We start from the raw sequence: 56,145 nt of genomic DNA on the forward strand, positions 1-56,145 counted from the left end.
GCCACGGTGAGCGGCGCGGCGGGCATCGGCGGTGCATCCGCTGCCGGGGCCTCGACGACAGGTGCGGGCACCGGTGCGGCGGGACGTGCCGGGGAGGGACGTGCGCCACCGGGCTTGGCCGTGGTGGTCGACGCGGGCTTTGCGGCGGCGGCCGGGGCCGCCGGTGCGGCAGCGGCGCCGCCGGTGGCGACTCCGTCGGCCTCGAGTGCTGCACGCAGACGGCGTGCAACGGGGGGTTCAACGCTGGAAGACGGTCCCTTGACGAACTCGCCCATCTCTTTCAATTTCGCAAGGGCTACCTTGCTGTCGACACCGAGTTCAGTTGCGATCTCGTGTACGCGTGGTTTCGCAGCCACAATTCTCCTGTTCCGGGCCTGCACCCGGAAAGGGGCAGACCGTTAGTAACGGACGGTTCTCATTTCGAGCCGCTCATTAGTTATCCATTAGCCAAGTCAGCCTGTTCTCTAGTTGTTTTGCGTCCAGGGGGCTGGTCACCCGAAGGGCACGCCCGAAAGCGCGTCGCCTCACGGCCTCCTGGAAGCACGCGATGGTGGGATGAATCCACGCGCCTCGCCCAGGGAGTGTGGCGGTTTCATCAACCACCAGGTCCGAATTCTGGGCGACGATCCTCAGAAGTGAGGAGCGTGAGGCGCGGGAACGGCATCCAATGCACGTTCTAACGGGATCCATCGTACCCCCTATTCGTCGTCCTCCAGAATGCTGTCCGGCTGGATGTCGATTTTGGCGCCGGTCAGTTTGGCGGCGAGGCGGGCGTTCTGGCCCTCCTTGCCGATCGCGAGCGACAGCTGGTAGTCGGGCACGAGGGCCCGGACCGCCTTGATCGACTCGTCGATGACGTAGGCGCTGGTGACCTTGGCGGGCGACAGCGCGCTGGCCACGAAGGTGGCCAGGTCCGGCGAGTAGTCGACGATGTCGATCTTCTCGTTGTTGAGCTCCGAGGTCACCGCGCGCACGCGCTGGCCGAGCTCGCCGATGCAGGCACCCTTGGCGTTGACGCCGGGCTCGGTGGCGCGCACGGCGATCTTGGTGCGGTGGCCGGCCTCGCGGGCCAGTGACACGATCTCCACGACACCGCTGGCGATCTCGGGGACCTCCAGCGCGAACAACCGGCGCACGAGCGACGGGTGTGTGCGGGAGACCGTGATCTGCGGGCCCTTCATGCCACGCCCGACGGCCGTGACGTACACCCGGATGCGCGAACCGTGCACGTAGCTTTCGCCGGGCACCTGCTCCTCGGGAGGAAGGATCGCCTCGATGGTGCCGAGGTCGACGTGGATCATGCGGGGGTTGGGTCCCTGCTGGATCACGCCGGCGACGATCTCGCCTTCGCGGCCCTTGAACTCGCCGAGCACCGCGTCATCCGCGATGTCGCGCAGACGCTGGTTGATGACCTGCTTGGCCGCGAATGCGGCAATGCGACCGAAGTCGTCGGGGTTGTCAACGGCTTCGCCGATGATGTTGCCCTCTTCGTCGTGCTCAGGAATGTAAATGTCGACGTGACCGGACTTGCGGTCGAGTACGACGCGAGCTCCGGGTTCTTCTTCCGCAGCCTGCTTCAGCGGCTCACCCTGGTGGGTGTGCTTGAGGTAGGCCGTCAGAATTGCTTGCTCGATGATCTGCACGAGTTCCTCGAAGGGAATCTCTTTCTCGCGCTCCATCAGCCGCAACACGCTGAGGTCGATGTCCATGGCCGGCCTCCTCTATTCAGATCTTGCCGCCGCGAAACCGCGCAGCGGGCTTCTCCCTACGGTACCGGAATCCCGGCACGCCCGTCACCCGCCCGGCGGCGCCCAGGGGACTCACCGACCGCGTTCTGGTGGTGTCAGCAGCCCGCGCGGTTACGATATTGCGATGAATACTCGATCCAATGCAGAGTCCGGCGCCCGTTCGGCCGGTCGTGCCGCGCAGAGCGCCGGCGACAACCCGCATCTGAAGACCCTGGCCAAGGCCGGTTACGCGGTCAACGGACTGCTGCACGGCCTGATCGGTGCCATCGCGATCGGCCTGGCGATCGGCGCCGGCGGGGAGAGCGCGGATCAGTCCGGGGCTCTGGGCCAGCTCGCCCAGTCCCCCGGCGGCGTGTTCGTCATCTGGATCATCGTGGTCGGTCTGGCGGCCCTGGGACTCTGGCAGATCCTGCAGGCGTTCCTGGTGCCGGGCAACGATCCGAAGAAGGTCTGGGCGCACCGGCTCAAGGAGATCGGCAAGGGCGTGGCGTACCTGTTCGTGGCCGGCACGGCCCTGACGGTCGCGCTGACGGGGTCGGCGGACTCGTCGGGGAGCACGGCGTCGGCCAGCGCATCCGTGCTCGCTCTGCCCGGCGGTCCGGTGCTGCTCATGATCGCCGGGCTCGCCGTTCTGGTGATCGGCGGGTACTTCGTCTACAAGGGTGTCGCGCGCACGTTCACCGAGGACCTGGCCGTACCCGCAGGCACCCTGGGCACTGTCACGGTGGGCCTCGGCGTCGCCGGGTACATCGCCAAGGGCGTCGCCGTGGGTGTCGTGGGCATCCTGGTGATCGTGGCCGGTTTCACGGTCGACCCGAGCCAGTCGACCGGTCTCGACGGTGCGCTGCGCTCACTGGCCGCCCTGCCGTTCGGTGTGGCCATCCTGGTGCTGGTCGGCCTGGGCCTGATCGCCTACGGCGTCTACTGCTTCTTCCGCGCCCGGTTCGCCCGGCTCTAGCCACACCGGCACGCGAAAGCGGTCGTACGGTTGCTTCAGCGTTGCTGAGGCAACCGAACGACCGCTTTCGTGAGTGCTGGGTTAGGCGAAGTGGGCGGCCAGCTCCGTGACGGCCACCTGGGTGCGCTCGCCCGAGCGGCGGTCCCACAGCTCCACGATGCCGTCGGCCGCGCCGCGGCCAACGATCACGATGGTGGGGATGCCGATCAGTTCGGCGTCGCCGAACTTGACGCCGGGCGACACCTTGCGGCGGTCGTCGTAGAGCACGTCGCGGCCGGAGGCCTCGACCATCGCGGTCACGGCCTCGCTGGTCTCGAAGACGATCTCGTCGCGGCCGGTGGCGATCACGTGCACGTCGAACGGTGCCACGGCCTCGGGCCAGATCAGGCCCTTCGCGTCGTTGTTGAGTTCGGCGATCACGGCAAGCGCCCGGGTGACGCCGATGCCGTATGAACCCATGGTGACCGTGACGAGCTTGCCGTTCTCGTCGAGAACCTTGAGCCCCAGCGACTCGGCGTACTTGCGGCCGAGCTGGAACACGTGGCCGATCTCCATGCCGCGGGCCAGCTCCACCGGGCCGGAGCCGTCGGGGGCGGGGTCGCCGGCACGCACATCCGCGGCCTCGACGGTGCCGTCAGCGATGAAGTCACGGCCGGCGACAAGACCGAACACGTGGCGGCCTGCCTCGTTGGCGCCGGTGATCCACTCGGTGCCGTCGACGATGCGCGGGTCGACGAGGAAGCGGATGCCGGTGGCCGATTCGGCGCCCAGCATTGCGCCGGTGGCGGCCCACGGGCCGATGTAGCCCTTGACCAGGCCGGGGCGGCCGGGGATCTTGGCGAGCTTGGCGAAGTCGCCGTCGTTGGCGGCCTCGACCTCGGCGGGGGCAAAGGCCACCTCAACGCGCTTGAGGTCCACCTCGCGGTCGCCGGGCAGACCGATGACCACGATCTCGCGGCTGCCATCGGGCTGCACGAGGGCGAGTACGACGTTCTTGAGGGTGTCCGCGGCGGTCCAGTCGCGGCCGTCCGGGCGCGGCTGGCTGGCGTTGGCCGAATCGACGAGGGTCTGGATGGTGGGGGTGTCCGGGGTGTCGTGCACCTGGGCGGCGGGGAAGCCCGCGAAGTCGATGGCCTCGGGCGCCAGCGTGCGGAACGCCTCGACGTTGGCCGCGTAGCCGCCGGCAGAGCGCACGAAGGTGTCTTCGCCGACCGGGGTGGGGTGCAGGAACTCTTCGCTCTTGGAGCCGCCCATGGCGCCGGCATCCGCCTGCACCACGACGTATTCGAGGCCGAGGCGGGTGAAGATGCGCTCGTAGGCGTCGCGTTGGGCCTGGTAGCTGGTCTCGAGGCCGGCGTCGGTGTGGTCGAAGGAGTAGGCGTCCTTCATGGTGAACTCGCGGCCGCGCAGCAGGCCTCCGCGGGAGCGGGCCTCGTCGCGGTACTTGTCCTGGATCTGGAAGACCGACAGGGGCAGGTCTTTGTAGCTGTTGTAGAGGTCCTTCACCATCAGGGTGAAGACCTCTTCGTGGGTGGGGGCCAGCAGCAGGTCACTGCCCTTCCGGTCCTGCAGGCGGAACAGGCCGTCGCCGTACTCGTCCCAGCGGCCGGTGATCTCGTAGGGCTCGCGCGGCAGCAGGGCCGGGAAGTGCACCTCGAAGGCGCCGGCAGCGGCCATCTCTTCGCGGATGATGGTCTCGATCTTCGCCTTGACCTTGAGGCCCAGCGGCAGCCAGGCGAAGATGCCCGGCGCCTGACGGCGGATGTAACCGGCCCGCACAAGCAGTCGGTGGCTGGTGACCTCTGCATCAGAGGGGTCTTCGCGAAGGGTCCGGAGGAAGTAGTTCGACATACGAATAGGCACGCACCTCATCCTAGTGAGCGTGGAAATGGCCACGGGACGGCGCGGCGTATGGTACCACCCTCACCGAACTATTCGCCCCTCTCCCAAACGAGGGTATGCAAGAGCGGAAAACCCTTCTACGTTCCACACCGTAGGAAAGCCCCCGCGTGCAGCAAGCCCGAGAGCTACGCGGTGAGCATCCCGATTACCCAGGGAGGACCACACCCATGCAGACCTTTCCACGCCACACATTTGCCTGCGCCGCAGCGGCTTACCCGCTGGTCACAGAAGGGCGCCTCCGGTGACGCGCATCGAGGAGGGCATCGCCGTAGCTGAACAGTCGACCTTCGGCAGGGACGGCGCGATGTTCGAGGGCCTGCTCGGCTTCGTGGCTCAGCTGAGCGTTGCCCTGTGGAGCCTGGTGATCCTCACGGCGGTCATCCGTTTCGTCGGCATGCGGATCTACCGGCACGCCGCCGCCCGCAAGGCTCTCGCCGAGACCGAGGCCGCCCGGCGCGCCGCCGTCCCTGCCCCCGTCGCCGTGTCCGCGAGGGTGCCGCTGGACGCGCCTCGCACCCGGCGCGCTGAGCCTCTGCCCGCCGCACGCACGCCCGCCGCGCGCACGCGCGCCGCGCATTCCGCGCACGCGCCCGCGCTCACCGCCGATTCCGTGGAGGCGTGAGCATGGACATCCCACTCATGATCTTCTGGCTGTTCGCCGCCGTCAGCATCCTCTATGTCGTGCACTTCGGCCTGTACCTGGTGGGCGCCAACTTCTACGACGTCTGGCAGCAGCGGCGGCAGGCGATGTGGGGCGTCCGGTTCCCCGCCGAGTACGAGGCGGAATGCGCGGCCACGGCCACCTGGACCAGTCGCGCCCTGCCCGAGGTGCCCGGGCTGGTCTCCATCGTCATCGCCGCCCACAACGAGGAAGCGGTGATCGTCCAGACGCTCGATTCCATCCGGCGCAGCACCTACCGTTCCATCGAGGTTCTCGTCGCGGACGACGCGTCCACCGACCTCACCGGTCGGTTTGTGCGCGACTACCAGGTGCGTCACCCCGAGATGGACCTGCGCGTTGTGCGGATGCGCAAGAACGTCGGCAAGGGCGTGGCGCTCAACTCTGCGCTTCGACGGCACGGGCGCGGTCAGTACGTCATGACGCTCGACGCCGACTCGATCCTTGAGCCGGACGCCATCAGCAACGCGCTGTCCTACTTCGACGACCCGTACGTGGCCGGTGTCGCCGCAAACGTGCAGATCCTGGCGGACACCACGGCGCTCGGCCTGCTGCAGCGATTCGAGCACATGATCGGATACCGCTCGAAGAAGCTCTACTCACTGCTGAACTGCGAGTTCGTGGTGGGTGGGGTCGCTTCCACCTATCGGATGCGCGTGCTCCGCAAGGTCGACTTCTACGACACTGACACCCTGACCGAGGACATCGGCCTGAGCATGAAGATCACCAGCCTGGGCAACCGGCGCTTCCGCATGGTCTATGGCGCTGACGTGGTTGCGAAGACCGAGGGCGTGCTCACGCTCCCCGCCTTGGCCAAGCAGCGTTTCCGTTGGAAGTACGGCAGCCTCCAGAACCTCATCAAGTACCGCGCCATGATGCTCAACCCGAGCCGCCGGTACACCGGCACGCTCACCTACTACCGGATGCCGATGGCGATGCTCAGCGAGTTCACGCTGCTTGTGTCGCCTCTGGCCTGGACGTACGCGGTCTACTGGTCGCTGGCCACGCAGACGCCCGCCCTGATACTCGGTGCGTACGCCACCATAACCGTCTACACACTGCTGACCATCTGGATGGATGAAAACCTGACCGTGCGTGAACGCGCTCGGCTGTCCATCTACGCGCCGACGGCGTACCTGCTGTTCTACATCATGGACCTGGTGCAACTGACGGCGGCGCTCCGCTGCATCACGCGCATGGGCGGCCTCTTCCGGCGTCCCGAGGTCAACACCTGGAAGTCACCGCAGCGGGCCGGGAGCACTGTGGCGGTGGCTCGTGGCGCATAGGCAAAGGCGGGGTCTCCGCGTGCTGCTGAATCCGCTCGTGCTCAGCCTGGTGGTGGTCGTCACGGTCACCACCGGGTGGCTGTTGTACACCGGTGGGACGAGCAGCATCACGCAGGCGCGGCCCGGCGCAAATCTGCTCCCTGCGCTCGATCCGACTGTGGCGGGGGCTCCGGCGGCGATGTCGGGACCTTCGGCGTCCTCCGCCGGCTCCGTGGGCGGCTGGAACGTCAGTCACAGCGGGGACGCCCGGGCGTCGCTGGAGCTGGTCGACGGGAAGTTGGACGACAGTGCGCTGAAGGTCGACATCACCGGGTACGCCTCGGGCGATGTCACGCTGACGACCCCGCGGGTGGAGGTGGAGCCTGGCGAGACCTACCTGTTCAAGACGTTCGCCACCACCGACGCGAAATTCACGCTGCTGGCCCGCCATCACCACGCCGACGGCAGCGCAACTCTGGAGCAGCTGCCGAGCCCTCTCGAACGGCCGGGCAATTCGGCGTTCACGGTGAGCGACGCGTTCGACAGCGGAGACACGACGACCGCGGTTGAGTACGTCTTCAAGCTCGCATCGACGGGCACCCTCCGCGTCGAGGGCGCATACCTCGAAGCGGCGCACGACGTCAGTCTGCGGCCCGCCGCGACGACGGGCCCCAACCTCGTCCCCAACGCCGAGCTCGCCGGTGCACAGCCTGATGCGCCGGACTCGTGGTCGCCATACACCTACGGGGTGTCGACCGTGGAGTCCGGGCGCGGCGAGGACGAGGACGGCCGCTTCCTCTGGACCCGCACCGCGGCCTACGAGAGCGGCGAGGCGAAGTGGGAGTACGAGCCGGTCCCGGTGACCACCGACCAATCGTTCGAGTTCGGCGCGACGTACCAGTCCGATCGCGAGGTGGACGTGGTGGCGGAGTTTGTGCTCGCGAACGGTGGGCGCGAGTTCCACAACCTGGTGACGGTACAGCCGGCGGGCGAGTGGACGACGGTCAGGGAGACGTTCCAGGCTCCCGTTGGGGCGCAGACGGCCATGGTCACCCTGGTGTCGCACGGGGACGGCACCACCGGCATTCGCGACTATTCGCTGACCGACGTCACCAAGCCAGGTGCCCTCCGTTGGGACCAGCCCATGGTCTCGATCACGTTCGACGACGGCTGGCAGTCGGTATACGACCGCGCTTTGCCGCTGCTGGACGAGCACGACTTCCTGACCACCCAATACGTCAACGCCAGCTCTATCGAGACGCCGAACTACCTGACGGCAGCCGAGGTGCAGCGGATGCACGAGGACGGACATGAGTTCGCGGCCCACAGCTACGAACACGTCGATCTCACCTCGATCAGCGCCGACCGGGTGCACGAGGAGATGCGCAAGAGCGAGGAGGCGCTGGCGACTGCCGGCCTCGACACCGACAACCTGGCGCCCCCGTTCGGGCGGTCCGACCCCCAGGTCGACTGGTACGCGAGCAAGTACTTCGACATCGTACGAGGCACGGACCAGGACATCAACACCCGGCAGAACCTGAAACCGCACGATCTGAAGGTCTTCTACGTGACCGACGAGACCACGCAGGAGACCCTGGCCAAAGCACTCGCCGAGACATCCCGGGTGAACGGCTGGCTCATTTTCGTCTACCACCAGATCGCGACACCCGAGTCGACCGGCACCCAGGAGAACGACATCGTGGCGGTCCAGAGCACCATCACCAGCGACGTCCTCGCCGCCCAGTTGCAGCTCATCGACGACAGCGGCATCGAAGTCCAACCGGTCGCTCAGGCGTTCGAGCAGCTGCAAGGCCCGTCAGTCCCCGAAGAGAACGGATGAACTCATGCCCAGAAACAATTCCGGCTTCGCACGGGGGCGCGCCAAACTCGCGACGGTCGTCGTAGCGGTGGGGGCCATGGCCGCCGCACTGCTGGCGCCAGGGGCGGCCAACGCCGTGGACAACTCCGAGCCCTCCGGGCTGGTGTCGTTCACCTTCGATGACGGCTCCCTCAGTTCCCTCACCGAAGCCGCCCCGACGCTTCAGGAGCACGGTCTGACGGGCACAAACTACGTTGTCACCAACTGCGTCGGTATGACGACCGTGCCGAACTCGTGCCGGGCCAACAATGACGTGCCGTACATGACGTGGGCAGAGATCAAACAGTTGCAGACCCAATACGGCTGGGAGATCGGGTCGCACGGGGTCGACCACCAGTGCCTCGCATCAACCGGCGACGACTGCCAGCCCAACCAGCTGACCGCTGCCCAGATCGACGCGCAGATGGCGGACAGCAGGTCCGCGCTGGCCGCACAGGGCATCAACGCAACCGCCTTCGCTCCCCCGTACGGCGACTACGACCAGACGGTCCTGGCCAAGGTGGCCAAGTACTACTCGTCGATGCGCGGTTTCAGGGACGAGGGCGTGAACCTCTGGCCGCTGAGCGACTACCTGGTCAACAACGTCGCGGTCGAAGAAGGCCTCGACACCGTGGCGACGCTCAAAGCGAAGGTCGACGAGGCCATCGCGGCCAAGACGTGGGTGGTGTTCACCTTCCACGACATCGTCCCGACGCCCAGCACCGACCCGGACGACTACCAGTTCGGCTCCGCCGAGCTGGACGAGCTCGCCGCCTACGTGGAAACCAAGGTAACGGCAGGCCAGATCAAGAACGTCAACGTGTCCAAGGGACTCGTGACGGGCACCCCCAACAAGATGCCCAACGCCAGCTTCAATTCGGGTATCGGCGAGGGATGGCGCACCGACGCTCCCGCGACCATCACGGCGGACGCCAACGGCAACGGCAGCTACCCCGACCCCACGCGGTCGGTGAAGCTCGTGTCTGGCGCAACCACGACGCACCTGTTCTCCCCGCAGGTCGCCGTCACCCCTGGCACGAACTACCTCTACAAGAACTTCCTCAACGTTTCTGCGCTGACCTCGGGGGAGGTGGCGTTCTACGTCGACGAGTACAACGCGGCCGGAGCCTGGGTCTCCGGGCAGTACCGCGCGAGGGAGCCCTCCCGGTGGGTGGAGGAGCTCAACTTCACCTACACTCCGAGCTCGTCGAACGTGGCCAAGGCCAGTCTCCAGGTGATCGTCCTGGGGACCGGCATCACGGCCTACCTCGACAACGTGGAGTTGCTGGCGCTCGGCGCTGAGACTCCCCCGCCGCCGGCCGCCAACCTGGTGGCCAACGGCACCTTCGACGCCGGCATCAGCGGTGGTTGGAGCACCGACGCTGCGACCGCCATCGTGGCCGACAGCACTGGCAACGGCGCCCCGGCCAACCCGGCGAAGTCGGTGAAGCTGCAGGGAACGACGGCCAACGGCCACCTGTTCTCGCCGCGGGTCAACGTGACGCCGGGCAACTACAACATCTCGGCGTACCTCAAAATTCAGAACCGCACTGCCGGTGAGGTCGGCTGGTACATCGACGAGTACGACGCCAACGGCAACTGGATCTCCGGGCAGTGGAAGCTCGCGAGCACCGCACTGGGCGTCTCCAACGTCGACCTGACCTACTCGCCGAGCACGACGAGCGTCGCGACGGCCAGTCTGCAGGTGTACGTCACCGGCAACTCCGGAGTGCTGGCCTACGTGGACGACGTCCGCTGGTGGCGGCCCTGATGGCCGGGCGCCAGCGCGTACTCATCGTGCTGGCGTCCGGCCTTCTGGTCACCCTCGTGGGCTGCTCCTCGAACGACCCGACACCGGACCTCGACACGGTCGTTGACCTGCTCCAGCAGGACTGGCAGCACACGCCGGGTGTGACGAACGACGGCGACGGGCTGCAGGTCGCGGCCACCGCACGGACCATTACCCGGCAGGACGGCACCGGAGGCCAGCCGAACCCGCCGGTCAACCTGGCCGGCACGCACCTTGTGACCCCAGGGGACTTCGTGCTCAGTGCGTCGTTCACCGACGTGACCGCAGACGCGTCCTGGACCGTCTACGACAGCCCGCCGGTGATCGCCGATGAGTTCCGGATCGAGCCGCCAAACCTGCGCCTCACTCTCCGTGGCGACGACCTCGAGATTGCGGTCTTCGACGGCTCGTCCCAGCAGGACGTGACCGACCCGCGGCCGGCGCACGACGAGCACGCAACGGTCGCAGATCCGGAGGCCGAGCTCTCCGTGCGCCGGTCCGGGGATACCCTCGAGATCGCGAGCGGTGGGGACACCGTGTCGTCGTTGCCCCTGGGCGGGGTGTTCACGTCTGGGCGGCTGTGGCTGGGGCTGTCCAGCACCGAAGGCTCCTTCACGGTCGACTCCCTCACCGCCGCCGCTCCGACGGGCACCTCGCTGACCGCGGCGGGCCCCGCGGTCGCGCAGGCCGAGCGGTCCGCTGACGGGTTGCAGGACCTTGCCGCCAGGATCCGGCCTAACTTCACAATCGGTTCGGCGGTGGCGCTCGGTCCGCTGGCCTCCGACCCGGATTACGCGCGGGAGTTCGTCGGCAACTTCGGCGCCCTCACGCTGGAAAACGCGATGAAACCGCAGTCCCTGTCACCGCAGCAGGCCGTGTACACCTTCGAGGAGGCCGACGCGATCATCGCGATCGCCGAGAGCAAGGGCATGGCTGTGCACGGGCATACCATCGCCTTCACCGAGGCGATGCCGCGCTGGATGCAGGAGCTCCCCACCGGCTCCCAGCTGGAGCGTCGTGCCAGCGCCGAGGCCCTGCTCGACTATGTCACCACCGTGGTGACGCACTTCAAGGGACGGCTCGACTCACTCGACGTCGTCAACGAGCCGTTCGACGTCGACCAGGGAACCAGCTTCCAACAGAACATCTGGTACCGCATCTTCGGGCCCGGCTACCCGGCGGTCGTCTCCCAGGTGGTCTACGACGCCGACCCCGACGTCAGGCAGTTCATCAACGAGAACGGGGCCGACGTGCCGGGGTACCGCCAGGACGCCCTGCTCAAGCTCGCGCTCGACACCAACAAGCTGGGCGGGCACATCTACGGCGTCGGCCTCCAGGCCCACGTCTACGACCTGGAGACCGACGCCATCTCCGCCGACGACCTCACCGATACGCTCGCTCGCTTCGAGGACGCCGGGCTGCGCGTCCGCATCTCAGAGAACGACGTCACGGACGCCCGAGGGACAACGGCCCAGGCGGAGCAATATGCCACGGTGCTGGCAACCTGCCTGCGCTCGCCTGCCTGCATCTCCTACACGACCTGGGGCGTGGACGACCGCTACAACTGGTGGATCGACGACGACGGTGGCCTGCAGCAGGGCCACGACTTTTTGTTCAACGAGGGGAAGCCCACGCCCGCGTACGACGCGATGAGGCGCGCGCTGGGTGACTGACGGAGCGGCTAGTTGGCGCCGACGGTGACCACGGGAGCGCCGAGGGAATCTTCGCTGGGCGGCATCTCGGCGGCCATGCGGTTGGCCTCCTCGATCAGGGTCGCCACGATCTCGGACTCCGGCACGGTCTTGATGACCTCGCCGCGAACGAAGATCTGGCCCTTGCCGTTGCCGGATGCCACGCCTAGGTCGGCGTCGCGCGCCTCACCGGGTCCGTTGACGACACAGCCCATCACGGCCACGCGGAGCGGCACCGTCATGCCCTCGAGGCCGTCGGTGACATCGTTGGCGAGCTTGTAGACATCCACCTGGGCCCGGCCGCAGCTCGGGCAGGAGACGATCTCGAGCTTGCGTTCGCGCAGGTTCAGCGACTGCAGGATCTGCAGGCCCACCTTGATCTCCTCGGCGGGCGGGGCGCTGAGGGACACCCGGATGGTGTCGCCAATGCCCTCACCGAGCAGGATGCCGAACGCCGTGGCGCTCTTGATGGTGCCCTGGAAGGATGGGCCGGCCTCGGTTACACCGAGGTGCAGCGGCCAGTCGCCACGCTCGGCGAGCAGCCGGTAGGCCTTGACCATGACCACCGGGTCGTTGTGCTTGACCGAGATCTTGAAGTCGTGGAAGTCGTGCTCCTCAAACAGGCTGGCCTCCCACACGGCGCTCTCCACAAGAGCCTCCGCGGTGGCCTTGCCGTACTTCTGCAGCAGGCTGGGCTCGAGTGAGCCTGCGTTGACGCCGATGCGGATCGAGACGTCCGCGGCCTTGGCGGCGGCGGCGATCTTTGCGATCTGGTCGTCGAACTTGCGGATGTTGCCGGGGTTCACCCGCACGGCAGCACAGCCGGCGTCGATGGCCGCGTACACGTAGCTGGGCTGGAAGTGGATGTCGGCGATGACCGGGATCTGGCTCTTCTTGGCGATGATCGGCAGAGCCTCGGCGTCATCGCGGCTCGGCACGGCGACACGCACGATGTCACAGCCGGAGGCGGTGAGCTCGGCGATCTGCTGCAGGGTCGCGTTGATGTTCGTCGTGGGCGTCGTGGTCATCGACTGCACGCTGACTTGCGCGTCGCCGCCGACGAGGACCTTGCCGACCTTGATCTGGCGGGACTTGCGTCGGGGAGCGAGAGTTACGGGGACTTTGGGCGTACCCAGGTTTATAGCGGCCACGAATGTAGCTTACGCGTGCCCGATCCCGTGAAGCTGAACCCTTCCCGAACGCCCCGGCGGCGGGCGGGAGCTCAGCCGAACAGGTTGATGGGCTTGACGATGTCGGCGTAGACCAACAGCAGCGTCATACCGCCGAGAACAACCGCAACCGCAAGAGTGAGCGGCATCAGCTTGGCCGTGTCGACGGGGCCCGGGTCGCGGCGCTTGAACAGCTTGGCGAACCACCGTCGGATGCCCTCCCAGAGAGCTCCGGCGACGTGGCCGCCGTCCAGCGGCATCAGCGGCACCAGGTTGAAGACGAACAGGGCGATGTTGAGCGAGGCGAGCAGGCCGATCAGGCTCGCGGCCTTGCTGTTGAACGGGATGGTGTCGATGCTGGCGATCTCGCCGGCGACCCGGCCGACGCCCACCACGCTGATCGGGCCGTTCGGGTCGCGCTCCCCCGGACCGAACGCGGCGTTGGCCACATCGATCAGGCGTTGGGGCAGGTTCAGGATCATGTGGAACACGCCGGAAATGTTCTCTCCGACGGCGGGCAGCACCGCACCGATGGGCTGCTGAACGAGTTCGCCAGCCGGGCCGATACCGACGAAGCCGACCTCGATGGTTTTCGGGGTGCCGCTGGCGTCGGTGACGATCTCGTTGGCGTCGTCGGTGACGTAGCGTTCGGTGAGTTTCGGGGTGATGACCAGCGTCTGCTCGGCGCCGTCACGCTCGACGACCACCTGCAGGGGCGTGCCGGAAGACTCGCGGATGATCCCGGTGGACTGGTCCCAGCTGGTGATCGCGGTTCCGTCGATGCTCACCAGACGGTCGCCGGGCTTGAGACCGGCGGCGGCGCCCGGTGCGGCCTCGTCGCCCTCTGCGCAGGTCTGCCGGTCGCTGGTGGCGGGCAGCACGCAGGCGCTGACGCTGCCGACGGTGGTGCTGGACTGGGTTGTGCCGAAGCCCATCAGCAGCACGGCGAAGAGCACCACGGCGATGAGCAGGTTCATGGTGGGCCCGCCGAGCATGATGATGACGCGCTTGAACACCGGCAGTTTGTAGAACGCGCGGTGGTCCTCGCCCTCGCCGATGGTGTCGGCGCTGGCCTGGCGGGCGTCGTCGACCATGGTGCCCAGGGCGCCGGGCTTCTTGGTGGGCTCGCCCTCCTGCACCAGCTGGTTGAAAAAACCGGTGCTGTTGGGCCGGACGGAACCGTCTTTCGAGGGCGGGAACATGCCGATCATCGAGATGTAACCGCCGAGGGGAAGTGCCTTGACGCCGTACTCGGTCTCGCCCTTGCGCCGGGACCACACCGTGGGGCCGAAGCCGATCATGTACTGGGTGACCTTGACGCCGAACAGCTTGGCCGGCACCAGGTGCCCGATCTCGTGCAGGCCGATGGAGAGCGCGAGGCCCACAACGACCACGGCTACACCCAGGATATATAACAGCACGGTTTCCACATCCGTAGATTATCCTTCTCTAGCTGCAAGTCGGCTGGTCGTTGACCGGCGCCGGCTCGTCGCAAGAATTGCCACCCCACCCGCAAACATCCCGATTCACCGCACCGGAGGCCCTCCCTGTCTGCACCGACCGAACCGCTTCGTGATCCGTCGCGGTCAGACAGCCTGATCGGGCTGGTCCTCGCCGACAGATTCCGCCTGGACAGGCTGATCGGCACCGGCGGCATGGCCACCGTGTACGAAGCCGCCGACCTGGCCCTGGGCCGCACCGTCGCGCTCAAGTTGTTCCGGATGGACACCGCAGACGACTCGGGCCCGCAGCGGCAGAGCGGCGAGGTGATGGTGCTCGCCAGCCTCAACCACTTCGCCCTGGTGACCCTGTTCGACGCGGGCACCGAACACGTCGACGGCGTGACCCGGTCGTTCATCGTGATGGAGTACGTCAACGGTTCCGACCTGCGCAGCCGCATCAACGAGGGCGCCGTGTCCTCCGCCGAGGTGGCCAGGATGGGCGCCGACCTGGCCGAGGCGCTGCATTACGTGCACGCGAAGGGCATCATCCACCGCGACATCAAGCCCGCCAACGTGTTGCTGGCCCCGTCGGACTTTCCCGGCCGGGTCTCCCACGCGAAACTGGCCGACTTCGGCATCGCCAGGCTCTTCGACGCCACCCACCTCACCCGCACCGGCTCGGTACTCGGCACCGCCGGCTACCTCAGCCCCGAGCAGGCGCTGGGCCAGCCGATCGGGCCGCCCAGCGACGTGTACTCGCTTGGCCTGGTGCTGCTCGAAAGCCTCACCGCCACCCGCAGCTACCCGGGCACCGCGATCGAATCGGCCATGGCCCGGCTGCAGCGCCAGCCGGAGATCCCCGCGGAGCTCGGCGCCGAATGGTGCGCCGTGCTCGCCGGCATGACCGCCCGCGATCCCGTCGACCGTCTCACATCGGCGGATGCCGCGGTGCGTCTGCGCGAGCTCGTTCCGGCCGGGTCGACGGAGGCCCCCCTCGCGGCCAAGCCGGCATCGGCGGACGACTCAACGGAGCTGCTGGCTGCCAGTGCTGCGCCGATGAACGCTGCGCCGATGCCCCCCACCGAGAGGCTGCCCACGGCCACCGGCGACGCGGCCACCCGGGTGCTCCCCGCAGCCGGCGCGGCGGAGCACACCGCGCAGACGGAGCGTTTGAACGCAACCGCGCGGCTGGACCGCACCGCGGTCTTGCCACCGGCCGGATCCACCGCCCCGGCCGCCGCCCAGCGGTCCACCCGTCGTTCCACATCCAAAGTGGGCCGACGCCCGTTGATCATCGGGGCGCTCGTCGCGCTGGCCGCGGTGATCGCGCTGGTGTTCCTGGTCCAGCCGCGCGATCCGGCTCCGGAGCCGCCCGCGTACCCCGTGGTCGACGGCGACCTCGGCACCCACCTCCAGCAGCTTCAAGAGAGCGTGAACCCATGATCGCCACCCGGACCTTCCCCACCTGGCGCCCCCGGCTCGTCCTGGCCGTTGCCGGCATCGGTCTCGCCGGCAGCCTGCTCACCGGCTGCGCAGGCGCCACCGCCGCGCTGGATCCCGGCGCGGCGGCCGAACTGCAGGACGGCGTCCTCGCGGTGAGCTCAGCTGCCGCCGCGGGAGACTTTCTCACGGCGCAGACCGAGCTCGGCACCGTGCAGGCAGCCCTGACCGCAGCGTCAGCCGAAGACGCCGTCACCGCGGCACGTGCCGCCGAGATCCAGACCGCCATCGACCTCGTGGGGGCAGACCTCGCGGCGTCGATCGTTGCGAGCACACCGGTGGAAGAGCCGGTGGAAACGCCGACCCCCGAGCCCGTCAGCACGCCTGACGACAGTGACGACGAAGACAAAGACAAAGACAAAAAAGACAAAGACAAAGACAAAAAGAACGAGAACAACGAAGACGACGACGACAGCGACACGCCGACCCCGTCGGAAACGCCGGCTCCGGCTACGCCCACGCAGCCCGGCACGGACACGTCCGAGACCGGAGCCTGCGAGAAGAAGGACAAGTGCGAGTAGCGGCTTCCGGGGCCGATCCGGCCTGAGAGGGCGTTTCGCAGGGCGGCGGGACGTGGGCCTGTCACCGGACGCCCTTGACTGTCGGCGGGCATTGACAAAGAATTGCTGCGACCAGACATCAGGAGGCCCGCCTGACTACTTCCACCGAGCCGATTCGCGAACCGAGGCGAACCGATACCGCGCTCGGACTCACGCTCGCGAATCGATACCGCCTCGACAAATTGATCGGGTCGGGTGGGATGGCCGTGGTCTACCAGGCGTCGGATCAGGCCCTGGGACGCACCGTCGCCGTGAAGCTGATGCGATTCGATGCCGTCGGCGGCGCCGGTTCGGCGCGACACAGCGACGAGGTGGCGGTGCTTGCCCACCTCAATCATTTCGCCCTCGTCACGCTGTATGACGCTGGAGTCGAAGTGATCGACGGCATCCCGCGGTCGTTCATCGTGACGGAGTTCGTCGACGGCACGGATCTGCGCAGCCACCTCCTCACGGGCCCGATGGCGCCCGGCGAGGTCGCGAGACTGGGTGCCGACCTGTGCGAGGCCCTGCACTGCATGGGCTCCCAGGGCATCACCCACCGTGACATCAAGCCCGCGAACGTGCTGCTGGCACCGTCGGATTTTCCGGGCAGGGCCGTTCGCGCCAAGCTCGCCGATTTCGGGATCGCCCGGCTGTTCGACGCCACCCACCGCACCGAAACGGGAACGGTGGTGGGCACGGCCGGCTACCTCAGCCCCGAACAGGCCAGCGGACTGCCGGTGGGCCCGGCCGCCGACGTCTACTCATTGGGGTTGGTGCTGCTCGAGTGCCTCACCGGCGAACACAGCTACCCGGGCACCGCCGTCGAGTCGGCCATGGCCCGGCTGCAGCGGCAGCCGGAGATTCCCGACTGGCTCGGCGCCGAGTGGCGCGCCGTGCTGACCGGGATGACGGCGCGCGAGGCCGAGGACCGGCTCCGGCCCGCCGAGGCCGCCGGTCGACTGCTCGCCCTGGTTCCCTCGGCCGACGGTGCCTCGCCCGAGGTTCCTTCGTCCGAGGTTCCTTCGTCCGAGGTGCCCTCGGTCGGCGTCGAGGCAACAGCTGAGATGGTTCGAGAAGAGGACAGCGCCACCCGACCGCTCGACCTGCCGACGACGCTGCAGCATCAGGTGGCACCTGCCGTTCCGACCTCGACCCCGCCTCCGCAAATGGACCAGCAAATGGAGCCGGCCACCGCCCCCTCCCGGCGGCCGCGTCGGTCACGCAAGTTGCGCCGGTGGCCGCTCGTGATCAGCGGAGTGCTGGTGGCCGTGCTCACCGCGGGTGCCGTGCTGTTCTTCGTTCCCGGCGCGGAGCCGACGCCGGAGCCGCCGGCATATCCGGCGGTCGACGGTCAGCTCGGGGACCACCTCGAGCAGCTGCAAGAGAGCGTCGACCCATGAGCCGCCGTTTCCCGAGAACGCTGGGTAGCCGCATCCGCACCGGCGCGGCGGCCGCTCTCCTGGTCGCGGGCGCCCTGGTGGGGTGCACGAGCAGCACACCCGGGGTGTCGGCCGGAACGAGGGCGCAGCTGCAGTCCGCCGTGCTCACGGTCACGACCGCCGCCGCGGCCGGCGACTACGCGGGCGCGCAGTCCGCAGTGGCCGGCCTCAAGGCCGCGCTGGCCGCCGCCGTCGAAGACGGCAAGCTCACCGAAGCTCAGGCAGCGAGGATCAACGCCGCCATCGCCCTCGTCGACGCCGACCTGGTCGCAGCGCTCGCAGCCGCGACCCCCGCGACACCGACGATCCCCAACACCCCGGCTCCTGAGACCGAGACACCGGAGCGCACCACCGAGCCGGAGGTCCCGGCCACCCAGCCTCCCGCGCCGCCACCGGACCCATCGGGCAGTCCCACCCCGGTTCCGACCCAACCCGCTCCGACAACCGAGCCGACACCGCCACCGGCAACGCCCGACCCCGAGCAGACCTCCGACCCCGAACCCACCGACGAGCCCGTTGATCCCGACAACTCCGGTGAGAACCCCGGCGAGTCCGACCCCGACAATCCGGGCGGCGGCTAAGGCATGGCGCGGCGCCCGACCCGGTAGCCTATCCCCGTCGGCCCACTCTCCCCGGAGGATCCCATGCCCCAGCACCTCATCGTCGGAGCCGGCTGGATCGGCGGTGAACTGGCCCGCCAGCTCGTGGCCCGCGGCGACGACGTCACCGTAGCCACCCGCTCGGGCACCGCCGTGGCCGGGGCCATCGCCCGGGTGCTCGACGCGTCAGACCCCGTCGCGTTCGCCCTCGCGGCCGAGCGGATGCAGACCATTTTCCTGTGCACCAATCCCCCGTACCCCGACTGGGCACGGCGGTGGCCGCCGGTGTTCGCGGCGGCGATCGCCGCAGCATCCGTCTCGGGCGCCAACCTGGTGGTGATGGGCAACCTCTACCCCTACGGGTCGCCGGCCGGACCGATGACCGAGCACTCCCCCGAGACCACGACGGAATCCAAGGGTCAGATACGTCGCGACGGCTGGCGCCGGGTCCTCGAGGCTCACGAGCGGGGCGAGATCCGCGCCGTCGAGGTGCGCGCGAGCGACTACTTCGGTGCCGGCGTTAGCGGCACCGCGCACCTGGGCAAGGGCTTCTTCAGCTCGGTGCTGGCCTCCAAGACCGCCAGGGTCGTCGGTCGGCCCGACCTGGCGCACAGCTGGAGCTACCTGCCCGACATCGCCGCCACGATGATCGCCGCCGCCGGGTACACCGGGCAGTGGGGCCGTCTCTGGCACGTACCGAGCGGCGCCCCCAGCCGCACCGACATCGCCGGGCAGCTGAACGCACGCTACGGCAGCCACGGCACCGTGGCCGGCTATCCCACGTGGATGCTGCGCTCGCTCGGCGCGGTCAGTCCGTTGATGCGCGAGGTCTACAAGTCCAGCTACCAGTTCCAGGTGCCATACGTGATCGACTCCGCCGAGACCGAACGGGAGCTCGGCGTGGCCGCCACCGCGTGGGATACGGCGCTGGGCACAGTGGCCGAGAGCTACCGCCGGTAGCAGCCGGTCAGCGGGCGATCGTGTCGATGATGGTGTCGGCCCGCGCCCGCGCCCAACGCTCGGCTTCGGCGAGGGACTCGAGGGTGAGCTCACCCTGCGTCTCGTGGGCCTCCACGACCCGCTGCACGGTGTCGACGATGTCGAGGTAGCCGATCCGGCCGGCGTGGAAGGCCAGCACCGCCTGCTCGTTGGAGGCGTTGAACACGGCCGGGTAGGTGGCGCCGGCACGGCCGACCTGCTTGGCCAGCTCCACAGCGGGGAACGCCACGTCATCGAGAGGCTCAAAGGTCCAGGTGTGCGGGGTGGTCCAGTCGATCGGAACACCGACGGCGGCCACCCGGTTGGGCCAGTCAAGGCCCAGCGAGATGGGCAGGCGCATGTTCGGCGGCGACGCCTGGGCGATGGTGGAGCCGTCGATGAACTCGACCATCGAGTGGATGAGCGACTGCGGGTGCACGACAACGTCGATGCTCTCGTACGGCACGTCGAAGAGCAGGTGCGCCTCGATGACCTCGAGTCCCTTGTTCACCAGGGTGGCCGAGTTGGTGGTGATGACCAGGCCCATGTCCCAGGTGGGGTGTGCGAGAGCCTCACGCGGGGTCACGTTGGTCATTTCGGCACGCGAACGGCCACGGAACGGGCCGCCGGAGGCTGTGAGCACCAGCCGGCGCACCTCGTCGGCGGTGCCGGAACGCAGGGCCTGCGCGATGGCGGAGTGCTCGGAGTCGACCGGCACGATCTGACCGGGCGCGGCGAGCGCCTTGACCAGGTCGCCTCCGACGATGAGCGACTCCTTGTTGGCCAGCGCCAGGGTGCGGCCGGCCTTGAGCGCGGCGAGGGTCGGGCCCAGCCCAACCGACCCGGTGATGCCGTTGAGCACGACGTCGGCGTCGACATCCCGCACCAGCTGCTCGGCCTCGGCGGCGCCGACGGCGGTGTCGTCGACGTTGAACGCGGCGGCCTGCTCGGCCAACAGCGCGCGGTTGCTGCCGGCGGACAGGCCGACCACCTCGAATCGGGTGGGGTTGGCCTTGATGACGTCGAGCGCCTGGGTTCCGATTGAGCCCGTGGACCCGAGAATGATGATTCGCTGCACGCCCCCATGCTAGGCGCACCACGGATATATGCCCGGTGCGACTTACCTCGCGCTGTAGGGTCGTTGAGTGACCGGAGCCAAGCACGACCCAGCATCCGAGCCCGAAACCGCGCCGGAAGCCCCCGCCGAACAGGTGCCGGCCGCCGACGAGATCGTCGAGATACCCGTGAAGGCCAAGCGGCCCGGGTTCGTCTACTTCCTCGGCTACGGCATCATGGCGCCCATCGCGCGCCTGGTCTTCAGGCCGCGCATTACCGGCAAGGAGAACATCCCCCGCGAGGGCCGGGTGATCCTGGCCAGCAACCATCTGTCGTTCATCGACAGCATCGTCATCCCGCTCACGGCGCCGCGGCGGGTGCAGTTCCTGGCCAAGTCCACCTACTTCACCGGCACCGGCTTCAAGGGCTGGGTGTCGCGCCAATTCTTCACCTCCATCGGCGCCGTCGGTGTCGAACGCGGTGCCGGGCAGGCCGCCCAGGTCGCCCTCGACGCCGGCAAGGACATCCTCGAATCCGACAGCGCCTTCGCCATCTATCCGGAGGGCACCCGGTCGCTCGACGGTCGGCTGTACCGCGGCCGCACCGGAGTGGGCTGGCTCGCTCTCACCACCGGAGCCGTCGTGGTTCCGGTCGGACTGATCGGCACGCAGGAGATCATGCCGGTGGGTTCGAAGATGCCCCGCATCCGCCGCATCAGCGTGAAGTTCGGTGAGCCGATCGACGTGAGCGTGCACGGCACCGCCGACTCGGGCCGCGCCCGCCGCAAGGCCACCGACGAGATCATGGCCGCGATCCACGAGCTGACCGGCCAGGAACTGGCGCACAGCTACAACGAGTCACCGCCCACAACAGTGGTGCAGCGCGTCAAGCGCGCCATCTGGTGGCGCGAACTGCGCTAGCCGCAGCACGCGCATCCCACACCACGTTGTAAGGAAAAAGTGACTTTACAAGGACGGGATTGGACCCAGGGTCCTTTTTTCCGACCTTTTTCCTTATTTGCTCCCATCGCCCCGGCCGCCGCGCCACACACTTAGCCCTTGTGCTTAGTGATAAGCATCGGGTAACTTAGCCGCATGGCTCAGCGTTCCTCGACACTCGACGGTGTTTTCCAGGCCGTCTCCGACCCCACCCGCCGTGCCGTACTCGGCCGGCTCGGCTCCGGGCCGGCCAGCATCGGCGAGTTGGCCGCGCCCTTCGACATGGCCCTGCCGTCGTTCATGAAGCACATCGGCTACCTCGAGAAGACAGGGCTGATCCGCACCCGCAAGACCGGGCGTGTGCGCATCTGCACGATCGAGCGCGACACGTTCACCCTGATCGAGAGCTGGCTCAGCGAGCAGCGCAGCATCTGGGAGGGCCGCACCGATCGGCTCGAGCAGTTCGTCACCTCCCCCAGCCCCGACCCCCGCAGCGACAAGGAGACCCCCGCATGACCGCATCCGCCCACCCCGAACTCGACCTCACCGTCTCCCGCATCATCCGGGCCCCGCGCGCCACGGNGACCGCATCCGCCCACCCCGAACTCGACCTCACCGTCTCCCGCATCATCCGGGCCCCGCGCGCCACGGTCTGGAACGCCTGGGCCGACCCGGCCAACTTCGAACAGTGGTGGGTGCCGGCGCCCACGGTCTGCCGGGTGCGCGAGATGGACCTGCGCCCGGGCGGCTCCTTCCGTACCGAGATCAGCGACGACGGTCTCGACTTCGGCCCGCACATCACCGGCTGCTTCCTCGCGGTCGACGAGCTGGCGCGCATCGTCTACACGGATGCGCTCGTGGCGGGCTGGCGCCCGGCCGAGGCCTCCTTCGTGACCGCCGTGATCACCCTGCAGGATCACCCCGACGGCACCGAGTACACCGCCACGGCGATGCACCGCAGCCTGGCCGACCGCGACCGGCACGAGGAGCTCGGCTTCCACGACGGCTGGGGTACGGTCATCCGTCAGCTCGCCGACCTCGTCGAGTAACGTCGTTTGTTGCGCTGCCTCTCGCACCCCGAGCGTCCGCGGGTGCCGTTACAGCGTCGGCGTGACCGTCCAGGTGCCTTGGGTTTTGATCGCCATGATTCCCGGCAAGTCGGCGTCGAACACCTCGGAGAACGCGACGGAGTCGCCAAACATCTGAGGGGTGTCGGATGTGGTGAACACCCGTCCCGAGAACGAGTCATCGGCGTCGGCGGGCATGTAGTCGACAGTCACGCGCGAAACGTCGTCGGAGAAGAACAGCACCACCGGACCGGTGCCAGACTGCGGGCCGGATACATACGACACGTCGTTCCAGCTCTGCAGCGTCACATGCGCCCCGGCGCGGTCACGACTGTTGCACCGGTGCAGGCCGAGCAGTCAAGCTCGATGACGACGGCGAATTCGCCCTGGCGCTGATAGGTGATGTTCGAGGGCCCGGATCCGGAAACCGTCGCGGAGGCGCCCTCGGCAACGACGCCGGCATCGACGGTCTGCGCTCCTGGATGCGGGGCGGCTGCGTGCGTGTCGGGCTTGGGCTGTCGTCCGCGGCCCCTGCCGCTGCCGACATTCGCGGTCCCCGGCTTCGGCCATGGGCTCAGAGGTAGGCGCCGAACACGTGGCCAACGGTGAACGACACCTGTGGTGATTAACCGCATAACCAGCTACTGTGAGGCTCAGAGCAACGGCGCAATCCGCGCCAATGCCAGTTCGAACTCTCCGCCAAGACAGTCGGCCGAGGACTGCACCACGGGTCCTTGAGACTTGGTTGCCGGTTACCCATGATGAAATCGGGGATACACCATCCACAAACGCACCAAAAACATTGCTGTCATTGTGATCGCCGCGGCCCTGGTTGGAGTTGGCGGAGCAGCATTTGCATACTGGACCACAACCGGGTCCGGCACCGGTTCGGCAGAAACCGGCACCGTGACCGGAGTAATCTCGGCCAACCAGACAAGCGCCATAGCAGACCTTCGGCCGGGAGGGACGGCGCAGGTTCTGTCCGGGGACTTCACCAACACCGACGACAGCGCCATTTACGTAGCCTCGGTCACCGCGAGCATTGAGTCCGTTACGCCACTTGCCGGCAACACCTGCGCGGTCGACGACTACACCCTCGTCAATGCCGTGATGCCTGTCGGTGTTGAGGTCGCTTCCGGGACCGCAGTCGGGGCTTGGACCGGCGCAACACTCGCGTTCAACAACAAGGCTGACGTGAACCAAGACGGCTGCCAGGGCGCGACGGTCAACCTCGAGTACACGATCGCCTAACGCGCATTGGTCTTGCGGGCGGCGGGGGTCTCCCCCGTTCGCCCGCCCCTTGCTCTGCCCACGGAGACTATTTGTCCAATCGAAACCACAAGAGTACGAGGCTCGCGCACCTGATCGCGCCCGCAGGCGTACTGCTGGTTGGTGGTCTCCTGGGGGCGTGGATTCTCACCCATCCGCAATCGGACGCTCCCATCGAGGTAATTGACGGGACCTCGCGCGCGGGTGGGGTTGGCGGTGGGGCTCATTTCGGGATCTCGGGAGTCACCTCCGTTTCAGTGCAACCGGGATCCTCATCGGCAATCATCATTACCTTTTCCAACCCACAGCCATTCGCGATCAGCATTTCTGATCTTCAGGTGTCGATCACTCGCGTTGTTGCACCTCGTGCAACAACAGCGTTGCCGTGCGGCATTCTCGATTTCGACATCGCACAAGCCGACGCCCTGCCGACGATGAAAGTCCCCGCCGGGCGTTCCATGTCCCTTGAAGAGCTTTCCATCCCTTCGACCGCTTGGCCTATGGTCAGCATGGTCAACTCATCCCACAATCAAGACGGATGCAAGGACGCTTCGCTGGAACTAGCGTTCACATCAGAAGCGACGGAGGGGTAATGCTCTCGCGCCGCACTTCGGTCCTGCTCACGGCGGGCCTCGTATCCATGTTGGTGTTGGGCGGCAGCAGCGCTTTCGCGCAATGGAGCGCAAGCGGTGGAGGTTCGGGGAGTGCCTCCACAGGCACGACGGCCTCCCTGACGATCTCGGGAACGGCCGCGACGGACAGTCTCTATCCCGGATCATCGACCGCCGTGTCCTTCGTCGTCTCCAATCCCGACACGGCACCGGTAATCGTCGGATCGTTCACGCTCGATACGTCCGTTGGCACCGGCGGATTCGCAGTTGACGCTGGACACGTAGGCTGCGCGCTTTCGACGCTGTCGTTTACGCCGCCGCCCAACCCCTCGGGGTGGACCATTCCTGCCCAGGTAAGCGGTGTCGATGGGTCGTTGTCTATTTCGCTGACGAATGCGCTCACCATGAGCGCCTCCGCCGCAAGCGCCTGCCAGGGAGCCACGTTTACCGTCTATTTGGCGGTAGGACCATGACGCTCAACAAACATCGCCCTGCTACCAGGCGATTCAGCGGAGGCATCGTCGCGAGCGTATTCGTCGCTACGGCGATGGTCGTTTCATTCGGCATTGGGCCGGTGTGGGCTTCTTGGTCGGTGTCATCTGTCCCGGGAGGTTACGGCACGAGCGCAGCATCGACGGTCAGCGCAGGCCAGACTCCGGCTGCCACCGCGAGCGGGCCTACCTCGATTACAGTTTCATGGCCGGCGAGCACCCTTTCGGGCGGCCAAGCAGTCACGGGCTACACGGTCAAACGTTTCAACTCGACAACCCTCGTCGAACAGTCAGCACTCGGGGGCTGCTCGGGCACCGTCACTGAAACAACGTGCATAGAGACATCCGTGCCGTCCGGCAGTTGGACCTACTCGGTCATCCCGAGGGTCGCGACCGACTGGACCGGCGCAGAAAGCCCCAAGAGCGCGACCGTCTCAACAGACTCCATCTCGCCCTCCAACGACGTGAGCATTTCAGGTTCGAACTCTTGGCTAGGTGCGAATTCGGTCTACTACCGCGGATCAGTCGCGGGCACTTTGACAGTGACCAACGCGGTGACGGACGCAGGGTCCGGGCCGGCATCGAGTACAAGCAGCCTCGGCGGCCTCGCCACAGGGTGGACCCACGTTGGGTCCACAGTGTCCATTCCGGCAGGCGGCCCGTTCGTCTCGAACTCATTCACTTGGAGCGTCGGAACTACCTCAAATCCTTCAATATCGATTGCCGGCAGGGACGTGGCGGGCAACGCGGTGGTTTCTCTTCTGCCCCTGGTGCCGGACTCCACGGCACCTACGGTCGGCACGGTGACCTACGGCACCGAATCGACGTCTACGTCAGTACCCATCTCATTTACCACTGGGACCGACGACGGCTCAGGAATCAGCGACCGGCTCTTGCAACGCGCGAGCGCGCCGCTCACGGAGTCGACATGCGGCACTTTTGGCAGCTTCACGACAGTCACCAACGGCACCAACCCCACCTCGCCGTTCACGGACAGGACTGTCCGCGGCACCTGTTATAAGTACCAGTACGTTACGAGTGACAGAGTGGGAAATACCGGCACGCCAGCAACGAACTCGAACGTTGTCAAAGTCGCGAGCTCGGCTACCAGTCGCATCTCCTGGAGCACCAGTTCAAGTTGTGTCGATCGTGACGAAGCGACGAGTAATGTGCAGATTTGGACCTGCAATAGTTCGCCCCAACAGACGTGGACGAGCAATGCCAACGGTTCGCTGACTGTCTTCGGGCTGTGCCTGCAAATTCCTGCCGGTCAGACTGCCAATAACACGCTCGTGTCAACGGGAGCGTGCACCGGGGCGCCGAGTCAAGTGTGGGCGCAAGTCGATGGGGCATTGTTGAACCAGGCCTCTGGTCGGTGCCTCGACCTCGACTTCGGAGACAGCACCGACGGCAGACAACTGCAGGTCTTTGACTGCGTTGGTGGGCCCGGCCAAACGTGGATCGGACCCGGCTAGAGCGCGTCCCCAATCCCCAACCCGTTTGACAAATCGGGTGCGAAATTATCGACGGACTCCGGGTCGGTCAGGATGGCTTTTGCCGAGCATCGGTGGCGGGTGCTCACCTGCCCTACGCCATCATCACATTCGAGATACGGACCCGACTTCTTGCGGCGCGAATGTGAAGAGTTCAGCCGGTTGCGCTTGAAGCACTTCACAGATCAGCGTGAGAGTGGTGAAGCGCACGGCCTTGGCCCTGTTGTTCTTGAGGATCGACAGATTTGCAATCGTGATGCCAGTACGGGCCGCCAGCTCGGTGCGAGTCATCCCTCTGTCGACGAGTACCTCATCGAGGTGGCAACGGATGCGCTGGACACGTGCATCGGTGCCCGAATCACCGTGGGGTACGGCGGGGAGGTGCTCAGACGACACCATCGACCTCCACTTCCAGCCGGGCGCCCGCACGGAAAGCCGCACCGAGTGCCAGCGTGACCACCCCGGCGAGCAGAATGGGAATGGGCCACTGCGGGGCGTTGGCGCTGATGCCGGCGTAGTCCCCGCCCAGGAACATCGCAGCCTCCTGGGAGTCGTATCTGGCACTAAAGAAGCCGAGATGCGTGCTCAGGTAGAGGTTGGCCCCGGTGTCCGCAAGCGCCTGCACGACACCGCCTCCCAGCAGAACGATCGTCAGCCAGCGCCAGCGCACCAGCACTCCTGGGGAAAACGGCTGCCCGAGCGACACCCGGTGCAGAATCCCGATGAGGAGAACCGCTGCCGCCGTAATAGTGACGGCGTGCACGAACGACGGCAACGCCGCGAACAGACGCAGACTCAGCGCAGCATCGGCCAGGGTGCCTGGTGCCCAAGCCGCACACCTAGGAACTGGTGTTCGCACCGCTAAGGCGTCGGCGTGACCGTCCAGGTGCCTTGGGTTTTGATCGCCATAATTCCCGGCAAGTCGGCGTCGAACACCTCGGAGAACGCGACGGAGTCGCCAAACATCTGAGGGGTGTCGGATGTGGTGAACACCCGTCCCGAGAACGAGTCATCGGCGTTGGCGGGCGTGTAGTCGACAGTCACTCGCGAAACGTCGTCGGAGAAGAACAGCACCACCGGACCGGTGCCAGACTGCGGGCCGGATACATACGACACGTCGTTCCAGCTCTGCAGCGTCACCGTCCACGCCCCCTCCGCCTGCACAATGAGCATCTGGTTGACGGGGTCATCCTTGAAGACGTCCATCAAAAACGATCCGCGCATTGGTGCCGCCGCCTCACCGAGGGGCGACATGCGCCCCGGCGCGGTCACGACTGTTGCACCGGTACAGGCCGAGCAGTCAAGCTCAATGACGACGACGAATTCGCCCTGGCGCTGATAGGTGATGTTCGAGGGCCCGGCTCCGGAAACCGTCGCGGAGGAGCCCTCCGCAACGACGCCGGCGTCGACGGTCTGAGCCACCGGCTCCGCCGTCGGAGGGGCCGTCGGTGTTGGGCTCGGCGTCACGAGATCCTGGATGCGGGGCGGCTGCGTGCGTGTCGGGCTTGGGGTAGCCGGCGCATCGCTCGCCGTGCCCGCGCATCCGCCCACGAGTAGCACCGTCGCCACGATCGCTCCCGCCACTCCCGCTCTGCCTCGAATCCCCATTGCTCCACCCTGGCATCCCTCGCCGCCGTGGCACGCACGTTGTCCGAACGACCCTCTCAACGGGGAGATCCAGCGACCCTTCGGGCGTGCTCCCCGAATCTCACGGAGACGACGTGCTCATGGTCGTGACGGCGAACGGCTGATGGTTGAAGAAGCCACTGCGAGCTTCAACGAAGACGCGGTCGGCCGCCTTCGCAGTCACTCGGGTATCCAAAGCGCCCAGCAGCGGACGCGTGCCACGATAGCGAGCGCCAACCGCAACCAGATTGCTGCCAACGCCGACCTCGATGACCACCGGCCACCCCCAGCGCGCTGCGTACTCGACACCGTCGACTCGAACAACCGCTCGGGCACCCAGTCGCAGAAACCAACCATTGACCCAGTGCGTGTTGGGTTTAACGACCATCGTTACTTCCATGCGCTCGAGCGTATCGCTGGCGACTCAACCCCCTGCGATAGAGAAAAGGTCTTGTGGAGTGGTGTCTAGGGCATCGCAAATGAGGGTGAGGGTGGTGAATCGAATAGCTTTGGCGCGGTTGTTTTTCAGGATGGAGAGATTCGCCATCGTAATTCCAGTGCGAGCAGACAGTTCTGTCAGCGTCATCCCCTTGTTGAGGAGCGCCGCGTCCAAGTGACACACAATGCGGTGGGTGACGCCAGGGTCGTTGTCCGGGTCAGACAACACCGTCGACGTCTCTCTCAAGACGGGCTCCGGCCCGGAACGCAGCGGTGAGGGCTAGGGCAACCAGACCGGCCACAATGACGGCGACCTGCCATTGTGGGGTGTTGGTCCCAATCGTTTCGTAATCCCCACCGAGGAACTCGACCCTCTGGGCTTCAGCGACATGGCCGGCGCCGAAGAGCAATCCAATGCGAGAGCTGAGGTAGACCATCGCCGCCGTATCCGCCAGGGATTGGACCACCCCACCGACGATGAGCGCGACGCTAAGTCGTCGCCAGCTCGTGAGCACAAACGGGTCGAACGGTTGTGCTTGCGCGATCCCACGCAGAACGCGAAGGAGATAAACCGTCGCAAGCACAATCGTCGCGGCGTGAATCAGATTCGGCAGCGCACACAGGAGCCGCAGAGAGATTGGGGCGTCCGCGAGAGTGCCACTTGCACCCTCTCGAAGGTCAGCCTGCAACAACTGAGGAAGGTAGCTCAGCGGGAGTCGGCCGTCGGAGCCGCCGAGGGCGATAGTCGCGTGCCCGGTTGTGATTGCAACCGCCTGAGCTATGTCACCGATAACCGTATAGGTGGCGACGATCAAGAGCACGGCTCTGACCACCCGAAATACTCGTGGTCGCTCGCGAAGTGGCCGACTCTCTAAGACACTCTCGTTGGCCACAATGCTCCCCTTATTGATTCTCGATGTTATCGATTATCAATGTAGTCCGATTCTCGGGGAAGCACACGTCCAATGCAGGAGCGACGTAACGAACCGAGCACAATCGGGCGCCCAGGGTCCTAGCCCTGGCCCAGGGCATCCCGACCAGGTGTTCGCTCGTCGGACCGTGTCCAGCTCCCGCTGTGAGGCTCGCACCGGCTGCGCTCGACGGGGGCTTGATGCTGGTACCTCCACTCGCTGTTCCGTTTGTCTCCAAACGGCCACAACTGCGCGGCTGGTTGGCGACGCCCGCATGTATCGCTCTCGGCCTACTCGCGCTGCTGGGCCTCGGCACGGTCTTGTTCTCCGGTGGATTCGCCCTCGGTCTTCCTTGGTGAGTGTCCGCCCTCGTTAGGCTGTCGCTTGTGACGTCTGACGCAGCGCTCCACCCGAGGGCAGCCCTGGTGGGGATCGGCCGTGCAGCCAGCGGCCTGTTGATCACGGCTGTTCTCGTCTACTTCTACGCCGTGCGCATTGCTGTCGGAGACGGCAACCCGTTCGACTACTTCGGATACTTCACCAACCAGACGAGTCTGCTCACTAGCCTCGTTCTGCTCGCTACCGGGGTACTTATCGTTGGCGGCCGACGCGTCCCTGTCTCGCTGACCTTCTTGCGAGGAATCGCCACGGCATATTTGCTCGTCGTCGCGGTGATTTACAACCTTCTCGTCCCGGGAACAGGGTCCGCACCGCCCTGGGTGAGCGCCCTCCTCCACGTCGTCTTCCCGCTCCTCGTCGCGCTCGACTGGCTACTCATCGGCGACCGCCCGCGCTTGCCCTGGCGAAGACTCTGGATGCTCCTCCCCTACCCGATTCTGTGGCTGACCGCGGTCCTGATCCGCGGCGTGACCGACGGGTGGGTTCCATACGGGTTCCTCCTCCCCGAACGCGGTATCGCTTCGCTCACCGTCCACATTGTCGGGCTGCTTGCGGCGATCATCGCCGCTGGCGCGCTTGTCTGGACTGCCAGCAGATCACGCGGCATCGACCTCACGGCCACAAGCACCTGATCAGCCGCCGGTGAACATTTCAACGGCCGTCTCGGCATCCGCCTCGGTGCAGGCGGCAGACAGCTCCTCGAGGCCGCTGTTCCACTCCGCGGACCCGATGCCGGTCGTTCCCATGGCACCGAGGTCGATCGCCGGCGCTGCGTTCTTCAGCACCGCAGCTGCGTCACTGACCGCGCCCTCCCCACGGGTTGGCACGCCATCCAGTACACGCACGGCCAGTCGGTACCAACCCTGCTGTTCCTGAGCCGCCATTCGACCATCGCGAAGACCAGCATCGGCATTCGCGGCAATCGTCAGCACGTCATTGAAGCCGGTACACGTCATGGTGTCAGTCGTAGACCCCGCGGATGCTGGCGTCGCGGACGGAGCAGTCTGGGTGCCTGCACTGCAACCTGCCAGGGCCAGGGCACCGGCCAACGCCAACGAAGCAAGGGTGATGCGCCGACGACTCATTGAGGCCTCCTCAGGGCTCACGCATTTAGCGACACAGCATCGGACCGCTGGCCGGGACGACCTACGAACGGTTGCTGCAGAGTTCTCTCGTAGGCTCATGGTCGTGCCGTACCCACCGCTCCAGCCCTTCGATACCGGGCTGCTCACAATGCCCGACCACACCCAGGTCTACTGGGAGCTCTCGGGCAACCCGCTGGGCAAACCGGCGCTGTTCCTGCACGGGGGTCCGGGGAGCGGATTAGGCGCAGGCGGCTACCGGAGCGGGTTCGATCCGGAGCGGTATCTGATCGTGGGCATTGACCAGCGCGGATGCGGACGCAGCCGCCCCCTCGTCATCGACTCCCTCGATCAGCTTCCGTCGAACACCACCCAGGCGATCATTGCCGACATCGAGGCCGTGCGGACTCACCTGGATGTGGAGCGGTGGCTCGTCTCGGGGATCTCGTGGGGCACGACCCTCGCGCTCGCCTACGCCCTCGCGCATCCCGACCGGGTCACCGAGCTGATTCTGGCCGCGGTGACAACCACCAGCCGGGCGGAGGTCGACTGGATCACCGAAACCGTCGGGCGGCTCTTCCCGGAGGCGTGGGCACGGTTGGATGCTCAGTCCTGTCGTCGGCCCGGGGAACGAGTCGTGGAGGCATACGCCCGACGGCTGGCCCTCGGCGACGACGACGACCGCGATCGGGCGGCACAGGAATGGGATGACTGGGAGTCGGTGCACATTTCATTGGACCCGAATTGGCGCCCGGGGCCATTGCATGAGGACCCCGTCCGACGCCTCGTCTTCGCGACCCTGGTGACGCACTACTGGGCTCACGACGGCTTCCTGCCAAGCGGCGGAACGGCCATCCTCGAGCGGGTCGAGGAGCTGGCCGGCATCCCCGCGGTCCTGATCCACGGCCGACGCGACGTGAGCGGGCCGGCCGTCACGCCCTGGCTGCTGAACCAAGCATGGCCGGCCAGCGAGCTCGTCATCATCGAGTCTGAAGGGCACGGCGGACCCCTCACGACCGAAGCCATCTGCTCCGCCTCCGACGCATTCGCCACCTGACGCACTCCCCAGCCACGGGCCGCACTGCCGCCCGAAAACAGGCCCTCTCCGTTGCTGACTTTCCAGCCGGGAAAGCTAGCAGTACACTTTCCAATATGGAAAATCAGAAGCCTGTCTCGGATAGTGACGTCCACGCAGCGCTCGGCGCCCTAGACGACGTGCGGGAAGCGAACGTTCGACGGCTGCAGCGTCCACGTCGATACTGGACCATGGTGGGCCTGTTTCTCGCCGTATTCGCCGTGATCCCGCTCGGCCTGAGCTGGTCTCCGATTGTCACCTTAATCGCGGCGCCGGTGCTGTTGATTACCATCGGCCTCTTTGCTTCTTGGAAACAGCCCTCCACGGTCCGGAATATCAAACTGACCGGGACGATGTGGCTGCCGCTCATCGGCTTCGCCCTCCTTGCAGGCGTCCTCGGTGGTCTCAACACGGCTCTCTACAACGCGCACGGTTGGTGGTGGCTCCCGCCTGTTGTTGCCGTTCTCCTTTTCACCGTGGCTGTTGTCGGTGGGCCACGCATGGACCGGAACTGGGCGCGGGTGGTCAGCGATCGTGTCGAGTGAGAGATCCGTAGAAGCGGAAACTGGGCTGGACCCAGCCATCCACCCCATCCAGCGCCTGCGTATTTGCGCACTCCTGCAACCGGTGACCAAGGAAGAGTTCGCCGTCCTCCGCGGTGCCCTGGAAGTGAGCGACTCTGCGCTGAGCAAGCAGATTGCAGCGCTAGTCGCGGCTGGATACGTTGAACAACTGCACGCGACCCGTTCCGGTCGGCGCCGTGTCTGGGTGCGACTAACCCCAGCGGGACGATCGGCTTTCGCCCGCCACGTCACGGCACTGCAGGCCATTGCCACCTCGCTGACCCAGTAGACACCGACCCTGAGTCTCAGCGGCTGAGCGTCGTGACTATCGCCCTGATCTGCGCCAGGACTGCCTTCGCGTTGTTGCGCTCAAGAGTTTCAGGTCGAGCCAGGCAGTCGATGTGCCGTCCCAGGCCGGGTTGAGCGAGCGGACGAAGGACTAACTCCGGGTGGTCGCCCAAGTCGGTCGTGTACCGGGGCATCAGCGCCACGCAACCACTCGCTTCGACAACTGCGGCAGCAACCGAGAACTCGTTGATCCGGTGCAGGATGCGTGTTTCACTCCCTCCGATTCCCGCAATGACGGAGAGAGCCTGCGTGAGCGGGAAGCCTTCGTGCACCGCGACCCACGCCTCATCGTGAAGATCCGCGGGTTCGATCGCGGCTTTCGCCGCGAGTGGGTGATCGCGTCGGACAGCGATATCCAGGGGCTCGTACAGGAGCGGTTCAACACGCACCGACCCCGGCCACGACGGGCTACCGACCAGCCTGTGTGCGAGGACAAGATCATGATCGGCCGTGAGAAGGGGGAAGTCTTCTTGAGCCACATCGAAATCGCTCAGCCGGACGTCGGGCCGCTCAGGACTCGCGCACGCGGTTACCAGCGGACCGAAGACGGCCAGGCCCGCACTGTGGAAGGCCACCACTGAAACGGTGCCCAGCGGATCGCCTTGGAAAAGTGCCACCGCCTGTCGGGCGCGTTCGAGCGCCACTTCCACGTCGATCGCCGCCATCGCCAGGGCACGCCCGGCGTCGGTGAGCGCGGTCCGCCGGCCGTCTCTGAACGTCAACGGAGCGGCCGAGTGACGTTGCAGAGCGGTGATCTGTTGCGATACCGACGATGGCGTGACGTACAGGGCCGCGGCGACGGCGGCAATGCTGCCCCGGTCGCCCAGCTCCCTCAGCGCGCGCAGCTGACCCAGTTCCATAAGTTCAAACTAAAGCATTCGGCACAAAACTCCTCTCTTGTCTTACGTGGCGGCCAACCGGACGATGGTGGAATGCCTGCTCTATTCAGCCGATTCCACGTCGACCTGCTGTTGCTCCTGGTCGCCGCCACGTGGGGATCGACCTACCTCGTGGCGAAAGAACTCGTCACGCCACATTCCGTAGTGGCACTCCTCGCGCTACGGATGCTGCTGGCTGCCTCCCTCATGGCGGCGATTGTGGCCGCTCGGCGGAACCGGATCACCGCGGCGGAACTGCGAGCGGGCGTGATACTCGGGATGGTCTTGGCGGCCGTGTTCGCATTCGAGACCTTCGGGATAGCCAACACGTCGGCCACGAATGCCGGACTCATCATCAGCCTGACGATCGTGTTCACCCCGATTCTCGATTCCGCGGTGTCCGGCCGCCGCCTGCCCGGCAGGTTCTTCCTCGCCGCCATGATTGCAATCAGTGGAGTCGCCTTGCTCGCCAGCGACGGCGTCTTCCAGGCGCCGAGCCTCGGCGACCTGCTCATCCTCGGCGCCGCAATCATTCGCGCCATCCACGTGACCTCGATGTTCAGCCTCACCGGCAACACACCGATGAACTCGCTTCACCTCACCACGGTGCAACTGGCCACCTGCGCGACACTGTTCTCGGCGGCGTCACTGTTCTACGGCGATTCGATCCCGCACTTCCTTGCCAACCTCGACCCTGGACGTGCGGTCCTGTTCATCTACCTCGTTCTCGCGTGCACAGTCTTCGCGTTCCTGGTGCAAACCTGGGCGGTTCGGCGCACCTCGCCATCGAGAGTGAGCCTCCTCCTCGGAACTGAGCCGATCTGGGCGGCAATCGTCGGAATCACGATCGCTCGTGACACCGTGGCCCTCGCTGGATACATCGGCATCGCACTAATCCTGGCGGGAACAGCGTGGGGCCGCTCCCTCGAGCACGGGCACCGCCACAACGAACGCGCAGGGGACATGTCATCCCTCAGGGCAGGAGGCCGCTCTCGTGCATCGAGCTCACAAGTTTGATTGTTGCCAGGCCATGTCGATCAATTCGAACTCGGCGGCGTAGCAGGCCCCTTCGCTGCCTGAATCGACAGCGGCACCGCTGTTGGAGTAGCTGATCAGCGGTCCTGGAGAGTCGGCCACACCGACGGGATAACCCGCGTCCGTCATGCATCGTTGATAGCGCGCGAACCCCTCGCGATACTCCGCTTCGATCACGGTGCCATCGGCCATCGCCGCGGACTGTTCCGCAGAAGCCGGGGGCAGAGCTGCCGGAGCAGACCAGGAGGCCCACAGCACGTATTGGCCCTCTCCGGCGACACTAATGGTGTGCGGTCCAGGGCCGGTCACAGTGCGCCCACCCCCAGAACTCAGATTGGGGCCGTTGCAGGAGTGGGTGCTCGTCACCACACCGTCGGTCGAGGTGAGGTATGTCCCCACACCAATGCAACCAAACGAGACGAAGAGTTCGGTAGCACCTTCCGGCATCGGACCGACGTTGAGAGTCGCCGGGCCGGCTCCGGCCTCGATGCCGAACGGCTCGCCGATAAGTTGCGTATCGCCGGGCACTAGCGCGGAAAGCATTGCGGTCGTCGGGGCCTGGTACGAGATGCTGGCCGGCTTCGCGCTGGTCACGGCGGCAGCAGCGGATACCGCTGCGCCGGTGAGAGCCCCCGAAATGGCGAAGACCGCAAGCGCGGCCACCGTTCTCGGGCGTCGACGCGTGAGCGACGCCGAGTCAGCGAGAGCAACCAGCATACGGCGCTGCATCTGATCCCGACTCGTTGCTTCATTAGGCATTGGGCACACCCTCCGATCGGACACCGCGCGGTCGCGGTTCAAGCATTTCTTCTCGCAGACGCGCTCGCGCACGGGACAGCCGAGATCGAGCCGAAGATGCCCGCAACCCCAGCAGGGAGGCGACGTCCTCAGCAGACAGCTCTTCGAGCACGCACAGCGTGATGATCTCTTGGTGATGGGCTGTCAGACGCCGCATCGCGGCGAACACTGCACCGTCGTCTGCAATCTCCGAGGGATCCCAACTCGGGTCGGCAGCCGGAAGCTTGCTCAGCGCGACCCGATGACGTCTCTCCGAGCGGGCCATGTTCAGACACGTGTAGGTGGCAGTTTTCAGCAGCCACGGCAGTATCGACTGGTCGACAAACCGGATCTTCTCCCGCTTGCGCCACGCCTCGAGAAAGGTGAGGGAGACGACGTCCTCCGCCTCGCTTCTTGATGGGGCAAGTCCCAGGGCATGACGACGAACTCGGTCGCGGTGCCGGTCGAAGATGCGCCCGAAAGCGTCACCCTCGCCTGCTACTACGCGAGCCCAGTCAGCTTCGTCAGAGACGCTCATACTACGTAGTGTCCGCGGCACAGCAATTCGCTGCAATCACGTGCGAAGTGGTCATAGGAGATTTCACCATGCCAGGGATTTGAGGGCGCGGAAGTTCGGGCGAATTCTCGTTTTCCGCAGATTCGTCAGCGCGCCGCCCGTTTGCGGGTCACAAGCCGGGCGGCGGCGTTCGGCGCCCTACGCCCGGTCGTGGAGGGTGACCTGGTAGCCGTCGGGGTCGGAGAAGGTGAAGGTGCGGCCGAATGGGCCGTCGATCGGGGCCGAGACGATCGTGTGGCCGTCGGCGACGAGAGCGTCGTGGATGGCCTGGACGTCGGTGGCGTGGAGCCAGATCGCGGCCCCGATGCCGGGCTGGGCAACGGACGCGAGATCGGTGCCGGGAACGATGTCCCGAAGCGCGAACGCGATCGGGACCGTTTCGAAGACGACGGCGTGGGGCGGGCCCGCCGGCGAGCGGACGAGGCCGAGGTACTGCTCGTAGAACGCCTGCGACGCGGCGAGATCACGTGCTTGAAGGGAGATGAAGTCGGGGCCGGTGACGGGCATGGGGATACTTCTTTCTGTTTACGTCAATGTCAGTTAGCTGACACATATCAATGTATGTCAAAATACTGACATGAGTCAAGACGGAATCAACCTGGAGACGTCACTGGGCTACCTGCTCAAAGAGGCGTCGAGCGCCCTTCGCGCTGCCATGGAGGCAGTATTGCGTCCGCTCGGGATGACCGTGACGCACTACTCCTGCCTCGAATTGCTCGCACAGCGCCCCGGCCTGTCCAATTCCGAGCTGGCGCGAGGAGCGTTCGTGACACGGCAATCGATGAATGTGCTGCTGCAAACCCTGGAACGAGACGGATACGTGACCCGCCCGGCGGAGGCTCGGGTCGGGAAAGTCCTTCCCGCGCAGCTCACGCCACGCGGTCGACAGAGCCTCGAGAAGGCGACCGCTGCGGTCCGATCCGTCGAGGTGAGGATGCTGGGCGGCATGACACAGGAAGAGCAGTCCGGCGCGCACAACATCCTGCAGAGCATGATCCGCTCCCTGCGCACCGACGACGACGGTGGAGCGTAGCCACACCGAAACGCCCGCTCCCGAGGGCCTGTCGCAGTCGCCGTGCACGAATGCCCAGCTGCCTGGCGGTGCGGGGCGCCCACCCAGCCGACCTCCGTAAGCTGGGGGGCATGTCTTCTTCCTTCTCGGTCAGCCAGGAGCGCAAGCTCGTCACCGCCCTCCCGGGCCCACGGTCAATCGCGCTGCAGGAACGACGCGTTCGCGCCGTGTCTCGTGGTGCGGGCACCCTCGCCAACATCTACATGGACCATGGCGCGGGAGCGATCCTCGTCGACGTGGACGGCAACCAGATCATCGACCTGGGTTGCGGCATCGGCGTGACCACCATCGGCCACGCCAACCCGGAGGTCGCCGCGGCCGCCGCCATGCAGGCCGGCAAGCTCACCCACACGCTGTTCACCGTCACCCCGTACGAGAACTACGTGCGCGTCGCCGAGAAGCTCGCCGAGATCACCCCGGGTGACTTCGAGAAGCACTCGATCCTGGTCAACACCGGAGCCGAAGCCGTGGAGAACGCGGTGAAGATCGCCCGCAAGTACACCGGTCGCCGCGCCATAGTGAGCCTGGACCACGCGTTCCACGGCCGCACCAACCTCACCATGGCAATGACCTACCGCCCGTGGCCGGAGCGCGTGGGCATGGGCCCGTTCCCCGGTGAGATCTACAGCGTGCCCACCAGCTACCCCTACCAGGACGGCTTGTCCGGCGAGGAAGCCGCCGAAAAGACGATCGACTACATCCAGACGCACATCGGCGCGTCAGAGATCGCGGCGTTCTTCGTCGAGCCGATCCAGGGCGACGGCGGCATCGTCATCCCCGCCCCCGGTTACTTCAAGCGCCTGAGCGAGTTCTGCACCGAGAACGGCATCGTCTTCGTCTCCGACGAGATCCAGGCCGGCATCGCCCGCACCGGCGCCTGGTACGCCATCGAGCACCACGGCGTGGTGCCCGACCTGGTCACCACCGCCAAGGGCATCGCCGGCGGCTTCCCACTGGCCGCCGTCACCGGCCGCGCCGAGATCATGGATGCCGTGCAGCCCGGCGGCATCGGCGGCACCTTCGGCGGCAACCCGGTCTCGACCGCGGCGGCCCTGGCCGTGTTCGACATCATCGAGCGCGACAACCTGCTCGACGAGGCCAAGCGCGTGGAGAAGGCCCTCTGGGCCCGTATCGGCGACTGGGCCGACAAGTTCGACATCGTCGGCGACGTGCGCGGCAAGGGCGCCATGTTCGGTGTGGAGCTCGTTCACCCCGGCACCAAGAAGCCGTTCCCCGAGGCGCTCGCGTTCGTGCTCAAGCACGCCACCACCAATGGCGTCATCGCACTGGATGCCGGCAGCTGGGACTCCGTGCTGCGGATCATGCCGTCTGTGGTCATCTCCGAAGCCCTCATCGACGATGCCGCCTCGGTACTCGAAGAGGCCCTCACGTTGTTCGCGGCCACCCAGAAGTAAGAGCTGCACATCGCGAAAGCGGTTCAGTGGTCACCTCCGCTTGCGGAGGCAGCCGCTGGGCCGCTTTCGCGGTTTGGGCGGGGGCGTTTGTGCGGGCGTGGCGGGGCAGCCGGTCAGGCCAGCCCGGCGAAGCGGCGGGAGGCTCGGCGCAACCAGGCCGTGCGCGTGGCGGCGTCGGAGCGGGAGATGTTGCCGTGGCTGAGCCACCGGAGCCTGCGCACGCCGATCAGCCCAAACGTGCCGGCGAAGAGCGCCCGCACCGCGGGACGCCCGAACAACAGCTGGTACCAGAGCGTCGGCGTGGTGCTGGTGGTCAGCACGGTGACCGAGGCCAGCGACCCGTAACGCCCCACCAGCCGGCCGCCCGGTTTGGGCTCGTCGTAGGAGACGCCGGGCAGCAGCACCTTGTCGAGGAATCCCTTGGTGCCAGCCGGCATGTTCATCCACCAGATCGGGAAGACGAAGGCCACGTGGTCCGCCCGGCCGAGCTTGGCCTGGTAGTCGAGCACGAGTGGATCCAGCGACTCCCCCGATCGCCACGCGTTCAATTCCGGCGCCGTCATGGCCGGGTTGAACTTGTCGGCGGCGAGGTCGATGAGGTCGACGTCATGACCGGCCTGCTCCGCGCCGGCCATCGCCGCCGCCAACAGTGCTCGGGAGAAGCTGCCCTGATAGGGATGATCGATGATGAAGAGTGTTCGCATACGGCAAACGTTACACGCGCAACCGTTCCGCACGCAACCATTCGATGAGCAACTGTTTCGGGGCACCCGCGGCGTAGACTGGCCCGGTGACGAACAGCGCAGCCGCACCCCAGGGTCCAGGGCCGATCGACCGGCCAGCCCAGCCGGCCGCGTCGACGAACAGCGACCCGTTCGTCGAGTGGTGGTTGGCCCTGCGTCACAGCGCCGCCCTGCTGGACCGCCAGGCCGAAGACGCAGTCAGGCGCTCCACCGGGCTGAATCTGAGCCAATTCGCAGTGCTGCGCACCCTTGACACCGAGAACGACTGCCTCAAACAGCAGGACATCGCCACGCTCCTCAACCTGACGAAGTCCACCATCAGCCGGCTGGTCGATGCCGCCCTGGCGGACGGGCTGGTGGAACCGGACCCGGCACCGCATTCTCGGCGGGAGCGACGCATCCGACTGACCGCTGCCGGTCGCTCGACGGTTCGTGCGGCCGACGACGCAATCTGCGCCGCCCAGCTGGAAACGGCCACGCGGTTCACGCGCACCGAACTGGACCGGGCGGTGACGACGACAACGAAGCTGGGTGAGGCACTCGCCGCCACCGGCGCGACACTCGGCCCGAAGGCTTCCGCTTAGAGCAGCGAGGCCGGTTCCGCGATGATGGTGACCGGTTCGTGGCCGACCGGGAAGTTGACCGACGCGGCGATGAAGCAGGCCTTGCCGGCCTCGGCGTGCAGGGACTGGGCCAGCTCCGCCTGGTCGGGGTCGGCGATGGTGACCCGGGGACGCAGGGTGGCGGCGGTGAAGTGGCCACCGCCATCCGCCGTCTGCGCCATGGTGCCGATGGCGTCGTCGGAATAGCCGACAACGACCACCCCGTGCTTGGCGGCCACGTGCAGGTACGAGAGCAGGTGGCACTGGCTGAGCGCTCCCAGCAGCAGCTCCTCGGGGTTCCACCGGTCCGCGTCGCCGTGGAAGGTGCGGTCGGCCGATCCGGCGATCGGCTCCTTGCCCGACGAGGTGAGAACATGGTCGCGGCCGTACGCCCGATAGCTGCTGGTGCCCGTGCCACGGTTGCCCGTCCAGTGGATCTGCACGGCATAGTGATGTGCACCGATCATGGCGTCTCCTTCGGGTTTCACGCTTACTGGCAATTCTCGCAGGGAATGGCCCGGCCGCTCGCTGGTGCGGGCGGTAAACTGGCGCGATCATGACTGACACGCTGACTGATTCTGCTGCCGCATCCGCCCCCTCGTCCCCGGTCTACTCGGTGACCCAGGAACGCAAGATCGTGACGGCCATCCCCGGCCCGCGATCGACGGAGATGCACCAGCGACGCCTCGCCGCCGTTTCCACCGGCGTCAGCTCCGCCCTGCCGGTCTACATCAAGAAGGCCAGCGGCGCCATCATCGTCGACCTCGACGACAACCAGTTCATCGACCTGGGCGCCGGCATCGGCGTGACCACGGTCGGCCACTCGGAGACCAGCGTCGTCGCCGCCGCGACCGGCCAGCTGAACGACTTCGTGCACACCCTGTTCACCATCACGCCGTACGAGGAGTACGTGCGCGTTGCCGAGCTGCTCGCCGCACACACCCCCGGCAGCTTCGCCAAGAAGACCGTGCTGATCAACTCGGGCGCCGAGGCCGTGGAGAACGGTGTGAAGATCGCCCGCAAGTACACCGGCCGCCGCGCCGTGGCGGTGCTCGACCACGCGTACCACGGACGCACCGTGCTCACCATGGCGATGAACTACAAGGCCGCACCGTACGCCACCGGCTACGGCCCGCTGGCCGGCGACGTCTACCACGCCCCCAGCTCGTACCCGTATCACGACGGCCTCAGCGGCGCCGAGGCCGCCGCCCGCACCATCGCGTACCTGGAGAAGGTCATCGGCGCGAGCGACCTGGCCTGCCTGGTCGTCGAGCCCATCCAGGGCGAGGGCGGCTTCATGGTTCCCGCCGAGGGTTACCTGCCGCTGCTGCAGGAGTGGTGCACCGCGCACGGCGTCGTGATGATCGCCGACGAGATCCAGAGCGGCATGGCCCGCACCGGCGCCTACTTCGCCAGTGAGCACTTCGGCTGGGAGCCCGACCTGGTCCTGGTGGCCAAGGGCATCGCCGGCGGCATGCCGCTGGCCGCCGTGACCGGCCGCGCCGAAATCCTCGACGCGTCGCAGCCCGGCGGGCTCGGCGGCACCTTCGGCGGTAACCCCGTCGCCTGCGCCGCTGCGATCGCGGTGTTCGAGGCCATCGAGAACAACAACCTGCTCGCCGAGGGCCAGCGCATCGAGAAGACCCTCCGCGCCGGCCTGACCGCGCTGGCCGACAAGCACGACATCATCGGCGACATCCGCGGCCGCGGCGCCATGATCGCCATCGAACTCGTGCAGCCCGGCACCCAGACCACGACCAAGGCACCCAACGCCGCCGCGGTCACCGCGATCGCCGCCTACGCGGCGCAGCACGGTGTGCTGCTGCTCACGGCCGGCACCTACGGCAACGTGCTGCGGTTCCTGCCGAGCCTGGCCGTGACGGATGCCCTGCTGGCCGACGCCCTGTCGGTCATCGACGACGCGATGGCGACCCTGTAATCGTGACGACGTCGACCTCGCCTGCCGCCTTCGGCGCCGCAGCGCCTTCCACCGCGGGAACCATCGAAGTGATCGACGCCGTCGAACTGGCCGTCGTGGAACGCTCCGGCTTCATCGAGTCCCGCCACGCGGGCGCCGCCGTCGTGCTCGGCAGTGACGGCGCCGTGCTCCGCGCCCTCGGCGACGTCAACGCACCGGTCTTCCCTCGCTCGTCGATGAAGCCGTTCCAGGCCATCGCGGTCATGGCCAGCGGCGTGGTTCTGCGTGGGGAGGATGCCGCGATCGCGACGTCCAGCCACTCGGGCACCCAGAAGCACACCGACCTGGTGCGCGGCCTGCTGGCCCGCGCCGGTCTCTCCGAGGCCGACCTCGGTTGCACGCCCACCTGGCCGGGCGACTCGGGCACGCGCGACTCCCTGGTGCGCCAGGGCGCCGGCCCTGCCCCGATCTACTCGGACTGCTCGGGCAAGCACGCGGCGATGCTCGTGGCCTGTGTGCAGAACCACTGGCCGGTCACCGGGTATCTGGACCCCGAGCATCCGTTGCAGAAGCGCATTCTCGACGTCGTCGAACGGTTCACCGGCGAGCGTCCGGCCGCGACCGGCATCGACGGCTGCGGCGCCCCGGTGCACGCGCTGTCGTTGACTGCCCTGGCCCGCGGCATCGCCCGCATCGCCACGTCGAAGTCGAGCTCACCGTTCGCCATCTACCGTGAGGCCGGGTTCCTGGCCGAGGCGGTGCGGGAAAACGGTTGGGTGATCGCCGGGCCCGGCCTGCCGGACTCGATCGCCATCGAGCGCCTGGGCCTGTTCGTCAAGGGCGGGGCCGAGGGCATCATGGTGGCCTCAGCCGAGAACGGCACCACGGTGGCGCTGAAGATCCTCGACGGCAACTTGCGCGCGGCCACCGTCGTGGCGCTGAGCCTGCTGGCGGATGCCGGCGCCGTGCCTCGGGCCGACATCGACGCGATCATCCCCGAACTGAAGGTCGCCGTGCACGGTGGCGGCCAGCCGATCGGCCAGATCCGCGCCAGCTACGTCTAGGGACGCTCGCTCGCTCCGTCCGTAGCCGCGTCATCGGCACCGCCGTCTTCCTGTGCCATCGCCAGCGCCGACGCCTCCGGCGCCCACTGCACGTCACCGTGCTCGGCGTTCGCGCCCCGCGCGAGCACGAACAGCAGTGTCGACAGCCGGTTCAGGTAGCGTGCGCACAGCGGATTGACCGCTGAAGGATACGCCTCGACGGCGACCCAGACCGCCCGTTCGGCTCGCCGCACCACGGCACGCGCCTGGTAGAGCAGCGAGGCGGCGACGGTGCCGCCGGGGAGCACGCGGCCACTGAGGTCGGCGGCATCCGGCTCGAAATGGTCGACGGCCCGCTCCAGGCGGGTCAGGTGGGATTCTCGGATGCGCGCGGTCGCGGGCTCGGCGGCATCCAGCGGCACGGCCAGGTCGGCGACCAGGTCGAACAGGTCGTTCTGCACGCTCGCCAGGGTGGACGTGATCCCGATCGGCAGGTTGCCGACGGCCATCACCACACTCACCTGCGCATTGGCCTCGTCGCACTCCTCGTAGGCGGCGACGCGCACATCGGTCTTAGCCACGACGCCGTGCCGACCGAAGGTGGTACGTCCGGAATCACCTCGACCGGTATACAAAGAGGGCCCAGCGGTTCCGGATTCATCGAGTTTAGCCATAGCGGCCACTATAGTAATGTCCCCTGAATCCACGTACCGTTGATTCAGACCACGGGCCACTACTTTCGCCACTACGCCACTGATTGTGCACAATGAAAGTTGATCGGAGCCTGTTCGGTCGGCAAGGAGCACCATGTCCAGACGCTTTTCCGACGACGACATCAAATCCGCGCTCGGGGACGCGGTCGACGATCCCGCCCGCACAGGCTGGGCCACTGTAGACAAAACAGTCTTCGGCGTCTCCGCCGGAATCATCCTGGTGGTCTGTCTGCTCGGCGTGTTCTTCACCGATGCTGTGGGCGCCGGCGCGTCAGCAGCCCTGGGTTGGGTCACCAGCAACCTGGGCTGGCTGTTCATTCTGGGGGCCTCCGGCTTCGTGGTCTTCGCGCTGGTGCTGGCGTTCGGCCGGTACGGCAGCATCCCGCTCTCCCGCGAGGGGCAGAAAACCGAGTTCTCGACGCTGTCCTGGGTATCGATGATGTTCAGCGCCGGCATGGGAATCGGGTTGATGTTCTACGGCGTCTTCGAACCGGTCACCCACCTGGCATCCCCGCCGCCGTTCGTCGACGCGGCGCCGAACAGCCCGGACGCCGCCAACGCGGCGATGGCATACACCTTCTTCCATTGGGGTCTGCATCCGTGGGCGATCTACTCGGTTGTCGGCCTCGCCCTGGCCTACTCGACTTACCGGATGGGCCGCGGCAACCTGATGAGCTCCCCGTTCCAGGCCCTGTTCGGCAAGGAGCGGATCGAGACCAAGGGCTGGGGCAAGCCGATCGATATCCTGGCGATCATCTGCACCAAGTTCGGCTCGGCGACGTCCCTCGGGCTGGGTGCGCTGCAGATCGCGGCCGGCTTCTCGTTGCTGACCACCGGCGAGTTCGCCGACGACCCTGGCACCGCCCTGCCGATCATCATCATCTGCGTGCTCACGGTGGGCGTGGTGTTTTCTGCCGCGAGCGGGCTCGCCAAGGGGATCAAGTGGCTCAGCAACACGAACATGGTGCTGTCCGGCGTGCTCGTGGTGTTCGTCTTCGTGGTCGGGCCGACCGTGTTCATCCTGAACCTGCTGCCCTCGGCAATCGGCGCGTACCTGGCCGATCTTGTTCCGATGAGCTTCCACTCGGCGGTGTTCGGCGGCAGCGACTGGCTGGCCAGCTGGACGATCTTCTACTGGGCGTGGTGGATCTCCTGGACCCCGTTCGTCGGTACCTTCATCGCTCGGATCTCCCGCGGCCGCACCATCCGCGAATTCGTCCTCGGCGTGCTCCTGGTGCCCACGGCGGTCAGCATCCTCTGGTTCGTCGTGTTCGGTGGGGCCGGCCTGCATCTGCAGCTGGGCGGCATCGACATCGCCGGCACCGGCAACGAGGCGGCCGGGTTCTTCGCCGCCCTGCAGCAGTACCCGTTCTTCATCGGCTCTGCCCTGGTGGTGATGGTGCTCACGGCGGTGTTCTTCGTCAGCGGGGCGGATGCCGGTGCCCTCGTGCTCGGAACTCTCTCGAGTCGCGGCCGCAAGGAACCATGGAAGCCGCTGGTGATCTTCTGGGCGGTGCTCACCGGCGCCGTCGCCGCGGTGCTCCTGTTCGTGGGCGGTCTGGGGGCGCTGCAGACGTTCACGATCCTGGCCGCGACCCCGTTCGTGCTGATCATCATCGGCCTGTGCGTGTCCCTGTACGTGGACCTGCGCCGCGACCCGTTGCGTAAACGCACGGTCGGGCCGGTGCGCACGTCCTCCGAGGTTCTCGGCACCGTGCCGTTCACCAGGCCGGCCACCGACGGTGACGGCGACGGCCCGCCGGCGGATGCCGCCTCCCCGCCCGTCGACGAGGAACGGGGTTAGCCGAGGCGGCCCCGGCGCTTGGCGCGGGCGGCGGCGGCGACCTGCGCGGTCACGACGATCACCAACGCCAGGATGAACACCGCCGAGGCGATCACGTTGGCCTCCGCCGGGATGCCCCGTGACGCCGAAATGTAGATGTACTTCGGGAACGTGGTCACCGCCCCGGAGTTGAAGTTGGTGATGATGAAGTCGTCGAAGCTCAGCGCGAACGACAACAGTGCGGCGGCGAGGATCCCCGGCAGCAGCAGCGGGAAGGTGATCCGGGCGAACACCTGACCGGGCGATCCGTACAGGTCCCGACCCGCCTCCTCGAGAGCCGGGTCCAGGCCGGCGACCCGGGCCTTCACCGTCACCACCACGAAGCTGATACAGAACATCGTGTGCGCCAGGATGATCGTGAACATGTCCTTGGGCACGCCGAGCGAAAGGAACTGTGCGGCCAGCCCCGCACCGAGCACCACCTCCGGGGTGGCCATCGGCAGGAACAGCAGCAGGCTGGTGCCGGCCCGGAACCTGAACCGGTAGCGCACCAGGGCAATCGCGATCATCGTGCCGAGGGTCGTTGCGATCAGAGTGGCGGCCAGACCGATGATCAGGCTGTTGCCGAAGGCCTCGCAGACGGCACCGTTTTGCACCGCGCAGACGTTCAGCCATTTGTCGAGGGTGAAGCCGCGCCAGGTGATGTTGGACTTCAGCGAGTCGTTGAACGAGAAGATGAAGGTGTACACGATCGGCACCATCAGGAAGATCAGCGCGAGCGCCGCGTACAGCGGCAGCAGCCACTTGCCGAGCGAGAGACGGGTCACAGCAGCTCCTCGGTTCCGCTTCGCTTCACGTAGACGCCCACGACCACCAGGATCACGGTCATCAGGATGATCGACAGCGATGCCGCCGCGGGATAGTTCAGCAGCACCAGGAAGTTCGCCTCGATCACATTGCCGATCATCTGGGTGTCCGCACCGCCGAGGAAGTCCCGGCTGGCATTGATGTAGTCGCCGGCCGCGGGGATGAAGGTGAGCAGCGTGCCCGCCACGATGCCGGGCATCGACAGCGGGATGGTGACGGTGCGGAAGGTGTGGAACCGGCTCGCGTAGAGGTCGTTGCCGGCCTCGAGGTAGCGCAGGTCGAGGCGCTCCAGGGTGGTGTAGAGCGGCAGGGTCATGAACGGGATGAAGTTGTAGGTCAGACCGAAGATCACCGAGAACGCGGTGCCGGTGAGGTGGGCGTCCGGGGCCAGCAGCGAGACTGCCTTCAGCGACGTGACGAGGAACGATTCGTCGGAGAGCAGCTGCTTCCAGGCCAGGGTGCGCAGCAGGAAGCTGATGAAGAACGGCGCGATCACGAGCACGAGCATCAGGCTTTGCAGCAGCGGCCAGCGCCGGGCGGTGACGCCGATGAAGTAGGCCAGCGGGTAGCTGAACAGCAGCGCCAGGACCGTGGCGATGAGCGCGTAGCCGAACGAGCGCAGGATGTGCGGCCAGTACTGGGCGATCACCTCGACGTAGTTCTCCCAGCGGAACGCGTAGCTGTACATGCCGATGTCGCCGAACTCGCTCGGCGCCTGCAGCGAGGTGAGGATCAGCGACACCAGCGGCGCCAGGAAGAACAGCACCAGGTAGAGGATGCCTGGCAGGAGCAGGAGCAGCGCCACGCGGCTGCGGCGGCGCGGCGGCGCATCCGTTGGCGCGGCGGCGGTGCTGGCGAACGCGGCGAAGGCCATCTAGGCCTCCTCGAGCTCCGTGACGAGAGCGGCGCGGCGTTGTGCGGCGATGCTCTTCGTGGTGGTGTCGGCGACGAACCTGGGGTCCGGAGCCACGGGGTCGTCGTCGAGGCCGAAGCCGTGCTCGACGTTCCAGGTCACCCAGACCTCGTCCCCTTCGCCCTCGACCGGCCCGAAGGATCGGTTCTGTGCGAAGACTATGAGGATGCCGACGCCGGGCACACGCACGAGGTACTGGGTGCTCACGCCGGTGAAGGACACATCCGTCACCCGGCCGGGGCCCATCACGTTGTGGCCGGAGCCGGGGACCGGTTTGTCCCGGTGCAGGGTGAGCTTCTCCGGGCGCACCCCGATGGTGACGTCGCCGGCGTGCCGGTGCGAGCGGGTCTTGGGCACCACGATGCTGCGACCGGCGATGTCGACGGTGATGGCCGTGCTGGTCTCCCCCACCACCGGCCCGGTGAAGAGGTTGGACTGGCCGAGGAAGTTCGCCACGAACGCGGTCTTGGGCAGTTCGTAGAGCTGCTCCGGCGCACCCAGCTGTTCGATCCGGCCCTTGTTCATCACCGCGATGGTGTCGGCCATGGTCATGGCCTCCTCCTGGTCGTGGGTGACGTGCAGGAAGGTGAGGCCGACCTCCTCTTGGATGGTCTTGAGTTCAAGCTGCATCTGCCGGCGCAACTTGAGGTCGAGCGCGCCGAGCGGCTCGTCGAGCAACAACAGCGCCGGCCGGTTCACGATCGCCCTGGCCAGCGCCACCCGCTGCTGCTGGCCGCCGGAGAGCTGCACGGGCTTACGCGCGGCCAGGTGGCCGAGTTCGACGAGCCGGAGCGCCTCAGTGGCCTTGCCGAGTGCATCCGGGATCTTGCGGCGCCGCAGCCCGAAGGCCACGTTTTCGAGCACAGTCATATGCGGGAAGAGCGCGTAGCTCTGGAAGACGGTGTTCACCGGCCGTTGGTAGGCCTTCTGGGCGGTGACGTCCGCTCCGCCGATCAGGATGCGGCCGCCGGTGGGGTCTTCCAGCCCTGCCACCAGGCGCAGGGTGGTGGTCTTGCCGCAGCCCGACGGGCCGAGCAGCGCGAAGAACGAGCCGGCGGGAATGACGAGGTCCAGGTGTTCGATGGCGGTGAAGCCGGGGAAGCGCTTCTGGATTCCGACCAGCTCGAGGTCGGCACCCCGATCGGCGAAGGCGCCGCGGGACACGGTTCAGGCTCCCAGCAGGATGCTCTGGAACTGCGCGCCGTAGGTTTGTTCTTCGGCGCCGGTGAGGGTGCGGAACACCTTGGCCTTGGCGAGGGTGGCGTCGTCGGGGAAGATCAGCTGGTTCTCGGCGAGCTCGGGGTCGATCTCCATGGCCGCCTCCCTGGCACCGGCGACGGGGGTGATGTAGTTCACGTACGCGGCGACCTCGGCGGCGACGGCCGGGTCGTAATAGTAGTTGATCAGGGCTTCGGCGTTGGCCTTGTGTGCTGAGCCGATCGGCACCACGAAGTTGTCGTTCCAGATGGTGCCGCCCCTCTCCGGCACCACGAAGCCCCATTTGTCGCCGTTCTCGGCGTTGAGTTGCACGATGTCACCCGACCAGACGATGGCTGCGAGGCTGTCGCCGTTGACGAGGTCTTCCTTGTAGGAGTTGCCCTTGATGTTGCGCACCTGGCCGTCGCTGACCTGCTTCGTGAGCACGTCGATCGCGGCGGTGAATTCCTCGTCGCCCCAGTCGCCGGCAATGTCGACGCCCGCATCGAGCATGATCAGGCCCATGGTGTCGCGCATCTCGGAGAGCACGCCGACACGGCCCTTGAGCTCGGGAGTGTTCCACAGCTCCTCGACCGAGCCGATGCCGTCGGGGAGTTTCTCCTTGTTCCAGCAGATGCCCGCGAAGCCGCCCTGCCAGGGCACCGACAGGGCCCGGCCCGGGTCGAAGTCCACGTTCTTGAGGGTGGGCAGCAGGTTGGCCAGATTGGGGATGTTCGCGTGGTCGAGTTCCTGCAGGTAACCGAACCTGGCGAGCCGGCCGACCATCCAGTCGGTCAGGCAGACGGTGTCGGCGCCGATGTCCTTGCCGAGGGCGAGTTGGTCTTTGACCTTGCCGTAGTAGGTGTTGTTGTCGTCAACGGCCTCGGTGTACTTCACCGTGATGCCGGTCTCGGCGGTGAAGGCCGCCAGGGTCGGATAGTCCCCGGCGTCGTCCACGTCGATGTACAGCGCCCAGTTGTCCCAACGCAGCGTCTTCTCGCTCTCGGACGCGTCGGCCGCGGCGGTCGGCTGGGCCGCACTGCCGGTCGAACACGCGGCGAGCGCCAGCGCCGCCGCTGTCGCCCCCGCGCCGGTGAGGAGCGTCCGCCGACCCAGCTGAGCCTGCCTGGCCTGACGAATGAGCTGCTGGATCATCGGGTCTGCGGGCATCGGCCTGGGCGACATGGGCGGTCTCCTTGCATTCTTCAGCGGCTTCGAAAAGCGTCGGGAACGCCCCGGCCCGCTGCGTGACGAGTGGACCGATAGTGGCACAGTCGGCACCGAGCGCGCCATAAAATGATCAAAACGTTAACATTCCCGCAATTATCAACCGATTTCGTCGTTGTCTCTCGGTCGTTGCGTTCGGAATCGGCGAACCAGCCGCAGTAGGCTGCTCCCAGGCTGGCCCTCACCAGACTGTTCCCACCAGGCTCAGGAGCGTCATGCGAGTTGCAGTCCCGCGCGAGATCAAGAACAACGAGTTCAGGGTGGCGATCACCCCGGCCGGCGTCCACGACCTGGTGCTCCACGGGCACGAGGTGCTCGTCGAGACCGGTGCGGGGGTCGGCTCGTCGATCACGGACGCGCAGTACCGCTCCGCCGGTGCCACGATCATGCCCGACGCCGCATCAACCTGGGCCGGGGCCGAGCTGCTGCTCAAGGTGAAAGAGCCCGTGCCGAGCGAGTACGGCTACTTCAGGGACGACCTCGTGCTCTTCACCTACCTGCACCTGGCCGCGGAAGCCGGCCTCACGCAGGCGCTGCTGACGGCCGGCGTCACGTGCATCGCCTACGAGACCGTGCAGCTGCCCAGCCGGGCGTTGCCCCTGCTGGCTCCCATGAGCGAGGTCGCCGGCCGGCTGGCTCCGATCGTCGGCGCGAACGCCATGCTCAAGCCCAACGGCGGCCCCGGCCTGCTCGTGCCGGGTGTGCCGGGCACTCATCCGGCCAGGATCACCATTCTCGGCGGCGGGGTCGCCGGGACCGCCGCCATGCAGGTGGCGATCGGCCTGGGCGCCGAGGTCACCGTTTTGGACACCAACCTCTTCCGCCTCCGCGAGCTGGATGCCCTGTACTACGGGCGGGTGAAGACCATCGCGTCGAACGCGTTCGAGATCGACACGGCGCTCGTGCAGTCCGACCTGGTCATCGGGTCAGTGCTGATCCCGGGCGCGAAGGCGCCCAAGCTGGTCAGCAACGAGCTGGTGTCGCGGATGAAGCCGGGCAGCGTTCTCGTGGACATCGCCGTCGACCAGGGCGGCTGCTTCGCCGACACCCACGCCACCACCCACACCGAGCCCACCTTCACCGTGCACGGGTCGCTGTTCTACTGCGTGGCCAACATGCCGGGTGCGGTGCCGAGCACGTCGACCTACGCCCTCACCAACGCCACCCTGCCCTACGTGCGGGCCATCGCGAACCTGGGCTGGCTTGCGGCTCTTCGCTCCGATGCCGCGCTGGCGCTGGGGCTGAACACCCACGGCGGCGTCCTGACGAACGCGCCGGTCGCCGCCGCCAATGCCCTGCCGTTCCGCCCCCTCGCCGAGGTCCTCGGCTAAGCCTGGCGATGCCCGCGGCCCGGCCGGCGGTCCATGCCCCTAACCGATGAACAGGGACAGGAGCATCACAACAGCCAGGCCAACGAGCGAGTTGCAAAGCTGCAGCAGCCCCCAGGTCTTCAGCGTGTCCTTGACCGACAAGTCGAAGTAGCCCTTGAACAGCCAGAATGAGGCATCGTTGACGTGGGTGAGGGTGTTGGAACCTGTCGCCGTCGCAATGACGAGCAGGGCAGGGTTGACGCCAACAAGTTGACCGGTTGCCGGGTCCATCAGCGCGGCGGCGATGATGCCGGCCGCGGTGATGGCAGAGACCACTCCCTGACCGGTGGCCAGCCGGATGAGCACTGTGATGAGCCACGCCATGATGTACGGCGAGATCGAGCTTGCCGTCATGAGGGACCCGATGTAATCACCGATTCCGGAGTCGATGATGACCTGCTTCAGTGCACCTCCGGCACCGATGATCATGACCACCATGGCGATGCCCTTGACAGCATCGTCGAATCCGCTCATGGCCCAGGCGATGCCACGGGTAGGTCGCATCCCGCGTTTGGGCCGGACCCCGTAGAAGTAGAACGCACCAATCATGGCGATGGTCACGGCGACCGGGGAGGACCCGAGAAAGTTCACCCACTCGTGAGCGATGGTGCCCTCGGTGAGCCAGATGTTCGCAATCGTCGCGGAGATCAGGATGATCGCCGGGATCAACGGCACGAAGAGGGAGATGGCGAAGGATGGCATCTCGGCCTCGTCAACCGGATTTTCCGCCCGCAGCAGTTTGGGGATCGGCCGGTCGAGGTTGCCCAGAAATTTCGGGAGCACCCATCCGGTGACGGCGATGGTGATGATCGCCACGATGATGGCGAGGATGTAGACCATCCCGGTGTCGGCGCCGTAGGCGTCCACAAGCGCCACGGGGCCGGGCTGCGGCGGGAACAGGGAGTGCGTCGTCGTGGCCGCGGCGACCGCAGGGATGGCGAGCTTGAGGAAGGGGATCTTCGCTTCGACGGCAACTGAGATCAACAGCGGCGCCAGGATGATGAATGCGACCTCGTAGAAGATCGCCAGTCCGAAGACAGCGCCGACGATCACCATCGCGAATTTGACGAACTTGACACCGAACTTGTCGATCAGGGTCTTGGCAATCTGGTGGGCGGCACCGGACTCCACCATGAGTTTGCCGATCACCGCACCGAACACGACGATGATCGCGAGGGAGCCCAGTGTCGAGCCGAACCCGTTCAGGATCGTATCGAGCAGGTCGAGGGGCGATGAGCCCTCGAGGAACCCGATGAACAGCGCAGCGAGCAAAAGCGCCAGCATCGCGTTGATATTCCACTTGATGTTGAGCAAGAGCATCAGACCAATACCCAGCACAACCCAAAGAATGTGGAGCCATTCCATGGCAACCTCCCAGCGTCTTTGCGGGGCAGACCCCGAGATCTCCAGCCTCTCATGAATTTTGGCAACCGGATGCCAAAAGTGGCCGCAGCGGCAAGTCCAGGCCGAATCAGCATGCCGTCGCCGGCGATGAGGGCCGTGAGTCTGGCAGTGGGCGAATCGGGATCGCTGACGGAACTACGGCACCGTCACCCGGTGCACCGTGCCGTCGGGTCGCACCAGCCAGCCCCGCGAACTGCCCGGAGCCAGCGGCGGCGGCAGGTCTCGTCGGCGGGTCACCAGGCGGAAGTCGGCCAGGCTGGCGCCGTCGAAGACCAGCGGCGCCACCCCGCGCAACCCGGTCAGCAACGACCAGTGCGCCTGCCAGGTGTCCGCGTCGCCCACCAGCACGGTACCGGCGGCGACGTCCGAGACCACCACGCGATCCTCCGGGGTACCGGCCGACGGGTGCGCGCCGAGCAGCGCGACGTGGGGGAAGGCCGGTGCGGCGGCAGACCGAATTGCAGCGGCGGTACGTGCGGCGGAGCCGGCGACCACGAGCAGCACCCGGGTGGACGCGCCGGCGTCGAACAGCGCGGACGGGACGGCGGCGGGTTCGTGGCTGAGCCCGGCGGGCTCGGCCTGCATCAGCTGGATGCGCGCACCCCGCCAGCGTCCTCCCCCTGGCGGCACGGTTTCGTCGTAGCTCGCTGCCGGTTCTCCCGCTGCCTGGTGCTCGTACACGCTGGGCAGCCGCAGCACCAGGCGGCTCTGGCACAGGGCGGGCAGGGCCTGCAGCGCCCCGGTGAGCCGTTGCCCGGTCACCACGAGGCGCAGACCGCTCTGGCCGCCGTCACGCAGGAGTCCGGTGAGCAGGTCGAGGGCGGCGGCACGGTGTTCCTCGCCCCACCGGGCGAGTACGGCGTCGATGTCATCGAACAACAGCACCCGGCATTCGGGACCGGCATCGTGTCGCCGGCCACCGGACGGTGCCGAGCCGGCGAGGCCGTCGAGTGCGGCCCTGGCCCGCACCAGGGCGTCCCAGGTGGCCTCGACATCGGCCGGGATGAGGTCGACCCGGTGCGGTGCCTGGGCGGCGATCGCCGCCAGCAGCGTCGACTTGCCCGTTCCCGCACCGCCCACCACCAGCAGGTGGCCGTCGGCCCGTGGGTCGTACCCGGCCACGGTGTAGCGCTGCAGCTCGGGCTCATCGATCAGGCCCAGCACGAACGCCGGCGACGGCGGGCCCCCGGCGGCGAGCGCGGCGACCTGCGTTGCCGTAACCAGCCGAGGCAGCGGGTCAAGCCAGGGCCGCCGCGGTGGTTGTCCAGAAGCCGGCGCGCCATTCAGGACGGCCTGGATGTCGGTGTCGGTCGTTGTGGCCACCTGGCAGGGTTGCGCGGCTGCCGACCCACTGCGCACCACGCACCGGCCCGGCCGGACCGCGTCGATCCGGGCGGCGGCATCCGACCCGATCACGGCCTGGCTGTCGGCGGCGTTGTTCACCCGCAGCGACAGCCGCAGACTGCAATTGGCCAGCAGGGCGTCGCGCACCACACCGGCCGGCCGCTGCGTGCACAGCACCAGGTGAACCCCCAGCGACCGGCCACGAGCGGCGATGTCCACGAACAGGGCGTGCAAGGTGGGAAAGGCGTCCAGCATGGTGGCGAATTCGTCGACCACGATGACCAGGCGCGGCAGCCGCCCGGCGCTGCGCGGGTCGGTGATGTCGCGGCCGCCGGTGTCGCGGAGCACCCGTTCCCGGTGCCGCAGCTCGGCGGCGAGGCTGGCCAGGGCCCTGAGTGCCTCGCGGTCGTCGAGGTCGGTGATCAGTCCCACGCAGTGCGGCAACTCCCGCACGGTGTCGAACGCCGCTCCGCCCTTGAAGTCGACGAGCAGGAAGGTGACCTGGCTCGGCGGGTACCGGGCGGCCAGCGCTGCCACCCAGGTCACCAGGAGTTCGCTCTTGCCGCTGCCCGTCGTGCCGCCAACCAGGGCGTGCGGCCCCTCGGTCACGAGGTCCACGCTCAGGGGTCCGTGCTCCCCCATCCCGATGACGCAGGCGAGGCCACCCGGCGAACCGTCGGCACGGTCGGCACGGTCGGCTCCAGCTCCGGGAGCTGTCACCCAGCCCGAGCAGAGCGGCGCGAAGGCGACGGTCTCCGGCAGCGCGTCCTCGGAGCCGGCCAGCCCGGCCGTCTCGGCCGCACGCGCGAGCATCGCGCCGAAACCGGAGGTCTGCTGCTCCGCCACCAGGTACGGCACGAAGTGCAGGGCGGCCGGTTGTCCGCCCAGCCGCACGACTTCAGCCTCACTCGCTCCGTGGACCCGCACGATGGTCGCGCACCCCGGTGGGAGCGCGGCGCCGGTCTCGGCGAGCGCGATCCGAAAGTCACCGCCGGATCCCCCTGACTGACCGGGCCGACCGGGCGGGTCTGGCGGGCCTGGCGGGCCTGGCGTGCTCCCGGTGATCGTGAGCCACCCTGCCGGTGACACCGCCGACCGGTGCGGGAGCCCGGCCGCCCAGGCCCAGTCGTGGCCGGCCGGAATCCGGACGCCCAGGGCGCGGGGGCTGAACTGGCCGACCAGCTGCACGACCAGGCTTCGGGCCAGCGCCCTGACGACCAGACCGGGTCCGACCAGTCCGATGCCGCCGGCTGGATCCACCGTGATGGGGGCACCGTCGAGGACCGCCGCCCGGGCCCGCAACTCGCGCTGCTCGGCGTTGTCACCGCCCTCCAGACGCAGGCCGCTGGGGACCGGGCCGGCCCCGAGCACGAGAGAGGCCGCCGCCGGGTCGGCCCAGCGAGTCGGATCGTGGGCGTCACGGAGCATCCGGTGCACCGAGGGTGCGGCACGCCAGGCCTCGCGCCGCAACCGGGCGAGCCCCTGATCGACGGCATCCGCCGCCTCGGCCATCTGGGCCGCGTAGCCCACGACGTCCCGGCGGCGTTGCCGTGAGCTGGACCGGCGCCCGTCGACGAGCCCCGCGACGGCGATGATGGGGCTGAGGACCGCGAAGACGAGCACTAGCGCCGACCCGGTGATCGCCCAGATCAGTCCGGCGGCGATCAGGGGTGCCACGCAGGCGATGAGGGGAAAGCCGGGACGACCGGGCGGCGCGGGCGGGGTCGGCAGCCGGATCGGGTCGATGGTGGGCGGCTCGGGGGCATGGGTCATGCCTCCAGCACACCCGCATGACCGGCCGGCACTTCCGATGCGGCGGTCCCGGTGCACAATGCGGGAACTGCACGGGGTGTGGAGGAGCTGCGGGTCCTACAGCACCACGAAGAACTGATCGCCGATTTCGACCCTGGCGCCTCTGGCCACCAGGTAGCGGCGGCCCGGCTCGCAGCGGAGCGCCGGCGCCGGCGCGCGCCGCACGACCGTGCCGTTGCCCGAGAACCTGTCGTTGACCCAGAATTCACCGTCGTGCTGACCGAATTCGAGGTGGCTCTTGGACACCGACATGCCCAGGTCGGTGATCTGGATCAGGTGGTCGAACCGTTCCGACGGCTGGGGCAGGGGGCGCCGGCCGATCAGGCCGGTGCCGCGCACCGAGACGGTCTCGCCGGTACTGAACTGCAGGGTGTACCGGGCGGGCTCGACCTTCTCGGCCGGTGCCGCCGCGTGAGCGCCACCGGGACGGACGGGCGGGAGCCCGGCATCGGCTGGCTGGTCAGCGGTTGGGCCGGTGCCCGCCGGCCACACCGGCACGGAGATCACCGTCGTCCGCGGCGCGAGAGGC

At 67.1% G+C, this 56,145-nt stretch carries 59 protein-coding genes (2 of these 59 running past the window's edge); 30 read left to right on the top strand and 29 right to left on the bottom strand.

What is annotated here, in order from left to right; translation table 11 throughout:
* The 3 genes from infB to nusA all read right to left on the bottom strand — a co-directional run.
* On the bottom strand, positions 1–356 hold the start of the coding sequence (gene infB, locus CXY76_RS05855) for a translation initiation factor IF-2 (protein WP_104163304.1). Its footprint begins 2,500 nt before the window's first position; 356 of the gene's 2,856 nt are visible here — the first part of the coding sequence; the start codon lies at positions 354–356; the stop codon falls past the left edge of the window.
* 76 nt (positions 357–432) lie between these two features.
* Positions 433–690 carry a YlxR family protein gene (locus tag CXY76_RS05860; protein ID WP_088455501.1) on the bottom strand — a complete coding sequence of 86 codons (258 nt, stop codon included), beginning with the start codon at positions 688–690 and terminating at the stop codon, positions 433–435.
* An 8-nt stretch (positions 691–698) separates the two neighbouring features.
* Positions 699–1,709: a transcription termination factor NusA gene (nusA, locus tag CXY76_RS05865; protein WP_088455500.1), complete on the bottom strand. Its 1,011-nt coding sequence runs from the start codon at positions 1,707–1,709 to the stop codon at positions 699–701.
* A 163-nt stretch (positions 1,710–1,872) separates the two neighbouring features.
* Here nusA and CXY76_RS05870 point away from each other — a divergent pair, with 163 nt between their 5' ends.
* Positions 1,873–2,706: a DUF1206 domain-containing protein gene (locus tag CXY76_RS05870; RefSeq protein WP_104163305.1), complete on the top strand. Its 834-nt coding sequence runs from the start codon at positions 1,873–1,875 to the stop codon at positions 2,704–2,706.
* A gap of 81 nt (positions 2,707–2,787) precedes the next feature.
* On the opposite strand, the gene CXY76_RS05875 is transcribed toward CXY76_RS05870, so the two are convergent.
* Positions 2,788–4,578 carry a proline--tRNA ligase gene (locus CXY76_RS05875; protein WP_369826078.1) on the bottom strand — a complete coding sequence of 597 codons (1,791 nt, stop codon included), beginning with the start codon at positions 4,576–4,578 and terminating at the stop codon, positions 2,788–2,790.
* A 271-nt stretch (positions 4,579–4,849) separates the two neighbouring features.
* Here CXY76_RS05875 and CXY76_RS05880 point away from each other — a divergent pair, with 271 nt between their 5' ends.
* Genes CXY76_RS05880 through CXY76_RS05900 form a run of 5 tightly spaced genes read left to right on the top strand, consistent with a single transcriptional unit; the run spans position 4,850 to position 11,872 of the window.
* Positions 4,850–5,230: a hypothetical protein gene (locus CXY76_RS05880; protein ID WP_104163307.1), complete on the top strand. Its 381-nt coding sequence runs from the start codon at positions 4,850–4,852 to the stop codon at positions 5,228–5,230.
* A 2-nt stretch (positions 5,231–5,232) separates the two neighbouring features.
* Positions 5,233–6,573, top strand: a complete 1,341-nt coding sequence (locus CXY76_RS05885) for a glycosyltransferase (protein WP_104163308.1) — start codon at positions 5,233–5,235, stop codon at positions 6,571–6,573.
* 19 nt (positions 6,574–6,592) lie between these two features.
* Positions 6,593–8,392 (top strand): polysaccharide deacetylase family protein, encoded by a 1,800-nt coding sequence (locus CXY76_RS05890; RefSeq protein ID WP_104163309.1) that lies wholly within the window; start codon positions 6,593–6,595, stop codon positions 8,390–8,392.
* A gap of 4 nt (positions 8,393–8,396) precedes the next feature.
* On the top strand, positions 8,397–10,181 hold the full coding sequence (locus CXY76_RS05895) for a polysaccharide deacetylase family protein (RefSeq protein ID WP_104163310.1): 1,785 nt from the start codon (positions 8,397–8,399) through the stop codon (positions 10,179–10,181).
* A complete protein-coding gene (locus tag CXY76_RS05900) occupies positions 10,181–11,872 on the top strand; it encodes an endo-1,4-beta-xylanase (protein ID WP_104163359.1) in 1,692 nt (563 codons plus the stop codon). The genes CXY76_RS05895 and CXY76_RS05900 overlap by 1 nt, the downstream gene beginning before the upstream one ends.
* 8 nt (positions 11,873–11,880) lie before the next feature.
* Here CXY76_RS05900 and ispG read toward each other — a convergent pair whose 3' ends face one another.
* Positions 11,881–13,041, bottom strand: a complete 1,161-nt coding sequence (gene ispG / locus CXY76_RS05905) for a flavodoxin-dependent (E)-4-hydroxy-3-methylbut-2-enyl-diphosphate synthase (protein ID WP_104163311.1) — start codon at positions 13,039–13,041, stop codon at positions 11,881–11,883.
* Positions 13,042–13,112: 71 nt separating this feature from the next.
* A complete protein-coding gene (locus CXY76_RS05910) occupies positions 13,113–14,489 on the bottom strand; it encodes an RIP metalloprotease (protein ID WP_199190206.1) in 1,377 nt (458 codons plus the stop codon).
* A gap of 207 nt (positions 14,490–14,696) precedes the next feature.
* On the opposite strand from CXY76_RS05910, the gene CXY76_RS05915 reads away from it, so the two are divergent.
* The 5 genes from CXY76_RS05915 (at position 14,697) to CXY76_RS05935 (ending at position 19,541) form a co-directional block, all read left to right on the top strand.
* Positions 14,697–15,944 carry a serine/threonine-protein kinase gene (locus CXY76_RS05915; protein ID WP_369826084.1) on the top strand — a complete coding sequence of 416 codons (1,248 nt, stop codon included), beginning with the start codon at positions 14,697–14,699 and terminating at the stop codon, positions 15,942–15,944.
* Entirely contained in the window at positions 15,941–16,522 is a 582-nt protein-coding gene (locus CXY76_RS05920; RefSeq protein WP_104163313.1) for a hypothetical protein, read from the top strand. Before CXY76_RS05915 ends, CXY76_RS05920 begins: the two co-directional genes overlap by 4 nt.
* A gap of 152 nt (positions 16,523–16,674) precedes the next feature.
* Positions 16,675–17,943, top strand: coding sequence for a serine/threonine-protein kinase (locus tag CXY76_RS05925; protein ID WP_255408461.1), 1,269 nt, complete (start codon positions 16,675–16,677; stop codon positions 17,941–17,943).
* Positions 17,940–18,563 (top strand): hypothetical protein, encoded by a 624-nt coding sequence (locus CXY76_RS05930; RefSeq protein WP_104163315.1) that lies wholly within the window; start codon positions 17,940–17,942, stop codon positions 18,561–18,563. The genes CXY76_RS05925 and CXY76_RS05930 overlap by 4 nt, the downstream gene beginning before the upstream one ends.
* A gap of 63 nt (positions 18,564–18,626) precedes the next feature.
* Positions 18,627–19,541: an NAD(P)-binding domain-containing protein gene (locus CXY76_RS05935; RefSeq protein ID WP_104163316.1), complete on the top strand. Its 915-nt coding sequence runs from the start codon at positions 18,627–18,629 to the stop codon at positions 19,539–19,541.
* Between the two features lie 7 nt (positions 19,542–19,548).
* On the opposite strand, the gene dxr is transcribed toward CXY76_RS05935, so the two are convergent.
* On the bottom strand, positions 19,549–20,637 hold the full coding sequence (gene dxr / locus CXY76_RS05940) for a 1-deoxy-D-xylulose-5-phosphate reductoisomerase (RefSeq protein WP_104163317.1): 1,089 nt from the start codon (positions 20,635–20,637) through the stop codon (positions 19,549–19,551).
* 67 nt (positions 20,638–20,704) lie between these two features.
* Between dxr and CXY76_RS05945 the strand changes: the two genes are divergently transcribed.
* The 3 genes from CXY76_RS05945 to CXY76_RS05955 all read left to right on the top strand — a co-directional run bounded on the left by CXY76_RS05945 (position 20,705) and on the right by CXY76_RS05955 (position 22,602).
* Positions 20,705–21,535 carry a lysophospholipid acyltransferase family protein gene (locus tag CXY76_RS05945; RefSeq protein ID WP_369826079.1) on the top strand — a complete coding sequence of 277 codons (831 nt, stop codon included), beginning with the start codon at positions 20,705–20,707 and terminating at the stop codon, positions 21,533–21,535.
* A 174-nt stretch (positions 21,536–21,709) separates the two neighbouring features.
* Positions 21,710–22,069 carry a helix-turn-helix transcriptional regulator gene (locus CXY76_RS05950; protein WP_104163318.1) on the top strand — a complete coding sequence of 120 codons (360 nt, stop codon included), beginning with the start codon at positions 21,710–21,712 and terminating at the stop codon, positions 22,067–22,069.
* The gene (locus CXY76_RS05955; protein WP_104163319.1) at positions 22,066–22,602 is read left to right on the top strand and encodes an SRPBCC family protein; all 537 of its coding nucleotides are present in this window, start codon (positions 22,066–22,068) and stop codon (positions 22,600–22,602) included. The genes CXY76_RS05950 and CXY76_RS05955 overlap by 4 nt, the downstream gene beginning before the upstream one ends.
* A gap of 48 nt (positions 22,603–22,650) precedes the next feature.
* Here CXY76_RS05955 and CXY76_RS05960 read toward each other — a convergent pair whose 3' ends face one another.
* Entirely contained in the window at positions 22,651–22,929 is a 279-nt protein-coding gene (locus tag CXY76_RS05960; protein WP_104163320.1) for a hypothetical protein, read from the bottom strand.
* A 597-nt stretch (positions 22,930–23,526) separates the two neighbouring features.
* Between CXY76_RS05960 and CXY76_RS05965 the strand changes: the two genes are divergently transcribed.
* The 4 genes from CXY76_RS05965 to CXY76_RS19815 all read left to right on the top strand — a co-directional run bounded on the left by CXY76_RS05965 (position 23,527) and on the right by CXY76_RS19815 (position 26,466).
* Positions 23,527–23,871, top strand: a complete 345-nt coding sequence (locus CXY76_RS05965) for a hypothetical protein (protein WP_104163321.1) — start codon at positions 23,527–23,529, stop codon at positions 23,869–23,871.
* Between the two features lie 71 nt (positions 23,872–23,942).
* Entirely contained in the window at positions 23,943–24,482 is a 540-nt protein-coding gene (locus CXY76_RS19190; RefSeq protein ID WP_146073377.1) for a hypothetical protein, read from the top strand.
* A complete protein-coding gene (locus tag CXY76_RS19195) occupies positions 24,482–24,973 on the top strand; it encodes a hypothetical protein (RefSeq protein ID WP_146073378.1) in 492 nt (163 codons plus the stop codon). Before CXY76_RS19190 ends, CXY76_RS19195 begins: the two co-directional genes overlap by 1 nt.
* A 74-nt stretch (positions 24,974–25,047) precedes the next feature.
* Complete coding sequence (locus tag CXY76_RS19815; protein ID WP_369826085.1) at positions 25,048–26,466, top strand: ricin-type beta-trefoil lectin domain protein; 1,419 nt, start codon at positions 25,048–25,050, stop codon at positions 26,464–26,466.
* Positions 26,467–26,589: 123 nt separating this feature from the next.
* Here the strand turns inward: CXY76_RS19815 and CXY76_RS19735 are convergent, their stop codons facing one another.
* The 6 genes from CXY76_RS19735 to CXY76_RS05995 all read right to left on the bottom strand — a co-directional run bounded on the left by CXY76_RS19735 (position 26,590) and on the right by CXY76_RS05995 (position 29,363).
* On the bottom strand, positions 26,590–26,883 hold the full coding sequence (locus tag CXY76_RS19735) for a helix-turn-helix transcriptional regulator (RefSeq protein WP_104163323.1): 294 nt from the start codon (positions 26,881–26,883) through the stop codon (positions 26,590–26,592).
* Positions 26,870–27,343, bottom strand: a complete 474-nt coding sequence (locus tag CXY76_RS05980) for a hypothetical protein (protein ID WP_146073379.1) — start codon at positions 27,341–27,343, stop codon at positions 26,870–26,872. Before CXY76_RS05980 ends, CXY76_RS19735 begins: the two co-directional genes overlap by 14 nt.
* Positions 27,344–27,345: 2 nt before the next feature.
* The gene (locus tag CXY76_RS05985) at positions 27,346–27,906 is read right to left on the bottom strand and encodes a hypothetical protein (protein ID WP_104163325.1); all 561 of its coding nucleotides are present in this window, start codon (positions 27,904–27,906) and stop codon (positions 27,346–27,348) included.
* A gap of 286 nt (positions 27,907–28,192) precedes the next feature.
* The gene (locus tag CXY76_RS19200) at positions 28,193–28,510 is read right to left on the bottom strand and encodes a hypothetical protein (protein WP_146073380.1); all 318 of its coding nucleotides are present in this window, start codon (positions 28,508–28,510) and stop codon (positions 28,193–28,195) included.
* A gap of 24 nt (positions 28,511–28,534) precedes the next feature.
* A complete protein-coding gene (locus CXY76_RS05990) occupies positions 28,535–28,735 on the bottom strand; it encodes a helix-turn-helix transcriptional regulator (RefSeq protein ID WP_255408462.1) in 201 nt (66 codons plus the stop codon).
* 31 nt (positions 28,736–28,766) lie between these two features.
* Positions 28,767–29,363, bottom strand: a complete 597-nt coding sequence (locus CXY76_RS05995) for a hypothetical protein (RefSeq protein WP_146073381.1) — start codon at positions 29,361–29,363, stop codon at positions 28,767–28,769.
* 482 nt (positions 29,364–29,845) lie between these two features.
* Between CXY76_RS05995 and CXY76_RS06000 the strand changes: the two genes are divergently transcribed.
* Positions 29,846–30,490 (top strand): Pr6Pr family membrane protein, encoded by a 645-nt coding sequence (locus CXY76_RS06000; protein WP_233199600.1) that lies wholly within the window; start codon positions 29,846–29,848, stop codon positions 30,488–30,490.
* Here the strand turns inward: CXY76_RS06000 and CXY76_RS19205 are convergent, their stop codons facing one another.
* Entirely contained in the window at positions 30,491–30,814 is a 324-nt protein-coding gene (locus CXY76_RS19205; protein ID WP_146073382.1) for a hypothetical protein, read from the bottom strand.
* A gap of 226 nt (positions 30,815–31,040) precedes the next feature.
* On the opposite strand from CXY76_RS19205, the gene pip reads away from it, so the two are divergent.
* From pip to CXY76_RS06015, 3 genes are all read left to right on the top strand, one after another.
* A complete protein-coding gene (gene pip / locus CXY76_RS06005) occupies positions 31,041–31,997 on the top strand; it encodes a prolyl aminopeptidase (protein WP_104163327.1) in 957 nt (318 codons plus the stop codon).
* 95 nt (positions 31,998–32,092) lie between these two features.
* On the top strand, positions 32,093–32,560 hold the full coding sequence (locus CXY76_RS06010) for a hypothetical protein (protein ID WP_146073383.1): 468 nt from the start codon (positions 32,093–32,095) through the stop codon (positions 32,558–32,560).
* Positions 32,550–32,867 carry a transcriptional regulator gene (locus CXY76_RS06015; protein ID WP_255408459.1) on the top strand — a complete coding sequence of 106 codons (318 nt, stop codon included), beginning with the start codon at positions 32,550–32,552 and terminating at the stop codon, positions 32,865–32,867. The genes CXY76_RS06010 and CXY76_RS06015 overlap by 11 nt, the downstream gene beginning before the upstream one ends.
* A 16-nt stretch (positions 32,868–32,883) precedes the next feature.
* Here CXY76_RS06015 and CXY76_RS06020 read toward each other — a convergent pair whose 3' ends face one another.
* Positions 32,884–33,786, bottom strand: coding sequence for a LysR family transcriptional regulator (locus tag CXY76_RS06020; RefSeq protein ID WP_104163329.1), 903 nt, complete (start codon positions 33,784–33,786; stop codon positions 32,884–32,886).
* A gap of 72 nt (positions 33,787–33,858) precedes the next feature.
* Here CXY76_RS06020 and CXY76_RS06025 point away from each other — a divergent pair, with 72 nt between their 5' ends.
* Positions 33,859–34,821, top strand: coding sequence for a DMT family transporter (locus CXY76_RS06025; RefSeq protein ID WP_104163330.1), 963 nt, complete (start codon positions 33,859–33,861; stop codon positions 34,819–34,821).
* Here the strand turns inward: CXY76_RS06025 and CXY76_RS06030 are convergent.
* The 3 genes from CXY76_RS06030 to CXY76_RS06040 all read right to left on the bottom strand — a co-directional run bounded on the left by CXY76_RS06030 (position 34,810) and on the right by CXY76_RS06040 (position 36,700).
* Positions 34,810–35,598 carry a hypothetical protein gene (locus CXY76_RS06030; protein WP_146073384.1) on the bottom strand — a complete coding sequence of 263 codons (789 nt, stop codon included), beginning with the start codon at positions 35,596–35,598 and terminating at the stop codon, positions 34,810–34,812. The two genes, CXY76_RS06025 and CXY76_RS06030, sit on opposite strands and share 12 nt — an antisense overlap.
* Positions 35,591–36,154: an RNA polymerase sigma factor gene (locus tag CXY76_RS06035; RefSeq protein ID WP_104163332.1), complete on the bottom strand. Its 564-nt coding sequence runs from the start codon at positions 36,152–36,154 to the stop codon at positions 35,591–35,593. Before CXY76_RS06035 ends, CXY76_RS06030 begins: the two co-directional genes overlap by 8 nt.
* A 177-nt stretch (positions 36,155–36,331) precedes the next feature.
* Positions 36,332–36,700 carry a VOC family protein gene (locus CXY76_RS06040; protein WP_104163333.1) on the bottom strand — a complete coding sequence of 123 codons (369 nt, stop codon included), beginning with the start codon at positions 36,698–36,700 and terminating at the stop codon, positions 36,332–36,334.
* 70 nt (positions 36,701–36,770) lie between these two features.
* On the opposite strand from CXY76_RS06040, the gene CXY76_RS06045 reads away from it, so the two are divergent.
* A complete protein-coding gene (locus CXY76_RS06045) occupies positions 36,771–37,226 on the top strand; it encodes a MarR family winged helix-turn-helix transcriptional regulator (RefSeq protein ID WP_104163334.1) in 456 nt (151 codons plus the stop codon).
* A 110-nt stretch (positions 37,227–37,336) separates the two neighbouring features.
* On the top strand, positions 37,337–38,680 hold the full coding sequence (locus tag CXY76_RS06050; RefSeq protein ID WP_199190208.1) for an aminotransferase class III-fold pyridoxal phosphate-dependent enzyme: 1,344 nt from the start codon (positions 37,337–37,339) through the stop codon (positions 38,678–38,680).
* 113 nt (positions 38,681–38,793) lie between these two features.
* Here CXY76_RS06050 and CXY76_RS06055 read toward each other — a convergent pair whose 3' ends face one another.
* Positions 38,794–39,384: an NAD(P)H-dependent oxidoreductase gene (locus tag CXY76_RS06055; RefSeq protein WP_104163335.1), complete on the bottom strand. Its 591-nt coding sequence runs from the start codon at positions 39,382–39,384 to the stop codon at positions 38,794–38,796.
* Positions 39,385–39,470: 86 nt separating this feature from the next.
* Between CXY76_RS06055 and CXY76_RS06060 the strand changes: the two genes are divergently transcribed.
* Complete coding sequence (locus tag CXY76_RS06060) at positions 39,471–40,007, top strand: MarR family winged helix-turn-helix transcriptional regulator (protein WP_104163336.1); 537 nt, start codon at positions 39,471–39,473, stop codon at positions 40,005–40,007.
* On the opposite strand, the gene CXY76_RS06065 is transcribed toward CXY76_RS06060, so the two are convergent.
* Complete coding sequence (locus CXY76_RS06065; RefSeq protein WP_104163337.1) at positions 40,004–40,492, bottom strand: OsmC family protein; 489 nt, start codon at positions 40,490–40,492, stop codon at positions 40,004–40,006. The genes CXY76_RS06060 and CXY76_RS06065 overlap by 4 nt on opposite strands.
* An 89-nt stretch (positions 40,493–40,581) precedes the next feature.
* Here CXY76_RS06065 and gabT point away from each other — a divergent pair, with 89 nt between their 5' ends.
* Positions 40,582–41,964 carry a 4-aminobutyrate--2-oxoglutarate transaminase gene (gene gabT, locus CXY76_RS06070; RefSeq protein ID WP_104163338.1) on the top strand — a complete coding sequence of 461 codons (1,383 nt, stop codon included), beginning with the start codon at positions 40,582–40,584 and terminating at the stop codon, positions 41,962–41,964.
* Between the two features lie 2 nt (positions 41,965–41,966).
* Entirely contained in the window at positions 41,967–43,007 is a 1,041-nt protein-coding gene (locus CXY76_RS06075; RefSeq protein ID WP_104163339.1) for an asparaginase, read from the top strand.
* Here the strand turns inward: CXY76_RS06075 and CXY76_RS06080 are convergent.
* Positions 43,004–43,822, bottom strand: a complete 819-nt coding sequence (locus tag CXY76_RS06080; RefSeq protein ID WP_369826082.1) for a cob(I)yrinic acid a,c-diamide adenosyltransferase — start codon at positions 43,820–43,822, stop codon at positions 43,004–43,006. The two genes, CXY76_RS06075 and CXY76_RS06080, sit on opposite strands and share 4 nt — an antisense overlap.
* Between CXY76_RS06080 and CXY76_RS06085 the strand changes: the two genes are divergently transcribed.
* Entirely contained in the window at positions 43,794–45,503 is a 1,710-nt protein-coding gene (locus CXY76_RS06085; protein ID WP_104163341.1) for a BCCT family transporter, read from the top strand. The two genes, CXY76_RS06080 and CXY76_RS06085, sit on opposite strands and share 29 nt — an antisense overlap.
* On the opposite strand, the gene CXY76_RS06090 is transcribed toward CXY76_RS06085, so the two are convergent.
* From CXY76_RS06090 to CXY76_RS06105, 4 genes are read right to left on the bottom strand one after another with little or no spacing between them, the layout of a single operon-like run.
* Positions 45,500–46,309: an ABC transporter permease gene (locus CXY76_RS06090; RefSeq protein ID WP_233199603.1), complete on the bottom strand. Its 810-nt coding sequence runs from the start codon at positions 46,307–46,309 to the stop codon at positions 45,500–45,502. The two genes, CXY76_RS06085 and CXY76_RS06090, sit on opposite strands and share 4 nt — an antisense overlap.
* Positions 46,306–47,223, bottom strand: coding sequence for an ABC transporter permease (locus CXY76_RS06095; protein WP_104163342.1), 918 nt, complete (start codon positions 47,221–47,223; stop codon positions 46,306–46,308). Before CXY76_RS06095 ends, CXY76_RS06090 begins: the two co-directional genes overlap by 4 nt.
* On the bottom strand, positions 47,224–48,426 hold the full coding sequence (locus CXY76_RS06100; protein WP_104163343.1) for an ABC transporter ATP-binding protein: 1,203 nt from the start codon (positions 48,424–48,426) through the stop codon (positions 47,224–47,226).
* Positions 48,427–48,429: 3 nt separating this feature from the next.
* On the bottom strand, positions 48,430–49,644 hold the full coding sequence (locus CXY76_RS06105; RefSeq protein ID WP_104163344.1) for a spermidine/putrescine ABC transporter substrate-binding protein: 1,215 nt from the start codon (positions 49,642–49,644) through the stop codon (positions 48,430–48,432).
* Between the two features lie 257 nt (positions 49,645–49,901).
* Here CXY76_RS06105 and ald point away from each other — a divergent pair, with 257 nt between their 5' ends.
* Entirely contained in the window at positions 49,902–51,017 is a 1,116-nt protein-coding gene (gene ald / locus CXY76_RS06110) for an alanine dehydrogenase (RefSeq protein ID WP_104163345.1), read from the top strand.
* Between the two features lie 39 nt (positions 51,018–51,056).
* On the opposite strand, the gene gntP is transcribed toward ald, so the two are convergent.
* The 3 genes from gntP to CXY76_RS06125 all read right to left on the bottom strand — a co-directional run.
* Positions 51,057–52,421, bottom strand: coding sequence for a gluconate permease GntP (gene gntP, locus CXY76_RS06115; protein WP_104163346.1), 1,365 nt, complete (start codon positions 52,419–52,421; stop codon positions 51,057–51,059).
* 174 nt (positions 52,422–52,595) lie between these two features.
* Entirely contained in the window at positions 52,596–55,577 is a 2,982-nt protein-coding gene (locus CXY76_RS06120) for an FtsK/SpoIIIE domain-containing protein (protein ID WP_104163347.1), read from the bottom strand.
* A 96-nt stretch (positions 55,578–55,673) separates the two neighbouring features.
* A protein-coding gene (locus CXY76_RS06125; protein ID WP_146073385.1) for an FHA domain-containing protein crosses the window boundary here: on the bottom strand, positions 55,674–56,145 show its 3' portion. It continues 134 nt past the right edge of the window; only the last 472 of its 606 coding nucleotides appear in the window; its start codon lies off the right edge, out of view; the stop codon is at positions 55,674–55,676.

Source organism: Cryobacterium sp. N22 (genome assembly GCF_002929555.1).
Lineage (GTDB): Bacteria > Actinomycetota > Actinomycetes > Actinomycetales > Microbacteriaceae > Cryobacterium.

Coding starts and splice junctions, on each gene's coding strand:
- CXY76_RS05860 (WP_088455501.1), bottom strand. CDS start 690: ATGGATCCCGTTAGAACGTGCATTGGATGCCGTTCCCGCGCCTCACGC.
- nusA (WP_088455500.1), bottom strand. CDS start 1,709: ATGGACATCGACCTCAGCGTGTTGCGGCTGATGGAGCGCGAGAAAGAG.
- CXY76_RS05870 (WP_104163305.1), top strand. CDS start 1,873: ATGAATACTCGATCCAATGCAGAGTCCGGCGCCCGTTCGGCCGGTCGT.
- CXY76_RS05875 (WP_369826078.1), bottom strand. CDS start 4,578: ATGAGGTGCGTGCCTATTCGTATGTCGAACTACTTCCTCCGGACCCTT.
- CXY76_RS05885 (WP_104163308.1), top strand. CDS start 5,233: ATGGACATCCCACTCATGATCTTCTGGCTGTTCGCCGCCGTCAGCATC.
- CXY76_RS05895 (WP_104163310.1), top strand. CDS start 8,397: ATGCCCAGAAACAATTCCGGCTTCGCACGGGGGCGCGCCAAACTCGCG.
- CXY76_RS05900 (WP_104163359.1), top strand. CDS start 10,181: ATGGCCGGGCGCCAGCGCGTACTCATCGTGCTGGCGTCCGGCCTTCTG.
- CXY76_RS05920 (WP_104163313.1), top strand. CDS start 15,941: ATGATCGCCACCCGGACCTTCCCCACCTGGCGCCCCCGGCTCGTCCTG.
- CXY76_RS05930 (WP_104163315.1), top strand. CDS start 17,940: ATGAGCCGCCGTTTCCCGAGAACGCTGGGTAGCCGCATCCGCACCGGC.
- CXY76_RS05935 (WP_104163316.1), top strand. CDS start 18,627: ATGCCCCAGCACCTCATCGTCGGAGCCGGCTGGATCGGCGGTGAACTG.
- CXY76_RS05950 (WP_104163318.1), top strand. CDS start 21,710: ATGGCTCAGCGTTCCTCGACACTCGACGGTGTTTTCCAGGCCGTCTCC.
- CXY76_RS19195 (WP_146073378.1), top strand. CDS start 24,482: ATGCTCTCGCGCCGCACTTCGGTCCTGCTCACGGCGGGCCTCGTATCC.
- CXY76_RS19815 (WP_369826085.1), top strand. CDS start 25,048: ATGGTCGTTTCATTCGGCATTGGGCCGGTGTGGGCTTCTTGGTCGGTG.
- CXY76_RS19735 (WP_104163323.1), bottom strand. CDS start 26,883: ATGGTGTCGTCTGAGCACCTCCCCGCCGTACCCCACGGTGATTCGGGC.
- CXY76_RS19200 (WP_146073380.1), bottom strand. CDS start 28,510: ATGGAAGTAACGATGGTCGTTAAACCCAACACGCACTGGGTCAATGGT.
- CXY76_RS19205 (WP_146073382.1), bottom strand. CDS start 30,814: ATGACGTGTACCGGCTTCAATGACGTGCTGACGATTGCCGCGAATGCC.
- pip (WP_104163327.1), top strand. CDS start 31,041: ATGGTCGTGCCGTACCCACCGCTCCAGCCCTTCGATACCGGGCTGCTC.
- CXY76_RS06010 (WP_146073383.1), top strand. CDS start 32,093: ATGGAAAATCAGAAGCCTGTCTCGGATAGTGACGTCCACGCAGCGCTC.
- CXY76_RS06020 (WP_104163329.1), bottom strand. CDS start 33,786: ATGGAACTGGGTCAGCTGCGCGCGCTGAGGGAGCTGGGCGACCGGGGC.
- CXY76_RS06025 (WP_104163330.1), top strand. CDS start 33,859: ATGCCTGCTCTATTCAGCCGATTCCACGTCGACCTGCTGTTGCTCCTG.
- CXY76_RS06030 (WP_146073384.1), bottom strand. CDS start 35,598: ATGCCTAATGAAGCAACGAGTCGGGATCAGATGCAGCGCCGTATGCTG.
- CXY76_RS06035 (WP_104163332.1), bottom strand. CDS start 36,154: ATGAGCGTCTCTGACGAAGCTGACTGGGCTCGCGTAGTAGCAGGCGAG.
- CXY76_RS06040 (WP_104163333.1), bottom strand. CDS start 36,700: ATGCCCGTCACCGGCCCCGACTTCATCTCCCTTCAAGCACGTGATCTC.
- CXY76_RS06045 (WP_104163334.1), top strand. CDS start 36,771: ATGAGTCAAGACGGAATCAACCTGGAGACGTCACTGGGCTACCTGCTC.
- CXY76_RS06050 (WP_199190208.1), top strand. CDS start 37,337: ATGTCTTCTTCCTTCTCGGTCAGCCAGGAGCGCAAGCTCGTCACCGCC.
- CXY76_RS06055 (WP_104163335.1), bottom strand. CDS start 39,384: ATGCGAACACTCTTCATCATCGATCATCCCTATCAGGGCAGCTTCTCC.
- CXY76_RS06065 (WP_104163337.1), bottom strand. CDS start 40,492: ATGATCGGTGCACATCACTATGCCGTGCAGATCCACTGGACGGGCAAC.
- gabT (WP_104163338.1), top strand. CDS start 40,582: ATGACTGACACGCTGACTGATTCTGCTGCCGCATCCGCCCCCTCGTCC.
- CXY76_RS06085 (WP_104163341.1), top strand. CDS start 43,794: ATGTCCAGACGCTTTTCCGACGACGACATCAAATCCGCGCTCGGGGAC.
- CXY76_RS06080 (WP_369826082.1), bottom strand. CDS start 43,822: ATGTCGTCGTCGGAAAAGCGTCTGGACATGGTGCTCCTTGCCGACCGA.
- CXY76_RS06095 (WP_104163342.1), bottom strand. CDS start 47,223: ATGGCCTTCGCCGCGTTCGCCAGCACCGCCGCCGCGCCAACGGATGCG.
- CXY76_RS06105 (WP_104163344.1), bottom strand. CDS start 49,644: ATGTCGCCCAGGCCGATGCCCGCAGACCCGATGATCCAGCAGCTCATT.
- ald (WP_104163345.1), top strand. CDS start 49,902: ATGCGAGTTGCAGTCCCGCGCGAGATCAAGAACAACGAGTTCAGGGTG.
- gntP (WP_104163346.1), bottom strand. CDS start 52,421: ATGGAATGGCTCCACATTCTTTGGGTTGTGCTGGGTATTGGTCTGATG.
- CXY76_RS06120 (WP_104163347.1), bottom strand. CDS start 55,577: ATGACCCATGCCCCCGAGCCGCCCACCATCGACCCGATCCGGCTGCCG.